This window comes from Bacillus sonorensis NBRC 101234 = KCTC 13918 (genome assembly GCF_001592005.1).
Classification (GTDB): domain Bacteria; phylum Bacillota; class Bacilli; order Bacillales; family Bacillaceae; genus Bacillus; species Bacillus sonorensis.
Genome location: NZ_BCVZ01000026.1, coordinates 1 through 44,001, shown reverse-complemented (window position 1 = coordinate 44,001; position 44,001 = coordinate 1). Strand labels below are relative to the sequence as shown.

Annotated in this window: 46 protein-coding genes and 1 tRNA gene; 29 read left to right on the top strand and 18 right to left on the bottom strand. The window is 45.2% G+C overall.

The features are described from left to right. Window positions 1-204 precede the first annotated feature (204 nt). The 7 genes from gyrA to dnaA all read right to left on the bottom strand — a co-directional run bounded on the left by gyrA (window position 205) and on the right by dnaA (window position 9,285). On the bottom strand, window positions 205-2,679 hold the full coding sequence (gene gyrA, locus BTR1S_RS19690; protein ID WP_006639839.1) for a DNA gyrase subunit A: 2,475 nt from the start codon (window positions 2,677-2,679) through the stop codon (window positions 205-207). A 191-nt stretch (window positions 2,680-2,870) separates the two neighbouring features. Beyond that, window positions 2,871-4,784, bottom strand: coding sequence for a DNA topoisomerase (ATP-hydrolyzing) subunit B (gene gyrB / locus BTR1S_RS19685; RefSeq protein ID WP_006639838.1), 1,914 nt, complete (start codon window positions 4,782-4,784; stop codon window positions 2,871-2,873). A gap of 59 nt (window positions 4,785-4,843) precedes the next feature. Continuing rightward, window positions 4,844-5,086 carry an extracellular matrix regulator RemB gene (gene remB, locus BTR1S_RS19680; protein WP_006639837.1) on the bottom strand — a complete coding sequence of 81 codons (243 nt, stop codon included), beginning with the start codon at window positions 5,084-5,086 and terminating at the stop codon, window positions 4,844-4,846. A gap of 17 nt (window positions 5,087-5,103) precedes the next feature. Beyond that, a complete protein-coding gene (gene recF, locus BTR1S_RS19675; RefSeq protein ID WP_006639836.1) occupies window positions 5,104-6,216 on the bottom strand; it encodes a DNA replication/repair protein RecF in 1,113 nt (370 codons plus the stop codon). A 16-nt stretch (window positions 6,217-6,232) separates the two neighbouring features. Beyond that, window positions 6,233-6,448 (bottom strand): ribosome maturation protein RlbA, encoded by a 216-nt coding sequence (gene rlbA / locus BTR1S_RS19670; protein WP_006639835.1) that lies wholly within the window; start codon window positions 6,446-6,448, stop codon window positions 6,233-6,235. A gap of 169 nt (window positions 6,449-6,617) precedes the next feature. Continuing rightward, complete coding sequence (gene dnaN, locus BTR1S_RS19665) at window positions 6,618-7,754, bottom strand: DNA polymerase III subunit beta (protein WP_006639834.1); 1,137 nt, start codon at window positions 7,752-7,754, stop codon at window positions 6,618-6,620. A gap of 187 nt (window positions 7,755-7,941) precedes the next feature. Further along, complete coding sequence (dnaA, locus tag BTR1S_RS19660) at window positions 7,942-9,285, bottom strand: chromosomal replication initiator protein DnaA (RefSeq protein WP_006639833.1); 1,344 nt, start codon at window positions 9,283-9,285, stop codon at window positions 7,942-7,944. A gap of 220 nt (window positions 9,286-9,505) precedes the next feature. On the opposite strand from dnaA, the gene BTR1S_RS22620 reads away from it, so the two are divergent. The 13 genes from BTR1S_RS22620 to BTR1S_RS19600 all read left to right on the top strand — a co-directional run bounded on the left by BTR1S_RS22620 (window position 9,506) and on the right by BTR1S_RS19600 (window position 20,679). Further along, window positions 9,506-9,781 (top strand): hypothetical protein, encoded by a 276-nt coding sequence (locus BTR1S_RS22620; protein ID WP_061781685.1) that lies wholly within the window; start codon window positions 9,506-9,508, stop codon window positions 9,779-9,781. Between the two features lie 147 nt (window positions 9,782-9,928). Continuing rightward, window positions 9,929-10,063, top strand: a complete 135-nt coding sequence (gene rpmH, locus BTR1S_RS22235; RefSeq protein ID WP_003178075.1) for a 50S ribosomal protein L34 — start codon at window positions 9,929-9,931, stop codon at window positions 10,061-10,063. Window positions 10,064-10,148: 85 nt separating this feature from the next. Next, a complete protein-coding gene (rnpA, locus tag BTR1S_RS19650) occupies window positions 10,149-10,508 on the top strand; it encodes a ribonuclease P protein component (RefSeq protein WP_006639831.1) in 360 nt (119 codons plus the stop codon). Window positions 10,509-10,671: 163 nt separating this feature from the next. Beyond that, window positions 10,672-11,472, top strand: a complete 801-nt coding sequence (gene spoIIIJ, locus BTR1S_RS19645) for a YidC family membrane integrase SpoIIIJ (RefSeq protein WP_081605410.1) — start codon at window positions 10,672-10,674, stop codon at window positions 11,470-11,472. Further along, on the top strand, window positions 11,469-12,122 hold the full coding sequence (jag, locus tag BTR1S_RS19640) for an RNA-binding cell elongation regulator Jag/EloR (RefSeq protein WP_006639829.1): 654 nt from the start codon (window positions 11,469-11,471) through the stop codon (window positions 12,120-12,122). The genes spoIIIJ and jag overlap by 4 nt, the downstream gene beginning before the upstream one ends. Window positions 12,123-12,428: 306 nt before the next feature. After that, window positions 12,429-13,808: a tRNA uridine-5-carboxymethylaminomethyl(34) synthesis GTPase MnmE gene (mnmE, locus tag BTR1S_RS19635; RefSeq protein WP_029419804.1), complete on the top strand. Its 1,380-nt coding sequence runs from the start codon at window positions 12,429-12,431 to the stop codon at window positions 13,806-13,808. Window positions 13,809-13,824: 16 nt separating this feature from the next. Further along, window positions 13,825-15,711 carry a tRNA uridine-5-carboxymethylaminomethyl(34) synthesis enzyme MnmG gene (mnmG, locus tag BTR1S_RS19630; protein WP_029419803.1) on the top strand — a complete coding sequence of 629 codons (1,887 nt, stop codon included), beginning with the start codon at window positions 13,825-13,827 and terminating at the stop codon, window positions 15,709-15,711. Window positions 15,712-15,724: 13 nt separating this feature from the next. Further along, on the top strand, window positions 15,725-16,444 hold the full coding sequence (gene rsmG / locus BTR1S_RS19625; RefSeq protein WP_006639826.1) for a 16S rRNA (guanine(527)-N(7))-methyltransferase RsmG: 720 nt from the start codon (window positions 15,725-15,727) through the stop codon (window positions 16,442-16,444). A gap of 97 nt (window positions 16,445-16,541) precedes the next feature. Next, window positions 16,542-17,393, top strand: a complete 852-nt coding sequence (noc, locus tag BTR1S_RS19620; protein ID WP_006639825.1) for a nucleoid occlusion protein — start codon at window positions 16,542-16,544, stop codon at window positions 17,391-17,393. A gap of 54 nt (window positions 17,394-17,447) precedes the next feature. Continuing rightward, window positions 17,448-18,305 (top strand): RNA polymerase sigma-70 factor, encoded by an 858-nt coding sequence (locus BTR1S_RS19615; RefSeq protein WP_006639824.1) that lies wholly within the window; start codon window positions 17,448-17,450, stop codon window positions 18,303-18,305. Window positions 18,306-18,375: 70 nt separating this feature from the next. Next, window positions 18,376-18,819, top strand: a complete 444-nt coding sequence (locus BTR1S_RS19610) for a carboxymuconolactone decarboxylase family protein (RefSeq protein ID WP_006639823.1) — start codon at window positions 18,376-18,378, stop codon at window positions 18,817-18,819. 257 nt (window positions 18,820-19,076) lie between these two features. Continuing rightward, window positions 19,077-19,838 (top strand): sporulation initiation inhibitor protein Soj, encoded by a 762-nt coding sequence (gene soj, locus BTR1S_RS19605; protein ID WP_006639822.1) that lies wholly within the window; start codon window positions 19,077-19,079, stop codon window positions 19,836-19,838. Next, on the top strand, window positions 19,831-20,679 hold the full coding sequence (locus BTR1S_RS19600) for a ParB/RepB/Spo0J family partition protein (protein WP_006639821.1): 849 nt from the start codon (window positions 19,831-19,833) through the stop codon (window positions 20,677-20,679). Before soj ends, BTR1S_RS19600 begins: the two co-directional genes overlap by 8 nt. A gap of 83 nt (window positions 20,680-20,762) precedes the next feature. On the opposite strand, the gene yyaC is transcribed toward BTR1S_RS19600, so the two are convergent. Next, window positions 20,763-21,380 (bottom strand): spore protease YyaC, encoded by a 618-nt coding sequence (gene yyaC / locus BTR1S_RS19595; protein ID WP_006639820.1) that lies wholly within the window; start codon window positions 21,378-21,380, stop codon window positions 20,763-20,765. Between the two features lie 76 nt (window positions 21,381-21,456). Between yyaC and BTR1S_RS19590 the strand changes: the two genes are divergently transcribed. From BTR1S_RS19590 to rpsR, 6 genes are all read left to right on the top strand, one after another. Then, entirely contained in the window at window positions 21,457-22,473 is a 1,017-nt protein-coding gene (locus BTR1S_RS19590; protein WP_029419802.1) for a YkvI family membrane protein, read from the top strand. Window positions 22,474-22,649: 176 nt separating this feature from the next. After that, complete coding sequence (locus BTR1S_RS19585) at window positions 22,650-22,856, top strand: DUF951 domain-containing protein (RefSeq protein WP_006639818.1); 207 nt, start codon at window positions 22,650-22,652, stop codon at window positions 22,854-22,856. Window positions 22,857-23,046: 190 nt separating this feature from the next. Next, the gene (ychF, locus tag BTR1S_RS19580; RefSeq protein WP_006639817.1) at window positions 23,047-24,147 is read left to right on the top strand and encodes a redox-regulated ATPase YchF; all 1,101 of its coding nucleotides are present in this window, start codon (window positions 23,047-23,049) and stop codon (window positions 24,145-24,147) included. Window positions 24,148-24,259: 112 nt separating this feature from the next. After that, on the top strand, window positions 24,260-24,547 hold the full coding sequence (rpsF, locus tag BTR1S_RS19575) for a 30S ribosomal protein S6 (RefSeq protein WP_006639816.1): 288 nt from the start codon (window positions 24,260-24,262) through the stop codon (window positions 24,545-24,547). Window positions 24,548-24,593: 46 nt separating this feature from the next. Further along, window positions 24,594-25,106: a single-stranded DNA-binding protein SsbA gene (gene ssbA / locus BTR1S_RS19570; protein ID WP_006639815.1), complete on the top strand. Its 513-nt coding sequence runs from the start codon at window positions 24,594-24,596 to the stop codon at window positions 25,104-25,106. 47 nt (window positions 25,107-25,153) lie between these two features. Beyond that, window positions 25,154-25,393, top strand: a complete 240-nt coding sequence (rpsR, locus tag BTR1S_RS19565) for a 30S ribosomal protein S18 (protein WP_003178022.1) — start codon at window positions 25,154-25,156, stop codon at window positions 25,391-25,393. Between the two features lie 292 nt (window positions 25,394-25,685). Here rpsR and BTR1S_RS19555 read toward each other — a convergent pair whose 3' ends face one another. Continuing rightward, entirely contained in the window at window positions 25,686-27,032 is a 1,347-nt protein-coding gene (locus tag BTR1S_RS19555; RefSeq protein WP_173400978.1) for an MFS transporter, read from the bottom strand. A 164-nt stretch (window positions 27,033-27,196) separates the two neighbouring features. On the opposite strand from BTR1S_RS19555, the gene BTR1S_RS19550 reads away from it, so the two are divergent. Continuing rightward, window positions 27,197-28,648 (top strand): SulP family inorganic anion transporter, encoded by a 1,452-nt coding sequence (locus tag BTR1S_RS19550; protein WP_029419800.1) that lies wholly within the window; start codon window positions 27,197-27,199, stop codon window positions 28,646-28,648. Window positions 28,649-28,715: 67 nt separating this feature from the next. Here BTR1S_RS19550 and BTR1S_RS19545 read toward each other — a convergent pair whose 3' ends face one another. Then, on the bottom strand, window positions 28,716-29,195 hold the full coding sequence (locus BTR1S_RS19545) for a spore coat protein (protein ID WP_006639812.1): 480 nt from the start codon (window positions 29,193-29,195) through the stop codon (window positions 28,716-28,718). Window positions 29,196-29,356: 161 nt separating this feature from the next. Here BTR1S_RS19545 and BTR1S_RS22905 point away from each other — a divergent pair, with 161 nt between their 5' ends. The 4 genes from BTR1S_RS22905 (at window position 29,357) to rplI (ending at window position 33,158) form a co-directional block, all read left to right on the top strand. Continuing rightward, the gene (locus tag BTR1S_RS22905) at window positions 29,357-29,497 is read left to right on the top strand and encodes a hypothetical protein (RefSeq protein WP_006639811.1); all 141 of its coding nucleotides are present in this window, start codon (window positions 29,357-29,359) and stop codon (window positions 29,495-29,497) included. A gap of 264 nt (window positions 29,498-29,761) precedes the next feature. Continuing rightward, complete coding sequence (locus BTR1S_RS19540) at window positions 29,762-30,694, top strand: YybS family protein (protein ID WP_006639810.1); 933 nt, start codon at window positions 29,762-29,764, stop codon at window positions 30,692-30,694. A gap of 35 nt (window positions 30,695-30,729) precedes the next feature. After that, the gene (locus BTR1S_RS19535) at window positions 30,730-32,712 is read left to right on the top strand and encodes a DHH family phosphoesterase (protein ID WP_006639808.1); all 1,983 of its coding nucleotides are present in this window, start codon (window positions 30,730-30,732) and stop codon (window positions 32,710-32,712) included. Continuing rightward, window positions 32,709-33,158 carry a 50S ribosomal protein L9 gene (rplI, locus tag BTR1S_RS19530; protein ID WP_006639807.1) on the top strand — a complete coding sequence of 150 codons (450 nt, stop codon included), beginning with the start codon at window positions 32,709-32,711 and terminating at the stop codon, window positions 33,156-33,158. The genes BTR1S_RS19535 and rplI overlap by 4 nt, the downstream gene beginning before the upstream one ends. A 32-nt stretch (window positions 33,159-33,190) precedes the next feature. On the opposite strand, the gene nagE is transcribed toward rplI, so the two are convergent. The 7 genes from nagE to BTR1S_RS22230 form a co-directional block, all read right to left on the bottom strand. Beyond that, on the bottom strand, window positions 33,191-34,561 hold the full coding sequence (gene nagE, locus BTR1S_RS19525; RefSeq protein WP_006639806.1) for an N-acetylglucosamine-specific PTS transporter subunit IIBC: 1,371 nt from the start codon (window positions 34,559-34,561) through the stop codon (window positions 33,191-33,193). Then, window positions 34,561-35,460: an N-acetylmuramic acid 6-phosphate etherase gene (gene murQ / locus BTR1S_RS19520; protein ID WP_006639805.1), complete on the bottom strand. Its 900-nt coding sequence runs from the start codon at window positions 35,458-35,460 to the stop codon at window positions 34,561-34,563. Before murQ ends, nagE begins: the two co-directional genes overlap by 1 nt. Next, complete coding sequence (locus BTR1S_RS19515; RefSeq protein WP_029419798.1) at window positions 35,457-36,188, bottom strand: GntR family transcriptional regulator; 732 nt, start codon at window positions 36,186-36,188, stop codon at window positions 35,457-35,459. The genes murQ and BTR1S_RS19515 overlap by 4 nt, the downstream gene beginning before the upstream one ends. After that, on the bottom strand, window positions 36,185-36,931 hold the full coding sequence (gene nagB, locus BTR1S_RS19510) for a glucosamine-6-phosphate deaminase (RefSeq protein ID WP_006639803.1): 747 nt from the start codon (window positions 36,929-36,931) through the stop codon (window positions 36,185-36,187). The genes BTR1S_RS19515 and nagB overlap by 4 nt, the downstream gene beginning before the upstream one ends. Window positions 36,932-36,933: 2 nt before the next feature. After that, the gene (nagA, locus tag BTR1S_RS19505; RefSeq protein WP_006639802.1) at window positions 36,934-38,130 is read right to left on the bottom strand and encodes an N-acetylglucosamine-6-phosphate deacetylase; all 1,197 of its coding nucleotides are present in this window, start codon (window positions 38,128-38,130) and stop codon (window positions 36,934-36,936) included. A gap of 207 nt (window positions 38,131-38,337) precedes the next feature. Then, window positions 38,338-39,543, bottom strand: a complete 1,206-nt coding sequence (locus BTR1S_RS19500) for a CynX/NimT family MFS transporter (RefSeq protein WP_006639801.1) — start codon at window positions 39,541-39,543, stop codon at window positions 38,338-38,340. Between the two features lie 68 nt (window positions 39,544-39,611). After that, window positions 39,612-39,755: a YycC family protein gene (locus BTR1S_RS22230; protein ID WP_006639800.1), complete on the bottom strand. Its 144-nt coding sequence runs from the start codon at window positions 39,753-39,755 to the stop codon at window positions 39,612-39,614. A gap of 142 nt (window positions 39,756-39,897) precedes the next feature. Between BTR1S_RS22230 and BTR1S_RS19495 the strand changes: the two genes are divergently transcribed. Genes BTR1S_RS19495 through dnaB form a run of 3 tightly spaced genes read left to right on the top strand, consistent with a single transcriptional unit; the run spans window position 39,898 to window position 41,685 of the window. Continuing rightward, complete coding sequence (locus tag BTR1S_RS19495; RefSeq protein ID WP_006639799.1) at window positions 39,898-40,116, top strand: hypothetical protein; 219 nt, start codon at window positions 39,898-39,900, stop codon at window positions 40,114-40,116. After that, complete coding sequence (locus BTR1S_RS22615; RefSeq protein ID WP_155910211.1) at window positions 40,116-40,283, top strand: hypothetical protein; 168 nt, start codon at window positions 40,116-40,118, stop codon at window positions 40,281-40,283. The genes BTR1S_RS19495 and BTR1S_RS22615 overlap by 1 nt, the downstream gene beginning before the upstream one ends. A gap of 37 nt (window positions 40,284-40,320) precedes the next feature. Next, window positions 40,321-41,685, top strand: a complete 1,365-nt coding sequence (dnaB, locus tag BTR1S_RS19490; protein WP_006639797.1) for a replicative DNA helicase — start codon at window positions 40,321-40,323, stop codon at window positions 41,683-41,685. A gap of 18 nt (window positions 41,686-41,703) precedes the next feature. On the opposite strand, the gene BTR1S_RS19485 is transcribed toward dnaB, so the two are convergent. Beyond that, window positions 41,704-41,970, bottom strand: coding sequence for a holin (locus BTR1S_RS19485; protein WP_006639796.1), 267 nt, complete (start codon window positions 41,968-41,970; stop codon window positions 41,704-41,706). 267 nt (window positions 41,971-42,237) lie between these two features. On the opposite strand from BTR1S_RS19485, the gene BTR1S_RS19480 reads away from it, so the two are divergent. Next, window positions 42,238-43,530, top strand: coding sequence for an adenylosuccinate synthase (locus tag BTR1S_RS19480; RefSeq protein ID WP_006639795.1), 1,293 nt, complete (start codon window positions 42,238-42,240; stop codon window positions 43,528-43,530). A gap of 389 nt (window positions 43,531-43,919) precedes the next feature. Beyond that, window positions 43,920-43,995, top strand: a tRNA-Lys gene (locus BTR1S_RS19475). Window positions 43,996-44,001: the final 6 nt, after the last annotated feature.

Below are 44,001 nucleotides of genomic sequence, written 5' to 3'. Positions count from 1 at the left end.
CTTCATTGCCGCTCTCAAAGCGACCACTTAAATATAACATTTTATAGACAAGCGGTCAATACTTTTTTTCAAAAAATTTATTGTTTGCTTTTCATAAGCGGCCAAGAAAGATTATAACACATTATTCAGTGATAGAAAAGGTATTCTTCAAGACATTTCGAGGCAATCTATAAAAAAAGCGCAGCCCTGAGGCTGCACTTTCATTTAAGCTTCATTTTCTTCATGATCATCTGTTTCCGTCTCGTTTTCCTCATCTTTTTCAACCAAAGCGACAGTAGCAACATGCTCCTGGTCTCCTAAGCGAATGAGGCGGACACCCTGCGTAACCCGTCCTGTTACGGAAATATCATTAATGTCCATCCGAATGATGACACCGCTGGCGGTGATAATCATTAAATCTTCCTCTCCTCTTGTCGCTTTAACCGTAACAAGAGGTCCGTTGTTTTCCGTAATTTTGCAGGTTTTCAGCCCTTTTCCTCCACGGCTCTGTGTTCTGTATTCTGAAGCAGGCGTCCGTTTTCCGTATCCTTTTTCGGTTACGATTAAAACATCGGAATCCTCTTCCAAAATCTCCATTCCAACCACGATATCATCATCTGTGAGGGTGATTCCTTTCACACCTGCCGCAGTTCTTCCCATTTGACGAACATCGCTTTCAGGGAAACGGATCAGCAGTCCGTTTCTCGTTCCGATGATAATCTGTTTATTTCCGTCAGTCAGGCGGACAGACATCAATTCATCTTCATCGCGAAGGCTTAAGGCAATTAAACCGTTGTTGCGAATATTGGCGAATTGGGAAAGCGGCGTCCGTTTAGAAATACCGTGTTTTGTCGTAAAGAACAGGTATGATTCATCGTCAAACTCGGTAACCGGAATGATCGCATTGATCCATTCCCCTTTTTCGACTTCCAGAAGGTTGATGATCGGAATTCCCTTCGCTGTACGTCCGAATTCAGGAATTTCATATCCTTTCGCCCTGTAGACCTTCCCTTTGTTTGAGAAAAAGAGAATTGTGTCATGGGTTGATGTGGAGATCAAATGTTCTACAAAATCATCTTCATTTGTTCCCATTCCCTGAATTCCTTTTCCGCCCCGTTTTTGGCTGCGGTAAGTGGAAGAAGGAAGGCGTTTGATATAGCCGTTATGGGTTAAAGTGACAACGATATTTTCTCTCGTAATGAGGTCCTCGTCTTCAATCGTCTCAAGGCCTGATGTGACGATCTCGGTCCGGCGCTCATCATTGAATCGTTCTTTAATCTCTGTCAGTTCTTCTCTGATGATTTCAAGAACTTTTTCTTCGTCTGCTAAAATCGCTTTTAACTCGGCGATCAGCTGGATTAAATTTTGGTATTCTTCTTCAATTTTTTCGCGTTCCAGTCCTGTCAGCCGCTGAAGACGCATGTCCAAAATGGCTTGGGCTTGCTTCTCAGTCAATGAAAACTTCTCGATTAATCCGTTTTTCGCAATTTCAGCTGTTTGCGAGTTTCTGATTAAGGAAATCACTTCATCGAGATGATCAAGAGCCACTCTCAAACCTTCGAGGATGTGAGCTCTCGCTTCTGCTTTTCGAAGCTCAAATGCCGTACGTCTTCTGATCACGACTTTTTGGTGATCAAGATAGTGCTCAAGACACTGCTTCAGGCTTAATACTTTCGGCTGTCCATCAACAAGCGCCAAAAGATTGATCCCAAATGATGTTTGAAGTGCGGTCTGCTTGTACAAATTATTTAACAGAACGTTGGCATTTGCGTCTCTTCTCAGCTCGATGACAATCCGCATTCCGTTTCGGTCTGATTCATCGCGAAGATCTGTAATGCCCTCGATTTTCTTGTCGCGGACAAGATCAGCGATTTTTTCAATCAGTTTTGCTTTATTCACCTGATACGGTATTTCCGTAACAATGATAACCGGTTTGCCGGATGATGTTTCTTCAATTTGCGCTTTGGCTCGAAGCGTAATCGATCCGCGGCCTGTTTCATAAGCTTTGCGGATTCCGCTTCTTCCCAAGATCAAACCTGCCGTCGGGAAATCAGGGCCCGGGATGATTTCCATCAATTCCGCAAGCGAAATATCAGGGTTCTTGCTGACTGCCAAAACCCCGTCAACGACTTCGCCAAGTTGATGCGGCGGGATATTTGTCGCCATTCCGACTGCAATCCCGGCTGCACCGTTAACCAACAGGTTTGGAAATCTGGCAGGCATGACAATCGGTTCTCTTTCAGATCCGTCATAGTTGTCTTGATAGTCAATCGTATCCTTGTTGATGTCGCGCAGGATTTCCATGGATATTTTCGACATTCTCGCTTCTGTATAACGCATCGCAGCTGCTGAATCGCCATCGACAGAACCGAAGTTCCCATGGCCTTGAACAAGCATATAGCGATAGTTGAAATCCTGGGCCATCCTGACCATCGCTTCGTAAACGGCAGAATCACCGTGCGGATGGTACTTACCAATAACTTCGCCGACAATCCGGGCAGATTTTTTGTATGGTTTGTCGCTTGTCATCCCAAGGTCATTCATCGCGTACAAAATTCTTCTATGCACCGGCTTCAGTCCGTCTCTTACATCAGGAAGAGCACGGGAAACAATAACGCTCATCGCATAATCTAAGAACGACGTACGCATCTCCTGGCTAATATTGACTTCCTGGACTTGCGGCTTTTTTTGTTCACTCATTAAAAAACCTCCCTGGAGAATCTACATGAGTTGTGTGGGAGTAGATTTGTATTTATACTCTTCAACGAATAAGGCTATTCTCCATTATATCAATAATCTTGATTTTATACACATGAAATTACTAGAACACCAAAGGCTCTATTCTAGAAAAGACCTTATTTCAATCAAGCGAAAATAAGGTCCTACATGCATTAAATATCCAAGTTCTTTACATAACGTGCGTTTTCTTCAATGAAGTTCCTACGCGGCTCCACCTTGTCCCCCATGAGCATTTCGAAGGTTTCATCGGCATCGATCGCATCCTTGAGCGTCACTTGAAGCAACGTCCGCGTGTCAGGATCCATCGTCGTTTCCCAAAGCTGTGTCGCATTCATCTCGCCCAAACCTTTATAGCGCTGCAGGCCTGGCTTGGGATTTTGCGGAAGCTCTTTTAAAATCTCTTCGAGCTGCTTGTCATTATACGCGTACTCCACCCGTTTGCCCTGCTGAATTTTGTATAACGGCGGCTGAGCGATGTAGACGTATCCTTGTTCAATAATCTGCCGCATGTAACGGTAGAAAAAGGTCAGCAGCAATGTTCTGATGTGTGCGCCGTCAACGTCGGCATCCGTCATAATCACGACTTTATGGTAACGCGCTTTTTCGAGGTTGAAATCTTCGCCGATTCCGGTGCCGAGCGCGGTTATCATCGAGCGGACTTCATTGTTTGACAAAATTTTATCAAGGCGGGCTTTTTCGACGTTCAAAATTTTACCCCGCAAAGGCAAAATCGCCTGGAAATGACGGTCGCGTCCCTGCTTTGCCGAGCCGCCCGCAGAATCACCCTCAACGATATAAAGCTCGGAAATCGTCGGATCTTTCGAAGAGCAGTCTGCCAATTTCCCTGGCAAATTCGATACTTCCAGCGCGCTTTTTCTGCGCGTCAATTCGCGTGCTTTTTTTGCGGCCATTCGCGCTCTTGCTGCCATCACGCCTTTTTCAACAATTTTTTTCGCTGAGTCGGGGTTTTCAAGCAGGAATTTTTCCAATGCTTCTGAAAATAGAGCATCTGTGATCGCGCGGGCTTCTGAGTTGCCGAGCTTTGTTTTCGTCTGCCCTTCAAACTGCGGATCCGGATGCTTGATTGAAATAATCGCTGTCAAACCTTCCCGGACATCTTCCCCGCTTAAATTCGGGTCGTTTTCTTTGAATACGCCGTTCCTTCTCGCGTAATCATTGATGACCCGCGTCAAGCCTGTTTTAAAGCCTGCTTCATGCGTTCCGCCTTCATACGTATGGATGTTGTTGGCGAATGAATAGATGTTGCTCGTGTAGCTGTCATTGTATTGAAGAGCGACCTCGACCGTAATGCCGTCTTTGGACCCTTCAATGTAGACCGGCTCCTCGTGAATGACTTCTCGTGAGCGGTTCAAGTGTTCAACATAGCTTTTAATTCCGCCCTCATAGCAGTACTCATTCTTGCGTTCTTTTCCTTCACGCTTGTCTTCGATCGTGATTTTGACGCCTTTTGTCAAAAAAGCGAGTTCTCGGACACGAGTGGCAAGCGTATCATAGTCGTATTCAGTAGTTTCCGTGAATATTTCCGGATCAGGCTTGAAGTGAGTGGTCGTTCCTGTCACATCCGTATCGCCGATGACTTTCAAATCAGCTTTTGGAACGCCCCGTTCATATTCCTGGTAATGGACTTTTCCGTCTCTGTAAACCGTTACATCAAGCTCTGTTGACAGGGCGTTAACAACAGAAGCACCGACGCCGTGCAAACCACCTGAAACTTTATATCCGCTTCCGTCAAACTTTCCTCCGGCGTGCAGAACGGTCATGATGACTTCCACAGCGGGACGGCCCATTTTCTCCTGAATACCGACCGGAATCCCCCGTCCGTTGTCTCTTACAGTGATGCTGTTGTCTTTTTCAATTTCGACATTGATTTCAGTGCAGTAACCGGCCAATGCTTCATCGATGCTGTTATCAACAATTTCCCATACTAAATGGTGCAGACCTTTGCCGCTTGTCGACCCGATGTACATTCCGGGTCTTTTCCGAACGGCTTCCAATCCCTCTAGAACCTGTATCTGATTTTCATCGTAATTATTTTGCTGTTCCATTGCCACGCACATTCACCTACACTTTTCTTCAAACATAATAAATTTATAGTTAAGATTCTTTATGAATCGATTTCCGGCTTGGATTGCGCCCGTTTTTTCAACGTGCCTGAGGCTAAAGGAGAAAAATAAATCGTTTGAACTGTGACGACAATTGACTTAGGCGTGCTGTTTGAAGAGACAATCCGCTGTTGTTGCTTGTTTAAAAACTCTTCAACAATCGGCGATGTCTTCGCCTTGTAATCAAAAATAGCCACAATTTCTCGTGTTGAGACGACAAAGTCGTCACCTAAATGGATATACAATCCCTCACCCCATTTTTTCAGTCCAATAGCGTGCCATTTGCAACACGAAAGATTTCCGCTTCGTTTAAGGTTTGATGATCAATTCCATCAACGCTCGTCGTCGTTACGAAGGTTTGAACACGGCCTTGAATGGTGTTGAGCAAATGAGACTGCCGATAGTCGTCCAGCTCTGATAAAACATCATCCAAAAGCAGAATCGGGTATTCTCCTATCTCTTCCTGAATCAAATCGATTTCAGCCAATTTAAGCGACAATGCCGTCGTACGCTGCTGGCCCTGTGATCCGTAAGTCTGCACATCGCGGCCATTGACGTAGAAAAGAACATCATCCCTGTGGGGGCCTGAAAGGGATACACCCCGTTCTATTTCTTTATCTCTTAATTTAGAAAACGTTTCTTGATAACTATTGATCATTTTCGACAAATCGGGCGAATCTGATACGTGAAGAGACGTATGATACTTTAACGTCAATTCTTCAAGACCTCTTGAAATTCCGGAATGGATAGGCTGTGCCCATTTTTCAAGCTGATCAACAAATTGAAGACGTTTCATCACAACCTTTGCCGCGAATTCCGTAAGCTGTTCCGTCAGCACATCAAGCATCGTTTGATCGGTCTGTTTTCTTGTTTGAAGCTGCTTCAAGAAATGATTCCGCTGTGAGAGGATTTTTTGGTAAAGAGAAAGGTCATGAAGATAGACGGGTGATACCTGGCCGATTTCCATATCGAGAAACCTTCTTCTGACCTGAGGACTTCCTTTTACAAGATTTAAATCCTCCGGCGCGAACATAATCGTGTTTACAGCCCCGACATACTGGCTCAGTTTCTGTTGTTCAATATGATTGACCTTGCCTTTTTTTCCCTTTTTCGAAATGACAAGCTGGATGGGAACGGGACCGTTTTTTTTAATGACCCTGCCTTCTATTTTAGCATAGTCTTCATCCCATCGTATGAGTTCTTTGTCATTTGACGTTCGATGGGACTTTGCCATCGCAAGTACGTAAATCGCTTCCATCAGATTTGTCTTGCCTTGGGCGTTTTCTCCGATAATCACGTTCACTTTGTTTTCGAATTGGAGATCAAGGCGTTCATAATTACGGTAAGATGATAATGTAAGATTTTGGATGTACAATCAATATCACCTGCTTTTAGCCGCCGACCTGGAATGAACCGAACCCTTCAATCGTCACTATATCCCCGACATATAGTTTCCGGCCGCGGCGGTTATCCGGCTCATTATTTACGAGAACTTCGTGCTCTGCTAAAAACCATTTTGCCATTCCGCCCGACTGAATGACGTCAGCCAATTTTAAAAACTGGCCGAGGGTAATCATGTTTGTATCAATCGTCACCGTCTTTGTCATTTTATCGACCTCTTTCAATATCACTAATATCTAATTGTACTAAAAAACAGGGAAAGAAGGAAAGGGGTAACTTACGTACAAAAAACAGGGCAGCAGGCAGAGAGCCTTTTTCCGCACACCAAAATAAGAAAAGCCGCCAGCCAAGCCGGCAGCTTTCTCCAGTTGCAGATTAATACGTCCGGACAGGAAGAATTAATTGAACGATCGAATCATCATTCGGGGTGCGGATCAGAAAAGGTCTCATAGCGCCGGTAAAGCTGACATGAATGTCCTCTCCTTCAAGTACTTTAAGAGCATCCAACATATATTTCGGACTAAAGGATATCTTTAAGTCTTCCCCTTCTATTTGTTCGGCATTCACCGTTTCAACAACCTTCCCGATTTCAGGAGAATTCGAAGAAATCTCGATCGACTCGCTGGCGGATGCGGACAGTTTTACCACGTTGTTCCGTCCTTCTCTGGCCAGCAATGAAGCCCTGTCGATTGCCTGCAGAAATTCCTTTGTATTGACGATCAGATTTGTTTTGCTTTCCTGAGGAATCAGGCGATTTGTGTCAGGATAATTGCCGTCAAGCAGCCTTGAGAAAAACAGGACATTTTTTGTTTTAAACAATACCTGTGTTTCGGTAATGACGATATCTACGAGCTCCTGATGGTCGTCAAGGATCTTGCTCAGTTCAGTCAAGCTTTTTCCTGGAATGACGACATTATACGAGCTGTCTTCGCTGATATCGAGCTTCGCTTTTCTTAATGCCAGACGGTGGCTATCCGTTGCTGTGCATATTAATTCACCGCCGGAGACGTTCCAGTTTACACCTGTCAAGATTGGGCGTGTTTCTGAGGTGGACACTGCGAAAACAGTTTGGCGGATCAAGTTTTTCAGCAGGTCTGTCGGAATCTGAAACGCATGATGCTCCTCAATTTGCGGTAAAAGCGGATACTCGCTGGCATCCAATCCATTAAGGTTAAATTCGGCTTTTCCCGAGCGAATAATCGTCAAATACTGATTTTGAACTTCGATTTCAACAGTCGACATCGGCAGTTTTTTTACGATTTCACTAAAAAAACGCGCTTGAAGAACGATGCTTCCCGGTCTGTCAATCGTTACAATTTCTAAGTCACCGTCTTCTTTTGGGATAAACGATTCGATTGAGATATCAGAATCGCTTCCGGTAAGGGATACGCCTTCATCAGATGCAACGATTTTAATACCGGTTAAGATCGGAATCGTTGTTCTTGAAGAAACGGCCTTTAACACATCCTGGACACTTTCGACTAAACGGTCTTTTTGAATTGTAAATTTCATAATCATCCTCCTTACGGGAATCTATAATTAATATGTTTTATAAAAATAGCAGAAGTAATAGTAGGGACTGTGGATTTGTGGATAAGTGCTGAAAACGAAAGGAAACACAGCCTATCCACATGTGGACAGACTGTGTAAGACCATGTTTAAGTTATTCACACTTTCCCATTCTTCACCTGAGCCGATCTTATCTCAGCTGTTCTTTTATTTCTTTAATCTGCTGCTGAAGCTGTTCATCATCGCTCAGCAGTTTTGAAATTTTTTCATGGGCATGAATGACCGTCGTATGATCGCGTCCCCCAAATTCTTCGCCGATTTTTGGCAGGGATGAATCTGTCATTTCCCTTGATAGATACATAGCGATCTGCCTCGGAAATGCCACTGATTTCGTCCGTTTTTTCGCTTTGAAATCCTCAAGCTTGATATTGAACTGCTGGCCGACGACCCTTTGAATGTCTTTGATGGTAATAATTTTCGGCTTTGAAGAAGGAATGATATCTTTCAAAGCCTCTGCGGCCAAATCAGCATTGATATCTTTATTGATTAAGGAAGAATAAGCGACGACGCGGATTAAAGCCCCTTCCAGCTCTCTGATGTTGCTGTCGATCTGATTTGCAATATACAGCATGACTTCATTCGGAATATCAAGTCCTTCTGCTTTCGCTTTCTTTCTTAAAATCGCGATCCTTGTTTCCAAATCAGGAGGCGTGATATCTGTGATCAATCCCCACTCAAAGCGGGAGCGCAGACGGTCTTCAAGCGTCGGTATTTCTTTAGGCGGCCGGTCGCTTGAAATGACGATCTGCTTCGTCTCTTCATGCAGCGTATTAAACGTATGGAAAAATTCCTCTTGCGTCTGTTCTTTTCCGGCTAAAAACTGAATATCATCTATCAAAAGAACGTCGACATTTCGATAGCGGTTCCGAAAATCGACAGCTTTATTGTCACGGATCGAGTTGATGAACTCATTTGTGAATTTTTCGGATGATGAATAAACCACTTTTGCAGATGGATTATGTTCGATGACATAATGTCCGATCGCATGCATTAAGTGGGTTTTTCCAAGCCCGACGCCCCCGTAAATAAACAGCGGATTGTATGCTTTCGCAGGCGCTTCCGCCACAGCCAGAGATGCAGCGTGGGCAAATCGGTTTCCGGAGCCTATAACGAAAGTATCGAATGTATATTTGGGATTCAGCATATTTTGCGGAAAATCAGCCTGTTCTTCTTCTTTCGACATTTTTTTGATTGGAGATTTTGGCATGAATTCTTCTTCATTTTGATTCTGAGGAATAACAAATTTAATGCTGAGCTCTTCCCCGGTGAGATCGTAAATTGTATCCGCGATTAAGTGCAGATACCTTGATTCAAGCCAGTCTCTCGCAAACTCGTTCGGAGCGGTGATAATCAGCGTATCACCCTGCAGTGAATGAGCCTTTGTCGACTTCATCCATGTTTCAAAGCTGGGCTTGCTCAATTTTTTTTCGATCTGCCCAAGGGCTTGATTCCAAAGATCCGATATATTTTTCATAATTGCGGTTCGTCCCTCCTTTACAAAGCAATATATGCCTCGCTTACACCTGTTATAGAACACAAAAAAAGAGCAAATGGATGGCTCCATTCGTTAATGAAATGTTGAAAACATATAATATAGTAGAAAAACGTCTTTTCGACATCTTTCACAGGTTGTGGACAAATTTCTGCACACCCTGTGAAAAAACTTTCCACAAGTTATCCACAGTTTGTGGATAATGGGAGAGCAGCCAATTTGTTATCAAGAGTTAAAACACAAATATAATATCAGAATAAGCGAGACGTTGCAATGGTTGACAGGAACTTATCCACACGCTATACAAACTGTTGAAGAATTTTTGTCCACAGCGGTTGATTTTGTGAAGATGTTGTCGATAATGGTTGTGGATAGAAAAAATAAGGCGAAAGATATCCACATTGATTATCTTTCGCCCTGGAAATTAAAATTTCCCGCTGCCAAAAAAATCTTTTTAGCTAAAATTGAGGAAAAATGAAAATAGACTTTCGAAGTCGTTTTATCTGTGTTATCCTATTATGGTGCAAAAAAGAAAATGCATAAGTGAAGTTGACAATGAACAGCTCATCCAAATATAATAAATTAGACTGTCTTTAACAGCTATTCCTCGAGGGAGGTGTCATACATGAAAAGAACATTTCAACCAAATAACCGTAAGCGCAGTAAAGTTCATGGCTTTCGCAGCCGTATGAGTTCTAAAAATGGACGTCTTGTATTAGCACGTCGCCGCCGTAAAGGAAGAAAAGTATTATCAGCTTAGGCCACTGAATAATGTCAGTGGTCTTTTTTACATAGAGGAATGACCAGGCCCTTTTTGCCAGCTTGTTATCGGAGTGAAGGAAGAGATGAAAAAGCGGAATCGATTAAAAAAAAATGAAGATTTTCAAAAGGTATTTAAAAAAGGAAAATCGATGGCAAACCGGCAGTATGTCTTATATGTGCTTCACCAGCCTGAGGCAAAAGAGTTTCGGGTCGGACTGTCGGTCAGCAAGAAAATCGGGAACGCCGTCGTGCGCAACCGGGTAAAACGGTTAATTCGCCAGGTCATCCTAGAAGAGCGTGATTATTTAAAGCAGGAAAATGACTACATTATTATTGCGAGAAAGCCAGCCGCTGATCTGACATATGAAGAAACGAAAAAAAGCTTGCAGCATCTTTTCAGGAAGTCATTTGTTTATCAAAAAAAACCGGATAAGCCATCCTGACTTTGGAAAATGCGGCTTATGGCATACAATTTTAAGCGCTTCCTTTGCGGGTGAAAAGTCTCGCGCCCATTTCGGGGGGAAAGATGATAAAATACGAGAAAGTATGTCTTTTTGAAGATGATGACCGTCTAAAAACGGTTGAAGAATGAAGATTTAGGAGGAAATGTTGTTGAAGAGGCGAATTTTATTATTATTCAGTATGGTCGGCGTTCTCGTACTTTTAGCGGGATGTACGCAGATAAACCAGCCGATCACTGCAGAAAGTGAAGGATTTTGGAACAGTTACATCGTATACCCGTTGTCACAGCTGATTACGTATGTTGCAAATCTGACGAATGATAACTTCGGGCTTGCGATTATTATCGTGACCATCCTGATCAGACTGTTGATTTTACCGCTGATGATTAAGCAGCTGAGAAGTACAAAAGCGATGCAGGCGATTCAGCCTGAAATGCAGAAGCTTCGTGAAAAATACAGTTCAAAGGATCAGAAAACTCAGCAAAAACTTCAGCAGGAAACGATGGCTCTCATGCAAAAGCACGGGGTTAACCCGCTTGCCGGATGTTTCCCGATTATCATTCAAATGCCGATTTTAATCGGATTCTATCATGCCATTATGAGAACGCGTGAGATCGCTGAGCACAGCTTTTTATGGTTTGACCTGGGAGAGCGCGATCCGTACTTTATCCTGCCGATTCTTGCGGGTGTCTTCACGTTCATTCAGCAGAAGCTGATGATGGCCGGAAACGCGCAGCAAAATCCGCAAATGGCCATGATGCTTTGGCTGATGCCGATTATGATCGTCATATTTGCCATTAATTTCCCGGCGGCTCTTTCTCTGTACTGGGTAGTCGGAAACTTGTTTATGATTGCCCAAACATTCTTAATTAAAGGTCCTGACATGAAGTTGCAGAAGCAGGAAGCCGCAGCTGGAGGAAAAAAATCCGGAGGTAAGAAAAAGTGAAGGAACTGACTGCTACTGGACGAACCGTCGATGAAGCAGTGCAATCCGGGCTTGAACAGCTGGAACTTCAAGCAGATGATGTTGAAATCGCCGTATTGGAACAAGGAAAGAAAGGATTTCTTGGGATATTCGGTCATCAGCCTGCAGTTGTCAAAATTCGAGAAAAAATTGACCCTGTCAAAGAAGCGAAGCAGTATTTGGAAAACGTGATTTTGAACATGGGGATCCAAGCAGAAGTGACGGCTGAAGAAGAGCAAAAAAGGGTTATTTTCCAATTGAAGGGCGACAAAACGGCTCTTTTAATCGGAAAAAGGGGACAGACGTTAAATGCTCTGGAAACCTTGACACAGCTCGTCCTCAACCGTCATTCAGACCGCTACATTCAAGCGGTGGTTGATGCCGAAGGCTACCGGGACAAGCGGAAGGAAACCTTGAAGCAGCTGGCTTTAAAGCTGGCTGCTCAGGCAAGCAGACAGAAAAAAGATATTCATCTTGAGCCGATGCCTTCCAGTGAACGAAAAGTGATCCATGACACGCTTTCAGGCTACTCGAATGAAATTGAGACATATTCTACAGGTGAAGACCATAACCGGCATCTTGTCATCTCATATAAACAACAACAGCAGAAAACCGAAGTTCATCAAAAATGAACTTCGGTTTTTTGTGCCTGCAAAAATTTCGGGAATCCAGGCCGGATTCGTTTAAAGACGGCTTCTTTCGGTGTAAGCTGTTGATGAAAAAGAAATTTAATTGTTATTCACATGTGGATAAGTTAAAGTAAATAATGACGGCTTTTACGGTTGTGGATAACGGTTCTATTCACTTTCACTTCAATTGAAACTATGTTATCTTTAAATTTTGATTACAATAAAATTTTTTTCGAATTTATGATGTTTGGAAGATGACCCGGCAAATGGGGATAATAGATAAAGGAATGAAAAAGAGAGGTGAACGTCATGGATACGATCGCTGCCATTTCGACTCCGATGGGAGAAGGAGCGATTGCCATCGTCAGGCTGAGCGGCCCTGAGGCTTTATCGATAGCTGACAAGGTATATAAAGGACCGCGCGGAAAAACGCTGCACTCTGTTGAATCCCATACGATCAACTACGGGCATATCGTTGATCCGGAAACGGACAAGGTCGTTGAAGAAGTCATGGTCTCCGTGTTAAAAGCCCCGAAAACTTTTACGAGGGAAGACATTGTTGAGATCAACTGCCACGGCGGAATCGTCACCGTTAATCAAGTGCTACAGCTCGTATTGAGACAGGGAGCGAGGCTTGCTGAGCCCGGTGAATTTACGAAAAGAGCCTTTTTAAACGGAAGAATTGATCTTTCTCAGGCAGAAGCTGTCATGGATCTTATCAGAGCGAAAACAGACCGCGCCATGAATGTCGCCATGAATCAGATGGAAGGAAGGCTGTCTTCTCTAATCAAGCGATTGAGGGCGGAGCTGCTTGAAACATTGGCGCATATCGAAGTAAATATTGATTATCCTGAATACGATGATGTTGAAGAAATGACGCATAAGCTGCTGATTGAAAAGGCGACAAAGGTAAAAGAAGAAATTGAGGCGCTCCTCACAACGTCAGAACAGGGTAAAATTTTAAGAGAAGGCATCTCAACCGTTATTATCGGAAGGCCAAACGTCGGGAAATCCTCATTGCTGAACAGCCTTGTTCACGAGACGAAGGCCATCGTGACCGATATTCCGGGAACGACGCGGGATGTCATTGAGGAATATGTGAATGTAAGAGGCGTGCCGCTTCGCCTTGTCGATACAGCTGGAATCCGTGAGACGGAGGATATCGTCGAGCGCATCGGAGTCGAGCGGTCAAGACAAGTATTAAAAGAAGCGGATTTGATTCTGCTTGTCCTCAATTACAGCGAGACTCTTTCAGAAGAAGATATCAACCTTTTTGAGGCGACAAAGGGCATGGATCTGATCGTTATCGTCAACAAGACCGATCTTGAGCAAAAGCTTGATCTTAACCGCGTCCAGGAATTGGCGAACGGACGTCCTGTCGTCACGACTTCTCTTTTAAGAGAAGAAGGAATCGATGAGCTTGAGGAAGCCATTCAATCGCTGTTTTTCACGGGAGCGATCGAGAGCGGCGACCTTACGTATGTCAGCAACACAAGGCACATCTCCCTGCTGCATGAGGCCAAGCGCGCCATAACGGACGCGCTTGAGGGAATCGATAATGATGTGCCGATTGATATGGTTCAAATCGATTTAACAAAATGCTGGGAAGTGCTTGGTGAGATCATTGGCGATGCCGTACACGAAAGCTTGATCGATCAGCTCTTTTCACAGTTTTGCTTAGGTAAATAAAGGAGGAACAAAGCATATGGGCTATGAAGCAGGCCAATATGACGTCATTGTCGTCGGCGCCGGCCATGCCGGTGTTGAAGCGGCTTTGGCATCAGCCAGACAAGGAGCGAAAACGCTTGTCTTAACCATCAACCTTGATATGGTTGCTTTTATGCCGTGTAATCCGTCTGTCGGCGGCCCCGCCAAAGGGATCGTCGTCCGCGAAATTGACGCGCTCGGCGGAGAAATGGCTAAAAATATTGATAAAACCCACATCCAAATGAGGCTTTTAAATACAGGAAAAGGTCCTGCAGTGCGGGCGCTCCGTGCGCAGGCCGATAAATTCCAATATCAGCATGAAATGAAAAAAACGCTTGAAAATGAACCGAATTTGACGCTTTTGCAAGGGATGGCTGAACGCCTTTTGATAGAAGACGGGGAATGCCGCGGCGTCACGACCCAAACGGGAGCGATATACCGTTCAAAGACGGTTGTTTTGACAACGGGAACGTTTTTGCGGGGAAAAATTATTCTCGGGGATTTGTCTTATTCAAGCGGACCGAACAACCAGCAGCCTTCCATCAAGCTTTCCGAGCACCTCGAAGAGCTCGGATTTGATCTTGTCCGTTTTAAAACAGGGACGCCACCGCGTGTCAACAGCCATTCAATCGATTACAGCAAAACGGAAATCCAGCCTGGCGATGAAGTGCCGCGGGCCTTTTCGTATGAAACAGTCGAATATATTACAGATCAGCTTCCGTGCTGGCTGACATATACGAGTCCGGAAACGCACGAGATCATTGATAACAATCTGCACCGTTCACCGATGTACTCCGGTATGATCAAAGGAACGGGACCGAGATACTGTCCGTCAATCGAGGATAAGGTCGTCCGCTTTAATGATAAGCCGAGACACCAGATCTTTCTTGAGCCGGAAGGCCGGAATACACAGGAAGTGTATGTACAAGGGCTGTCAACAAGCCTTCCGGAAGATGTTCAAAGAAAAATGCTCTCAACGATTCCAGGCCTTGAGAATGTGGAAATGATGCGTGCGGGATATGCGATTGAATATGATGCGATCGTACCGACGCAGCTTTGGCCGACGCTGGAAACGAAAAAAATACCGGGGCTGTTCACGGCGGGGCAAATCAACGGAACATCCGGCTATGAAGAAGCGGCCGGGCAGGGGATAATGGCCGGGATTAACGCCGGACGAAAGGCACTTGGCAAAGAAGAAGTCATTCTCAGCCGCTCAGACGCCTACATTGGTGTTTTGATTGACGATCTTGTAACAAAAGGAACAAACGAGCCTTACCGTCTGCTGACGTCAAGGGCGGAATACCGTCTGCTCCTCCGCCATGATAACGCCGACTTGCGGCTCACCGAAATCGGTTATAAAGTCGGTCTGATTTCTGAGGAACGCTATCATAAGTTCCAGGAGAAAAAGGCGGCCATTGAGGCAGAGAAAAAACGCCTGCATTCTGTTATTATCAAACCGACTAAGGAAAATCAGGAATATATCCGTTCACTGGGCGGAAGCGAGCTGAAAGACGGCATCAGGGCCACCGATTTAATGAAAAGGCCGGAAATGAACTACGAAACCGTCACAGCGCTTGCTCCCGCTGATCAAGAAATCGCCGCCGACGTTGCCGAACAGGTCGAAATCCAAATCAAATACGAAGGATATATTGAAAAATCCCTGCAGCAAGTTGAAAAACTTAAGAAAATGGAAAATAAAAAGATTCCTGACAGAATTGACTATGATGCGATTAAAGGGATTGCGACTGAAGCACGCCAAAAATTGAAAGAGGTCAGACCGCTGTCTGTCGCACAGGCCTCACGGATTTCCGGGGTGAATCCTGCTGATATTTCCATTCTGCTTGTTTACCTCGAACAGGGCCGGATCGCCAAGGTAGCGGAATAGAAAGGATGACGGCATGAACATTGAGCAGTTTACATCCGGTTTGGAGGAGAAAGGCATCTCCCTTTCTCCGTTCCAGCTGGAGCAATTTGAAACCTATTATGAATGGCTTATAGAATGGAATGATAAAATCAATTTAACCTCAATTACAGAAAAAAAAGAGGTTTATTTAAAACATTTTTACGATTCCATCACCGCTTCTTTTTATATTGATTTTCAAAAGGTGAACAATCTCTGTGATGTTGGGGCGGGCGCCGGTTTTCCAAGCCTTCCGATCAAAATCTGCTTTCCCCACCTTCATGTGACAATCGTCGATTCGTTGAATAAAAGAATTAACTTTTTAAATGAGCTGTCCAATGCTTTAAAATTGGAAAACACGGAGTTCTACCATGACCGCGCCGAGACATTCGGGAGATTAAAAGATAAGCGGGAGAGCTTCGATGTCGTGACAGCTCGTGCGGTTGCCCGCCTTTCCGTACTAAGCGAACTGTGTCTTCCGCTCGTAAAGAAAAACGGTTTATTCGTTGCCTTAAAGGCAGCCTCGGCTGATGAAGAAATCGAAGCGGGCAAAAAAGCCATTAAGACTCTTGGAGGGCAAATTGAAACCGTACATTCTTTTCAGCTGCCGATAGAAGAAAGCGAAAGAAACATCATTGTCATCAAAAAACAATCGCAGACACCGAAGAAATTTCCAAGAAAGCCTGGAACGCCTAATAAATCTCCGATTGAAGGCTGAATGATTCGTTTTCTTCAAAATTCGCGATGTCACAGAAGGAAAATTCATGAGAAAATAGAATTATAAAAATGGCAGTGTTTAAAGGTGGTGTAGGTACATGAAGCATTCATTCTCTCGTCTCTTCGGAATCGGTGAAAAAGAAGAAGAAGCAGAGATTGCTGAACATGATACTAATAAAGAAGAAATTCAAGACATTCCAGTAGGCGATATTATTCCTAACCGTTTTCAGCCGCGCACCATTTTCTCTGAAGAAAAAATTCAAGAATTAGCCGCAACCATTCATACGCACGGCATCATTCAGCCGATTGTCGTCAGAAAAACAGAGCAGGATGGAAAATATGAACTCATTGCAGGGGAGCGGCGCTGGCGGGCAGTTCAAACACTGAATTGGGAAAAGGTCCCCGCCATTATCAAGGATTTTTCAGATACAGAGACAGCTTCTGTTGCTCTGATTGAAAACCTCCAGAGGGAGGAATTATCTTCAATAGAAGAGGCGCATGCATACGCACGGCTTTTAGAGCTGCATGATTTGACTCAGGAAGCCCTCGCACAAAGGCTCGGCAAAGGGCAGTCAACAATCGCCAACAAGCTCAGACTGCTGAAGCTGCCGGAAGAAGTGCAGGAAGCGATATTGAAAAAAGAGATTTCCGAGCGGCATGCAAGAGCGCTCATTCCGTTAAAACAGCCGGAACTTCAGGTCAAGCTGCTGCACGAAGTGATTGAAAAAAGCTTAAATGTCAAACAAACCGAAGACCGCGTTGTCAAAATGCTTGAACAGGATAAGCGTAAGCCTAAACCGAAGAGAAAAGCATACAGCAGGGATGCGAGAATCGCGATGAACACGATCCGCCAGTCCTTGTCAATGGTGGAAGACAGCGGGGTTAAACTGAATACGGAAGAAGAAGAATTTGAAGAATACATTCAGTTTACGATTCGTATACCGAAATAAAAGCTCACAGAGCTTTTATTTTTTTAGGTCAAAATATCTAAAGGCGGGGGCGCTATGGACGTTTATCAAACATATTGGTCTTTGCTGCATTCTGTTGCCTATCGAATGGTAGGATCTCTCCAAGATGCCGAAGATATCGTGCAGGAGCTGTTTGCTGATCTGCAGGAAAGAGACATTAGTCAAATTGAAGAGATTCAGCCTTATCTGCTGAAATCAATCACAAACCGCTGTATTAATTTCCTGAAGTCAGCCAGAAAGAAACGCGAGGTTTACGTTGGAGAATGGCTGCCGGAACCGCAAATCACGCTGGCGGAACAAAATCCGGCTGAAGTAGTGGTGAAAGACGAAATGATCTCATACGCTTTGCTGGTCGTCATGAGCAGGCTGAACCCTGTTGAAAGAGCGGTATTTATGTTTAGGGAAGTGTTTGGATATAACTATAAGGAAATATCATCCATTATCGAAAAATCTGAAGCGAACTGCCGGAAAATCTACAGCCGGATAAAACATAAAGTAAGCGGCGAACTCTCGGCCGTATCAAAACCGAAAGAGGAGCACCAATTGGCAGAGCTGTTTATTGCGTCGACAAAAGCCGGAGACTTTGACGATTTTGCCCGCAGACTGGCTGAAGAAGCGGTGTTATATACAGATGGCGGCGGCAAAGTCCGCAGTGCAATCAGACCGATTTATGGACGAAGCCGAATCTATGCATTCTTTAAAGGAATCGCCTCAAAAGGGCGCCTTGCCGGTCATTTGAGATATGTCTCTATCAATGGTCAAAGGGGTGTTTTAATAGAACGGAACAAACGCCCGATCTATGCTATTTGCTTTGCATGGTCACCTAAGCGGGATAAAATCCAACACGTCTACATCATTTCGAATCCAGACAAACTAAAACATATTCATATGTAATAGCTTCCTTGTCACAAATCGGATGTCTCACTTGTGATATAAGTGAACACATTCATGAGGAGGAATTGACATGGAAACAAGATTGATCATGGAAAAGGTGAATCCCGCGGGATATTCCGGCATGCTGGAGCTTGAAAAAGCGCAAAGCGCTGCTGGAATAGATCCGATTTTAAAGGAGCTCATCAAAATTCGCGCTTCACAATTAAACGGCTGTGCTTTTTGTTTAAATATGCACACAAAGGATGCCAGAAAAAACGGAGAGACCGAACAGCGGATATATGCCCTTAGTGCATGGCGTGAAGCTCCCTTTTTCACGGAGAAGGAACGGGCGGTATTGGCGCTGACCGAAGCGGTTACACTCATCTCTGAAGAAGGGCTGCCAGACGATGTTTATCAAGAAGTGAGAAAGCAGTTTAACGAAATTGAAACAGCTGAGCTCATCATGGCTGTTGTAACCATTAATGGATGGAACCGAATTGCGGTGGCCACCCGGAAAATGCCTCCAATCGACTGACCTTCTCCCATCCCTGGAACATTTGAATGTTCCAGGGATTTTATTATTCTCATATAATGAAAATATTTTTCTCTTTTTCGATCAAATCCTCCTTTTTTCTTCCTTGCACAAAAAAAATCTGCTTCTTTATGTCGAAAATTTAAATGTTTCCATGATGATATGAAAAACAAAAATTCAAAAAAAGCAAACGGCCGATTCTTTTTTTGTTAAAATAGAGAAATGAGAGAAACTTGTTCAATGTGAAAGTAGGTGACATTGTGGGGAAAATTATTGCGATCACAAACCAAAAAGGAGGCGTTGGTAAAACAACAACCTCTGTCAACCTGGGAGCTTGTTTAGCTTACATCGGGAAAAGGGTTTTGCTAGTCGACATAGACCCGCAAGGAAACGCAACAAGCGGAATTGGCATAGAGAAAGCTGATGTTGATCAATGTGTGTACGATATATTAGTGGATGATGCAGACGTCAAAGACGTCATCAAAACAACATCCGTCGAAAATTTGGATGTCATTCCGGCAACGATTCAGCTTGCAGGAGCTGAAATCGAGCTGGTCCCGACCATTTCCCGTGAAGTCAGATTAAAGCGGGCTTTGGAATCTGTCAAACAAAACTATGATTTTATGATCATTGACTGTCCTCCGTCATTAGGGCTGCTCACGATCAACGCGCTGACAGCATCAGATTCCGTTGTGATACCTGTGCAGTGCGAGTACTATGCTTTGGAAGGCCTGAGCCAGCTGCTCAACTCTGTCCGGCTCGTCCAAAAGCATTTAAATACCGACCTGATGATAGACGGCGTATTGCTGACAATGCTTGATGCAAGAACGAATCTGGGCATCCAGGTCATAGAAGAAGTGAAAAAATATTTCCGAGATAAAGTATATAAAACGATCATCCCTCGAAACGTCAGATTAAGTGAAGCGCCAAGTCATGGAAAGCCGATTATTTTATACGATCCGCGTTCCCGGGGAGCGGAAGTATATCTAGATTTAGCAAAGGAAGTGGCTGCGAATGCCTAAAGGTCTCGGAAAAGGGATTAATGCGTTGTTTTCGAATGTCGATTTATCGGAGGAAACGGTTGAAGAAATCAAACTCAAAGATTTGCGTCCCAATCCTTATCAGCCAAGGAAATCGTTTGATGACCAATCGTTAAAAGATTTAAAAGAGTCCATTTTACAGCACGGCGTTCTGCAGCCGATCATCGTCAGAAAGTCTATTAAAGGCTACGATATTGTAGCTGGAGAACGGCGCTTTCGGGCTGCTGAAAAAGCCGGCTTAGAAACCATTCCTGCGATTGTGCGCGAACTGTCAGAATCCCTGATGATGGAGATTGCCCTTTTGGAAAATCTTCAGCGAGAAGACCTGTCTCCGCTTGAGGAAGCTAAAGCCTATGAATCTTTACTAAAACATCTTGATATGACCCAGGAGCAGCTGGCTAAAAGGCTTGGAAAAAGCCGTCCTCACATCGCCAACCATTTAAGGCTGCTGACGCTGCCGGAGAAGGTTCAGGCTTTGATTGACAACGGCACACTGTCGATGGGACACGGACGAACATTGCTGGGGCTGAAAAACAAGAAAAAACTTGAACCATTGGTTCAAAAGATCGTATCCGAACAGCTGAATGTCCGTCAGCTTGAAAAACTGATACAGCAAATGAATGCCAATGTTCCACGTGAAACAAAGAAGCAGAAGCCAACAAAAGATGCGGTCATAAAAGAACGTGAGTCATATTTGCAAAACTATTTTGGAACACCGGTCACCATTAAGAAACAAAAGAAAAAAGGCAGAATCGAAATTGAATTTTACTCAAACGAAGATCTCGATCGAATTCTAGAACTTTTATCTGACGGACAATCATGACAATAGCCGCGCCGTCCAGCATGAAACATATCCGCTAGAACGGGCAGAAACCATCTGACAACCAGATGGTTTTTTTTATGGCGTCAAAGCCTTCCCGTCATTTTTTGAATCGGTGAAAGGTGAGGCCGGCGCCGTCCTGCTGCCTTTTCAAGATAAGACAAGCCTTCTGCAAGAACATTGGACATGCTCATGACGAGATTGAGCCGGGTATTTTGCAGCACAAAATACTCCATAAATCCGCTGACATTGACAATACCGTTAATGTGTACGTCTCCCACCTCAGGCAAGCTTTTTTGCACACCTGCTCCAGGCTTTAGCGGTCCTTTTCCTATTTGAAAAGAGCCTACGCTTTTTGTCCGTCCGAGACAGGCGTCAATCGCGATGATAAAAGGGTTTCGATGGTTGTGATGAATAATGTCGAGCTTTTCATTCAAGTTGACGGCATGAACCGGATCGGCAAGCGTTCCATATACGTGGAATCGCGTCGGCTGTTTTTCCGCAAGCTTCATTCCGACGAGAGGCCCGAGCGAATCGCCTGTAGAGCGGTCCGTTCCAATGCAGACGACCGCAACGGGGCGATCGGCCGCTTCTTTTAAATAGACAGAAAGAATCTTCTCAATCTGTCTTGCTGCCATCGGATCTGAATGGGAAATATATTCATTTGCTGGTTCTTGAGAAAAAAGCCCGCCTTTTCGATTCATAGGTTTCACATCCTTGTCATAGTAGTAACAGTATACGGAAACAAGCCTAAAACTATACCTATGAGGTGATAAAATCGTGTGGAGAGCCGGGATGAAGTGGATGCTTCTCATTTTGGGGAGCTTAATAGGTGCGGGATATGCATCCGGCCAAGAAATATGGCAGTTTTTTGGTGATGAAAGCGGACTGGCTATCCTGTTGTTCACGATCATGTTCAGTCTGTCGACTTATATTGTGATGAAGATCAGTTTTGAAGAAAGGACAGCCCATTTTCTGCCCGTTCTTGAAACATTGCTTGGCCCCATGCTGGCAAAAGTATATGATGGGCTCATCATTTTATATTTATTTACGACGACGATCGTCATGATTGCAGGAGGCGGTGTCACACTGCAAATATTTCGCATTCCGTTTTGGGCAGGCGTGGGATTATTTGCTTTGTGTACGGTTCTTCTTTTTCTATGGGGGCTAAACGGTATTTTATCAGTCAACAGCTATTTAATTCCGATTTTGGTAGCCGGGCTGCTGTACGCGCTTATTTCATTTCAAACGGCGCATCATCAGCCTTGGCTGCTTGATCTGAATCGTCAATATAACTGGCCTGCCGGCATCGCATTTGCTTCGTTGAACATTTTGTCAGTCGTTGCCGTCTTATCCGCCGTCGGAAAGGAGCTTAAAGGTCTAGGTGAAGCAAGGATTGCCAGCATTCTCAGCGGTTTGGTGTTTGGCGTCATATCTTTTATGTACAATGAAACACTTGTCGTGCTTGCAGGTGAATTGTCGCACTATGAAATTCCTTTATTTGCGGTTTTGGAAGGCGCGCCTTTTCCGATATTTATCTTCATGACAGGCGTTCTTTGCGTAGCCATTTATACGACGACCATCTCAAGCATTCTCGCGCTATCAAGCCGTTTTCTGACACTCGTGGAATGGCCGAGATGGATCATTGCGCTCCTGCTCCTTTTATTGATGCTGCCTTTTACATCATTCGGCTTTTCGAATTTAATAGCTTTGTTATACCCGATTTACGGGCTTCTGAATCTTTATTTACTGGTGAACATTTTGCTTTACCCGATCTTAAGTGAATGGAAAAAATAACTATCTTAATATTATATCGATATAATATATGTGTTATATTTGAAATGTCTAGTTGAATGAGGTGAAGGTAGGATTTGAGAATGCCGGAACTGGCGGGGATTTTGAAAAATTGCCCTTTCCTTGACGTTTTTTGTACAATAAGAATCACAACAAAGCAATCAGAGAGGTGAACAGTGTTGGCGGATAAAGAATTTGGCCTGAATGACGTGGTCGAAATGAAAAAGCCGCATCCATGCGGTACGAACCGCTGGAAGGTCATTCGAATGGGGATGGACATCAGAATTAAGTGCGAGGGCTGTTCCCACAGCGTCATGATCCCGCGCAAAGAGTTCCAAAGAAAAATGAAAAAGATTCTGGTTAAGCATGAGGAGTCCGATTCTTAATCCGACGGACCCCATGCTTTTTTTGGGGATTGAATCATTGATTTTGGCAAAAAAAGATTTTCACATCGTTTCAGTTAGTGAAAAGCCGGTTTTGTCAGCTTGTTTTTTACAGTAATCATCCTTATAATTGTTGCAGGTTTGAATTACGCGAAATTGCACATGGATGTTTATTAATAGAGGAGATGAAACAATGGCTTTAACAGCTGGAATTGTTGGTTTGCCGAACGTCGGGAAATCAACCTTATTTAATGCGATTACACAGGCCGGGGCAGAATCGGCCAACTACCCGTTTTGTACGATAGATCCAAACGTCGGAATCGTTGAGGTGCCTGATGAGCGTCTTCAAAAATTGACAGAGCTCGTCAATCCAAAGAAAACGGTTCCTACCGCTTTTGAATTCACCGATATTGCAGGTATTGTAAAAGGTGCGTCAAAAGGCGAAGGGCTTGGAAATAAGTTTTTGTCCCACATTCGCCAGGTGGATGCGATTTGCCACGTTGTCCGCTGTTTTGCGGATGACAATATTACACACGTCTCAGGAAAGGTGGATCCCATCTCTGATATCGAGACGATCAACCTTGAGCTGATATTGGCTGATCTGGAAACCGTTGAGAAGCGGATTGGCCGCGTCGGGAAAATGGCGAAACAAAAAGATAAAGAAGCTGTCTTTGAATTTGAGATTTTGACAAAGTTAAAGGAAGCATTTGAACAGGAAAAACCGGCCCGCTCTGTCGAATTTACGGAAGAGCAGCACAAAGTGCTGAAGCAGCTTCATCTGCTGACGACCAAACCGGTATTATACGTAGCCAATGTCAGCGAGGATGAGGTGGCTGATCCTTCAGGAAATGAATATGTGCAGAAAGTCAGGGAATTCGCCGCCGCTGAAAACGCTGAGGTGATCGTCGTCTGCGCGAAAATCGAGTCTGAAATCGCAGAGCTTGAAGGTGAAGAGAAAGCGATGTTCCTTGAAGAGCTGGGAATTGAAGAATCCGGCCTTGACCAATTAATTAAGGCATCCTACTCTCTGCTCGGGCTTGCTACTTATTTTACAGCGGGCGAACAGGAAGTCAGAGCGTGGACGTTTAAAAAAGGCATGAAGGCTCCGCAATGTGCGGGCATCATCCATACGGACTTCGAACGCGGCTTCATCCGTGCAGAGACGGTGGCATACGACGATCTGCTTGAAGCCGGAAGCATGTCTGCGGCAAAAGAAGCGGGAAAAGTCCGTCTTGAAGGAAAAGACTACATTGTAAAAGACGGCGATGTGATTCATTTCCGTTTCAATGTATAACGCAGTTGAAAAGGGACAAGAGCTTTGGTATAATATAAAATTGTGAGTAATAGGATTATTGCTCCTTGCCCAGGTGATGGGCCGCTTAGTCCAAAAGGAGGTGCAAATACAAATGAGAAAGTACGAAATCATGTACATCATCCGCCCAGACGTTGATGAAGAGTCTAAAAAGGCTGTTGTTGAACGTTTTAACAACATCTTAACGACAAACGGTGCGGAGATCACTGAAACAAAAGATTGGGGAAAACGCCGTCTTGCTTACGAAATCAACGATTTCCGCGACGGATTCTACCAAATCGTAAACGTTCAAGCTGGAGCTGAAGCAGTTCAAGAATTTGACCGTTTGGCTAAAATCAGTGATGACATCATTCGCCACATCGTGGTTAAAGAAGAAGAATAAACAGAATTGAATTATATACTCTAAAGCAAAAGGATGGTCTCTCAATATGCTTAACCGAGTTGTTTTAGTCGGCAGACTGACAAAGGACCCAGAGCTTCGTTATACTCCCAGCGGTGCAGCTGTTGCCACCTTTACGCTCGCTGTGAATCGTACGTTTACGAATCAGCAGGGTGAACGTGAAGCTGATTTCATCAACTGTGTCGTTTGGAGAAGACAAGCTGAAAACGTAGCGAATTTCCTTAAAAAAGGAAGCCTTGCGGGTGTAGATGGACGTTTGCAAACGAGGAACTATGAAAATCAGCAGGGACAGCGTGTTTATGTGACGGAAGTTCAAGCTGAAAGTGTTCAATTTCTGGAGCCTAAAGGCGGCGGTTCTGGTTCCGGCGGTTACAGCGGAGGCCAGGGAGGCCAATACTTTGGCGGCGGACAAAACGATCCGAATCCATTCGGCGGCAGTCAGAACAATCAAAATCGCAATCAAGGCAACAGCTTTAATGATGACCCATTTGCCAATGATGGAAAACCGATTGACATCTCAGATGATGACTTGCCATTTTAATGGATGACGGACGAACATAATACAGAACAGAAAGGAGGGAAATAACAATGGCAGGAGGACGCAGAGGCGGTCGTGCGAAACGCCGTAAAGTGTGTTATTTCACTTCTAACGGCATTACGCACATCGACTACAAAGATGTAGATCTTCTTAGAAAATTCATCTCTGAGCGCGGTAAAATCTTACCACGCCGTGTAACAGGAACAAGTGCGAAATACCAACGCAAATTGACTGTTGCAATCAAACGCGCTCGTCAAATGGCTTTACTTCCATACGTAGCCGGCGAGTAAGCCGAGATGCAAAAAGAACAAGGACCTCAATGGTTCTTGTTCTTTTTTATTTTTGTCCAATATGGGAAGCTTTATAAAACAGTAAATGGATAAATAAATTAAATTATCATTTGTTTTCCAAATATCAATATATTTCTTCAGTGATACTTTTTGGGTGAATATGCCATCTTGCTTTAATACATAGACAGCCAATGTCGCCTCTCATGGGAATTTTCAAAAAAGGCCGCTGCCATATCTTCGAAATTTGACAGCCGCAGAAGAAGAAAAAGCAATGAAAATCGCTTCATTCTGTTTATCGATTCTTCGAAATGTGAATCCGCTCGATATCTCCAAGGACAAGCAAATAAAAAATCAAACCCAGCAGAAGGACAAAGCCGGCGACTAGAAAGCTGAGTGTAAAAGACCCGGTCATATCGAATAAATATCCTGTTAAAGAAACCGCGATAATGCCGCCAAACAGATTATTGGCGAGATTGACCATCGAACTGAGCAGGGAAAGAAATCCCGCTGGTGCAATATCTGCCGAGATGGACCAGCCGATCGGCGCCGTCGCTGAAATACCTGCCAACCCGACGGAAATGCAGATGATCGCAATGATGATATGATGCGTGACGATCGCGCCTAAAAAGGCGAATCCCAGACACATGCCGATCACGATGATCGTTTGATAGACTTTTGTATGTGAATGTCCTTTTTTGATTAAAAAGTCGACAAGCCATCCGCCGACCAGGATTCCGGAGATGGTCGAAATGAGCCAGGGAACGGCCGTGAACAACCCGGAGGACATGATGTCCATTCCGTAGGTTTCTTTAAAGAACGTCGGAAGCCATGTTAACAGCAGGTTGAACGTATAGCCGTAGCCCGTAAATCCGATCATCAGCCCCCACGCTTTTCGATTCGTTAGCATCGTTTTCAGGGCGGTCAATGTGCGCTCTGATATTTCTTCATTTGACACGGCATTATGCTTTTGAATGTAATGGAGCTCTTCCTTTGAAATCCGTTTGTGCCGGTCAGGCTGCTCATAATACCACCAGAAAAAGACGGTGAAACACACATTCATGATTCCGATCGCCAAAAAAGCGGTCCGCCAGTCAAATGTTGTCACCAGAAATGCAACAAGGGGCGCGCCGATCACGTTGGCAAATTTCGCAGCTGAATCAAACAATGAATTGGCAAGGCCGCGTTCATTTGGCGGAAACCATAAAGCGGTCGCCTTTGAAGCAGCCGGAAATGCCGATGCGCTTGTCAGCCCAATCAAAAAACGAACGATATATAGCAGCAATTTTCCTTGCAAAAAAGCCAAAATGACCGTTAAACAGCTCCAAACCGCCATTCCGATCCGGGTGACCCAGGCAACGCCATATCTGTCCAGCAAACTGCCGACGGGAAGCTGCATCAGCGTGTAGGAGTAGGTATAAATCGAAAAGACCACTCCCAATTGTGTCGCCGTCAATTGAAAGGAATCCTGTATCGCAGGTGCCGCGACAGAAATGGCGACCCGGTCAAAATAATTTAAAATGATCATGCTGCTTAACAAGGATGAAATATACCATCTCGTATGCCCCGGCCGTTTTTCCAGCTCTTGCACCATAATGAAACCACCTCTTTTCCTTAGATTGGTCTGTTTTTCAAAATACATTCCCATTTATGTAGCCGTCATTTCCACGGCACGTCTTTTAGTAAACAGAAGGACTGTAAAAATTGATAGACATTTAGATGCTGGTTTGCTACAGTGAAACATGTTGAAAACAGACGGCTTCTATGAGAGTGAGAAGCAAAACAAATAAAAGAGGTGTTGAATCTTTGAATGTCAAACAATTAAATAGCGAATGGTTTTCGAATGTGAAGGGGGATATCCTTTCGGGTATCGTCGTAGCGCTGGCCCTCATTCCTGAAGCCATTGCGTTTTCCATTATTGCGGGCGTAGATCCGATGGTCGGGCTGTACGCGTCGTTTTGTATTGCTGTTGTCATCTCGTTTATGGGAGGACGGCCGGCGATGATTTCAGCGGCGACGGGAGCGCTGGCCCTCTTAATGGGCGCGCTGGTCAGGGATTACGGCATCGAGTATTTATTTGCGGCGACGATTTTAACCGGAATCATCCAATTCATATTTGGGTTACTGAAAATCGCGCGCTTTATGAAATTTATTCCACGGTCGGTTATGGTAGGTTTCGTAAATGCGCTGGCCATTTTGATCTTTATGGCCCAGGTTCCCCATTTTGTTGGAGTTTCCTATATGACGTATGTTGTGGCCGGTATCACATTATTGATCATCTATATTCTCCCCCGTTTTACAAAAGCCGTTCCATCTGCTCTTGTTGCGATTGTCGCCATGACCGTTCTGTCCATATTCGGCCATTTTGACCTGCGGACAGTTGGAGATTTGGGAGAGATCAAACAATCTTTGCCGTCTTTTATGGTCCCGAATATTCCGTTTAACTTTGAAACATTGTCGATTATCTTTCCGACTGCGTTTGCCCTCTCAATTGTCGGTCTTTTAGAGTCTTTATTAACTTCTTCTATCGTAGATGACATGACAGAGACGGAAAGCGATAAAAATAGGGAAAGCCGCGGACAGGGGATCGCCAACATAGTCGCCGGATTTTTCGGAGGCATGGCAGGCTGTGCGATGATCGGCCAATCGGTGATCAATGTCAAATCTGGCGGAAGAGGCCGCTTGTCCACTTTTGTGGCGGGTGTTTTCTTAATGTTTTTAATCATGGTGCTTGGCGATTGGGTCGTCCAAATTCCGATGGCTGCTTTGGCTGGCGTCATGATCATGGTTTCCATTGGAACATTTGACTGGTCTTCGTTTCGGATGCTAAGAAAGGTGCCGCTCACCGATTCCATTGTTATGCTGGTGACGGTCATTACAGTCGTGGCGACACACGATTTGTCCAAAGGCGTGTTCGCAGGTGTCATTTTAAGCGCAATCTTCTTTGTGGCGAAAATTTCGAAAGTAAAAGTTGACATGGCAACGGTCAAAAATGAAAGAAAATACATGATTAAAGGTCAGGTTTTCTTTGCTTCTGTCCAGGACCTTGCCAAGTCCATTGACATCGATGGTCATTACAAAAAAGTTGTTTTCGATTTTTCAGAAGCTCATATATGGGATGATTCCGCTGTTGCGGCAATCGATAAAATCATCCTAAAGTGTAAAGAACAAGGCACAGACGTTGAAGTGACAGGCTTAAATGGGCCAAGTCGTCAACTGGTCAAAAAGCTTGCGACTTACCACTCTGTGTCTTCATAATCGACAGGATGGACATAAGAAGAGAAAACCAGCCAGTAAGGATGCAGATCCTTGCTGGTTGGTTTTTTTATCGCATTGCAATCGCTTTCTGCGCATGCATCGCATCAGCTTTCAAAAGCTCAGCGAGATTGTAGGCAGGGTACAATCCTCTGCTGTACATGTAGTAAAAGACTTGTTCATGAAGCCTGATCGCCGCATTGATCTGTTTCACAAGCACTTTTCTCAACGCGGGTGTGGCGGTTTCAGTTATGGCAATCGCATAATTCCGCACGGATGTTTTCGCTAATACCAACAGGTCGCCCGCATCAAAGTAATGATCCGCTCTTTCTTCTTCACGATGAAATGCCGGGGCTTTAGGCAAAAATGGAAGAAGCTCTCTTAAATTTTGTTCCAATGCCCGCGCTGTCGTGCTGTAGAGTTGTCTAAGCTGGGGATCGCTGATCTTCCTGAGGCTCTTTTTTACCTTTACAAGCCCTACAGATTGGGCTGCGATCAATTCATGCAATTCCATCGTTTCATGCCATGCCAATGTTCTTTGATGAGTCATTGCCATTCTCCTTTGTCACTTTCTCTTAAGTAACATATGCCCAGATTAGCGAAATGGTTAACCGGAAGACATAAGGAAACGTTTCAGAGCGTTTTGGAAAGGGGAATTCATATACTACGGGTTTTTTCAGCAGAGATATACAATGAGAGGTGATAAAGGTGTTGGATGCTGTCAAAGACTTTTTTTTATTTTTGAGCGGAGGTCTTCGAATCACGATATTGCTCGTGATTTTGATCATTTTATTGATGATCAGAAAAGTGAAGAAAAAAAACAGGGATAAAAGCGGATTTTTGGATGATTAAAAGAAACGGCGCCCCAATGGGGGATGTTTCACATGGAACATTCAGGATGGCCGTTGTCATAACGTTCCAAAGGCTTGCTCAGACTCCTGCCGACCTTATTTTACTTGGGATTTGACCTTATGTTAAAATAAAGAAACATTGAGAGAAGGCTATGCACCTGCTCATGTTATCGTCTTATTGAAAACGGAATTGCGACGTTAAAAAAAGAGCAGTCGTCTATGCTGCTCTTTTTGATCATGAAAACAAAACATATGAGGTGAACAAGTGAAACAAACAAGAGCTTTAGTAGAGGGCGCCATTCTGGTCAGTCTTTTTGCTGTTTTAATGATGATAAGCCTCTATATTCCTTTAATCGGAACGTTTCTCTTATTGACATTGCCTTTGCCTGCCATGATACAAACGATCAGGCATGGGGTAAAACCCGGTTTTTTCATGGGTCTGGTGAGTTTGCCCGTTACATTGATTGCAGGTTCTTTAAGCGGCTTGGCCATCGCATTTCCTGTCATCGCCGCGGGAATTCTCATGGGCTTTCACTACAGAAAAAAAGAACCTGCACAGGCGATTGCTTCAGCAGCCATTGCATACATGGTGTCACTGGTTCTGCTGCTTTTCATTAGTATTCAGTTTCTTGGGTTAAACTTAATAGAAGAAGCCAATCAATCATATAATGAATCATTCAAAATGTCTGAAACGCTGATCAAACAGTTTGGAAACAGCAAAGAGACGGCGGAACAGATGGAGCTCATCAAAGAACAATTAAAACAGACGCAGTATCTATATCCGACGGTGATCGTGATCTTTTCAGGCATCGTCGCCTTTTTAAATCATCTCATCGCTAAGCCGATACTGCGGCGTTTTGCTTTGCAGGTCCCGCCTCTAAAACCGTTCAGGGAACTGAAGCTTCCGCAAGGCACGATCTGGCTCTATTTGCTGACGATTCTCCTGTCGCTGGCACCGGCTGAAGAGGGGAGCGCGTTCTACTCGTTCATTTTGAATGCGAGCACGATGATGGGACTCATCATCGCGATACAAGGTTTTTCATTCATTTTTTATTTCTGTTACGCCAAAAAGCTGCCAACGGTCCTGCCTGTTCTTTTTTTGATTTTCGGGCTGCTTACGCCGTTGCTGTATCTCGTTCGCATCTTGGGTATAATTGACATAGGTTTTAATTTAAGAGAGAAAATAAAAAAGTCGTAACCGACGTTCTCTCGGGTGGTGAGGAGTTGATTTGAGTGCCAAGTTTTTATGAAAAACCGTTATTTCGATATCCCATATATTCTTTAATTATCGTCACAATCATTTCTGTCCTCATCAACGTTTATTTTAATTGGGTGGCAGGAGCGGCCGGCATCGTTGTTCTTGGCGTTATTTTATTCTTTTTGAAACGAGCGGACTCTCAAATCAGAAAAGAATTGGATGATTATATTTCGACTTTGTCTTACAGGCTTAAAAAAGTCGGGGAGGAAGCGCTGCTTGAAATGCCGATCGGGATTATGCTGTTCAATGATCAATACTATGTTGAATGGGCAAATCCGTTCATGGCTTCATGCTTTAGTGAAAGTACGCTCGTCGGCAGATCGCTCTATGATATTTGCGAGTCTGTCGTTCCTTTGATTAAGCAGGAAGTCGATACGGAAACGATCACGTTAAACGAGCGGAAATTTAACGTGGTGATCAAAAGAGAAGAAAAGCTTCTATATTTCTTTGATGTCACAGAGCAGACGCAGATTGAGAAGCAGTATGAAAATGAACGGACAGTTCTTGCTTACATATTTTTAGACAATTATGATGATGTGACACAAGGGCTGGACGACCAGACAAGAAGCACGATGAACAGCGAAGTAACCTCCCTTCTGAATCAATGGGCCAAACAATACGGCATATTTCTAAAACGGATTTCCTCTGAGCGGTTTATCGGTGTATTAAATGAGCACATTTTAAGCGAGCTGGAAGCATCGAAGTTTTCGATTCTTGATGAAATCCGGGAGAAAACGTCGGTTCATGCGATTTCACTGACATTAAGCATCGGGATCGGCGCATCTGTCTCCTCGTTGAAGGAGCTCGGCGATCTTGCGCAATCGAGCCTTGATCTGGCGCTTGGGCGCGGAGGCGACCAGGTGGCGATCAAGCAGCCGAACGGAAAAGTGAAATTTTACGGCGGAAAAACGAATCCGATGGAAAAGCGGACACGGGTCAGAGCGCGGGTCATTTCCCATGCTCTAAAGGAAATTGTCTCTGAAAGCAGCAATGTTATTATTATGGGGCATAAGTTCCCCGACATGGATTCGATCGGTTCAGCCATCGGGATCTTAAAGGTGGCGCAGGCCAACGGAAAAGACGGGTTTGTCGTGATTGACTCCAATCAGATCGGCGCCAGCGTCCAGCGGTTAATCGGCGAAATTAAAAAATATGAAGAGCTGTGGTCGCGGTTTATTACGCCGGAAGAGGCGCTTGAAATTGCTAAAGACGATACTCTGCTCGTGATTGTCGATACGCATAGGCCGTCTTTTGTTATTGAAGAAAGACTGGTCAATAAAATTGAAAATGTCGTCGTTATCGATCATCATAGAAGAGGGGAAGAATTTATTAAAGATCCGCTGCTTGTCTATATGGAGCCTTATGCTTCATCCACGGCAGAGCTTGTGACCGAGCTGCTTGAATATCAGCCGAAGCGCTTAAAAATCAATATGATTGAAGCGACCGCACTGCTGGCGGGAATTATTGTTGATACGAAAAGCTTTTCTCTCCGCACGGGCTCCCGTACGTTTGACGCAGCGTCATACCTGAGGGCAAAAGGCGCTGACACCGTACTGGTGCAAAAGTTTTTAAAAGAAACAGCCGATCATTATATTAAAAGGGCAAGGCTTATCCAGCATACATCCTTTTATAGAAGCGGCATCGCCATCGCGTCTCTGCCAAACGGCGAGGCGGACGAATACTTTGACCAAGTCATCATTGCGCAAGCCGCGGATTCTCTCCTTTCCATGAGTGAAGTTGAAGCTTCTTTCGCAGTAGCGAGAAGAGACGACAGCACAGTATGCATCAGTGCGAGATCGCTTGGCGAAGTAAACGTTCAAATCATCATGGAAGCCCTTGAAGGCGGAGGACATTTAACAAACGCCGCTACACAGCTGACGGATGTATCGGTTGGGGAAGCGCTCCGGCGTCTGAAAGAAGCGATTGACGAGTATTTTGAAGGAGGCATTCAAACATGAAGGTAATTTTCTTACAGGATGTGAAAGGCAAAGGGAAAAAAGGCGAGGTTAAAAATGTGGCGGACGGATACGCGCACAACTTTTTAATCAAAAAAGGCCTTGCTGTTGAAGCGACGTCTTCCAATATCAGCGCGCTTGAAGGACAGAAGAAGAAAGAGAAAAAAGAAGCGGCTGAAGAGCTGAAACAGGCGAAAGAAATGAAAAAAACGCTTGAAAATATTACAGTTGAACTGACAGCCAAGTCAGGAGAAGGCGGCCGTCTATTCGGTTCCGTCACAAGCAAGCAGATTGCTGACGCGCTGCAAAAAGCACATCAATTAAAGGTTGATAAGCGAAAAATTGAACTGAATGATGCCATCCGTTCGTTAGGATATACAAATGTACCGGTTAAGCTTCATCCTGAGGTACAGGCGACACTGAAAGTACATGTGAAAGAGCAATCATAAAGAGTAAGCCCCTTCTATGAAGGGGCTCTTTTTTATAAATCTTTTCTCATTTCGTTTGCCAAAAATTCAACATCCGTGCCGACGATGACCTGCAGTTCATGCTGGTTTAATTTCACAATCCCTTTGGCTCCCATAGCTTTCAGCGCTTTTTCATCCAATTTCGACGCATCGTGGATCTTGAGTCTGAGGCGGGTCACACAGTTGTTGAGCGTTTCAATGTTTTCTTTTCCGCCGAGCGCTTCAAGATATTGGACGGCAAGGCTTTCGTATTTGGATGACCCCGTTTCCGTGCCGGCCGGCGGTGTATTTGCTTCTTCGTCGTCTTCCCGTCCAGGCGTTTTCAAATTCAGCTTTGTGATCAAGAAGTAAAAAAGGACGAAATAGATGATGCCGTACACCAGTCCGACTGGCAGCAATATCAGCGGCTTTGTGGCGATGCCAAAATTCAAGAGATAATCAATGATTCCCGCTGAAAACGTAAAGCCATGGTGGATGCCCAGCATATTAGTGATGGCCATCGCGCTCGCTGTTAAAACGGCGTGAATGCCGAAAAGAAGAGGCGACAGGAACATAAATGTAAACTCAATCGGCTCTGTGATGCCTGTTAAAAACGATGTGAACGCCAAGCCGATCAGAAAGCCGGCTGTTGCTTTGCGGCGGTGTTTTTTAGCGGCTGCAATCATAGCCAGACACGCGGCCGGAAGCCCGAACATCATGATCGGGAAAAAGCCCGTCATAAAAGCGCCAGCGCTTGGATCTCCGGCAAAGAACCTGTTCATGTCGCCCGTTTTGCCGGCGAATTCACCAAACACCATCCATACCATGTTGTTCAAGATATGATGAAGCCCCAGAGGAAGGAGCAATCTGTTCAAAAGCCCGAAGATGCCGACTCCCAGTGCCCCGGCATGAATAATCCAGCTGCCGACGGCATCGATCGCTTGCTGCGCGTATATCCAGACAAACCCGAAAATGGCCGCGAGAATAATAGAAGACAGAGCCGTCATAATCGGGACGCAGCGTTTTCCGCCAAAAAATCCGAGCCACTCCGGCAGCTTTGCATCTTTAAAACGGTTATACATTATCGCGGCGACGACCCCTGAAATAATTCCGCCAAGCACTCCCATATTCAGGTCTTGATTAATGGCTGCAAGGCCGCCTGTCAAAACAAAATAGCCGATGGCCCCTGACAGTGCTGCGGCTCCGTGTCCATCCTTCGATAAGCCGATGGCAACTCCGATCGCAAAAATGATCGGCAATTGATCAAGAATCGACTGGCCCGAGGCGGCGATAAACGGAATATTGAACATATCTTCTCTTCCTAAAGCGAGCAAAAGGCCCGCGGCAGGAAGAACGGCGATCGGAAGCATTAAAGCGCGCCCGATATTTTGAAGAAAACCAAGCATCATGAAAACCCCTTTCGATGATATTGAATCGCATGTTTTAAACGGCCATTTTCATGGGATAGACAACGGTCTGCATCCTCAAGCGTCCCGTTTGTCAGCACCATAAAAATCGCTGCTTTTATGTTATAGCGGCTTTCTTTTAAAGCCTGTAACGCTTCATCATGTGATATGCCGGTGGTGTTCATTAACATGTCCACGGCCCGGTTTTTCAGCTTTTGATTCAGCAATTTCATATTGACCATCTCGTTTTGATAGACATGGCCGAGACGCACCATGGCCGCTGTTGACAGCATATTAAGGATCAGTTTTTGTGCTGTTCCCGCTTTTAGGCGGGTTGAGCCGCGAATCACTTCCGGCCCTGTCTGGGCTTCGATGGCAATGTCGCTGAACTTGGCCGCTTCCGTCTCTTTGTTGCAGCTGATTGAAACAGAGACGGCGCCAAGCTTTTTTGCATAGGATAAACCGGACAGGACGTAAGGCGTCAAACCGCTGGCCGAGACGCCGACGAATACATCCGCTTTTGAAAATGAACGTGCTTGCAGCTGGGAGATGATCGTTTCCCGGTCATCTTCATTTTCTTCGAGCGGCTTCCACATAGCTTCATAATCTCCCGCGATAAGGCCGACCCACTGATGTTCATCAAGTGAAAATGTAGGGGGAAGCTCAGCGGCATCAAGAACGGCCAACCTTCCGCTGGTGCCTGCTCCCGCGGCAAACACCCTTCCACCTGTCTGAAGACGGCTGGCAATCATGTCAGCGGCATGGGCAATTCGGGGAAGACACGGTTTGACGGCTTGGGGAACGGTTTGGTCTTCCTCGTTCATCAAGGTGACAATATCCAGCGTAGACATTTCATCAAGTGCTCTGCTTTTTGCGTTTGAACCTTCTGTTGTTTTCATCGTTCTTTCCTCTTCATATCAATTACAAATTTGTATCGGTCTCCTCTGTAAACCGATTTCACCAGCTCAAACGGCCTGTCGTCTGTCAAATAGCTGCACCGCTCGATTAACAGGACGGGCGCTCCTTCCTCAATATCCAGCGGTACGCTTTCAGCCTGCTGCGCGATTGACGGTTCAAGCGTTTGCGTGGCTTGGTCGATAGTGAGAGAAAGCGTGTTTTCTACATAATCATATAGCGATGCATTCATAATATCTTCCGTGAGGCCATTGATCAGATCAACGGGCAAGTATGAAATTTCATAAGCCATCGGAATCTCGTCGGCAAGGCGGATCCGTTTTACTTCATAGACGGAAGACCCTTCAGGTATTTCCAATTTGGAAGCCGTTCTTTGATCACACGGAATGGTTCGGAATCCGAGCATCTTTGTCCCCGGTGTCATGCCTCTCGACTTCATGTCTTCAGAAAAGCTCGTGAGTCCTTGAAGGGTTTGCTCGATCTTTGGTTTGGCAATGAATGTTCCTTTTCCCCGCTGCCGCACGAGAATGCCCTCATTTACAAGATTGTTGACGGCCTGCCGGACTGTCATTCTGCTCACTTCGTATTTTTCCGCAAATTCCCTCTCAGAAGGAATGAGGTCCCCCGGCTTTAAATCGTTCGTCTCTGCGAGTTTCTTAATTTCAGTTTCAATCTGGTAGTATATTGGAATGTGGGAATCTTTTTTGATCAAAAGATCATGCTCCTTTCTTTCACAGCCGATAATGCGTCTCTGTCAGCAATGATCACCACGTTCTCATGCATGTTTAATACGGAAGCGGGAGTCCCCTCGTGCGGTTCTTCACTGAGCAGCCTTGCCAGGATGCCGGCTTTGTTCGCTCCTGAGACGAGCAGCAGAATCTGTTTGCTTTTCATAATCGTTGAAATGCCCATCGTGACAGCTTTGGTCGGTACGGATGAAAGTGAGTCAAAATAACGGGCATTGGCTTTTCGCGTCGATTCAGTAAGCTCGACGACATGCGTTTTCGAAGAAAAAGGCGTCCCCGGTTCATTAAAGCCGATGTGGCCGTTCAAGCCGAGGCCGAGCAACTGAAGATCAACTCCTCCGAGCCGCTCGATCAAAGCTTCATAGCGCTCGCATTCGGCTGTCAGATCTGCGGCCATTCCATTCGGCAGATAAGTGTGGCTCGAAGGAATGCCAATATGATGAAACAGGTGCTTTTTCATGTAAAACGTGTAGCTGTTCTCATCATACGGCGCAAGGCCGACATACTCGTCTAAATTTACGGTATACACATGCTGATAAGCCGTTTTATGGCTCAAATGATCCTCCCGTAAGCATTTGTACGTGCCGAGCGGTGTGCCCCCGGTGGCTAATCCGAGCACGGGCGCTGATAACCCGTTCACTTTTTCAATGATGAATCGGGCGGCTTTTTCGCTCATATCCTGATAATGTTCAGCTTCAATGATTTTCATGGTCAAACCTCCCTTTTGCTGAATGCGATAGCTCCTTTACATAGCGTCAGAACGACTTCGTTGTCTTCGTTTAAAATGATCAGATCGGCATCTTTTCCGTTTCGAATGCTGCCTTTTCGTTCAAAAACGCCAAGCTGTTTAGCCGGATTTACAGCTGTCATATAGACGATGTCCTCAAGCGTACACTCTGAAAACTCCAGCATGTTTTGGGCGGCCTGATTCATCTTCAGTATGCTTCCGGCTAATGTCCCGTCTTTTAATACGGCTTGTTTGCCTTTGACGAAAACTTCCTGTCCTCCCAATGTGTAAGTCCCGTTTTGTAAACATTTGGCGCGCATGGCATCCGTAATCAAAATGATGCCTTCCTTCTGTTTTTGCCTGAAGGCCAATTTGACGACGGCAGGGTGGACATGAATGCCGTCGGCAATCACCTCTGCCGTGAGCTCCGGATATAAAAGGGCGCTTCCCGCCACGCCCGGCTCCCGGTGATGCAGGCCCCGCATGCCGTTAAATAAATGTGTCACATGTGAAACACCGGCTTTGATCCCGGCTTTCATTTCCTCGAGCCCCGCGTCAGAATGGCCGGCCGATGCGATGACGCCGGTCTCCTTCAAATAGGAAATCAGTTCCAAAGCCCCTTCTAGCTCCGGTGCGATTGTGACTAATTTAATGTTATTCCCGGACATTTGCTGCCATTCTTTGAATAGAGAAAGATCCGGCGGAATAATATCGTTCAGCGGCTGGGCCCCGCAGCGTTTTGCTGAAATAAAAGGGCCTTCCAGATGAATCCCCAGTATTTCCGCCGTGCCGGGGCGGTTTTCAGCCGACAGATAGTCTTTCGCGTTTTCGAGTGCATGTTCGATGGTTTCCTTATCCTGTGTCATGGTTGTCGCAAGAAAGCTTGTCGTGCCTTCTTTTGGAAGAGCTTCGGCCATCGTTTTTAAAGCTTCTCTCGTTCCATCCATCACATCGGCTCCATTGGCGCCGTGAATGTGAACATCAATCATGCCCGGCAGCACTTTATAGCTTTCCGGAAGCGGCATCGGCTCCGCTGTTTCAGCCGACTCGGGAATATTCTCCATGGGTCCGCAAGCCTCAATCTTTTCTCCGTTTGTCAGAAGAAAACCGTCTTCTATCATTCCATTTTCGCCGTAAATCGTAAGATGCTTAAAAATATAGCGCTGAGGTTTTGTAGTCATCACAGTCAAAAGTCCTTTCTTGAAAACGTTATCATAAGTATAGAACAGTATAAATCTAGTTGTCTAGACCAATATTGAAAAATAATCGACTTTTACATCCGATCATAAGCCCAAATCCTGCATCAATCCGCATTTTTGTCAGGTGATATGACAGTTTTTTTAAATTTCATCGGATTAAAAAAAGCCGACTGGAATGCCGGCTTTTGATTAAGCTGCTTTCGCATATATATAAAGATTTCTTCCTGCGCCGAGGCCTGTCCCGATCAAGGCGATCAAGGCCGCGATGAAAAGCAGGATCGGCCCGTTCCATGAATGTGTATGATCGTACAGGAAGCCGACAAAGCTTGGACCGATCGCCGCCAGCAAATAACCGGCCGATTGCGACATTCCCGATAGGGCTGCCGCTTGATGCGCATTCTCGCTTCGCAGCCCGATTAATGTCAAAGCAAGGCTGATGCTTGAGCCCTGTCCGACTCCGATCAAAACCACCCATAATGTCAGCAAGGCGGCATTTCCTCCGTACAGAAGGCCTGTCATGCCGGCCAGATAAAGAATGCCGAGCCCGAGGACAATGCTTTTTTGGTCGCGGAAGCGTCCAGCCAGTACCGGTGTTAAAAATGTTGACGGCAGGCTGGCAAATTGCATAAGCGACAGCATCCAGCCGGATAGCGACATGCTCATTCCGTGGGATTTGAGGATTTCAGGAAGCCAGGCGATCGTACAATAAAACAAAAACGACTGAATCCCCATAAAAAACGTGACTTGCCAGGCAATTTTCGACCGCCAGACCGTCTGTCCATCCGTTTTGAGGCTGACCGTGCGGTTTGCGGTATCATGATAGCGGAGCTGGGGAACCCAGATCAAAATCGCCAGGAAGGCCAGTCCCGCCCATACCATGAGCGATGCGCTCCATCCCCACTGCAAGCCGTGTGAGAGCGGAATGCTGATCCCTGACGCCAAAGCGGCAAAAATCGACATTGATGTCGTATAAAAGCTTGTCATGATTCCCGCTTTTTCCGGATATTTATGTTTGATCAGACTTGGCAGCAAGACATTGCAAATCGCGATACCGATTCCGATCAGAGCGGTTCCTGCAAATAATGTGAACGCTTCCCCATAGGAGCGAAGCAAAATTCCGATCAGCAGAACGACCAATCCGATCCAAAGCGTCCTTTCATTTCCGAGCCTTTGCCCGAGCTTAGGGGCCACTGGAGAAAGAAAGGCAAAAGAAAGCAGCGGCAAGGTTGTTAAAAACCCGGCCATCCCGTTTGTCATATCCAGATCGGTGCGGATTGAACTGATCAGCGGTCCGACCGAGGTAATGGAAGGCCTTAAATTAAAAGCGATAAATATAATTCCCGTGATAAGTAAGATGTTGTTGATGCGGTTGCGTCGTGCGTCAATGTGGTGCATGCAGTATTCTCCTTTGCTTTCATGTGAAAAAGTGACATGAAAAAGAAACCCGGAAACACGATCCAGGGTTACTTTTTGTTTTCTTGTTTCTGTATGTCGGCAAGCCGCGCAAGCAGAATATGCTGCGGCATATGCATGATTTGTTCAAGGGGAAGGTTCAAAGATTCAGCAAGCTTTTGAGCCGTTTCGGCAGATATTTGTAAGGGCCTCATATTGTCCTCCATTTTCTATTGTACTAAAGCGGAAAGGGGACGCAACAGTAAATATTGTTCCCGATTTTTATTGTAACATCATATAACAGGTTGTTTGGAAGAAAAAGAAAAAAAGGATATAAAAGAATAGGAGGTGATCATCATGAACGCGCCGTTATCGGTTTTAAAAAAGAAATTGTATGAACAGCAGGTGAGATCACAGGGGATTTACACGTTTGAAGAGTACAAAGATATGCGAAACGTGCTGCAAACGCTGCGCATGAAATTTGCCGCTTATGAGGAATGGGAGCTGTATCAGAAGGCGACCGACGTAATGATCGGTATGCTGCTTAAAGACAATTGGAACGGAAGAATGGAATAATGCCGAATCAGCATCGCCGCGTCATCGCAAGACGCGGACACCCCCTCCTGAATATTCCCCGTATCACCATTTCCGCTGGCGACCACGCCGCATACCGCTATGAAAATATTTCTATAAAAAGCCATTCTCCTAAAGTCTATTTTTTTTCTGTAAAAATGGTAAAATAGACGTTGGGTTATTTTTAATGGGAGGACGGTGCTTAACATGACAGATCTTCTGAATGACAGGCTGCCGCCGCAGAATATTGAAGCTGAACAGGCCGTGTTAGGTGCTGTTTTTTTAGAACCATCCGCACTTACTTTGGCGTCTGAAGTCTTAATTCCAGATGATTTTTACAGAATGTCGCACCAAAAAATATTTAACGCCATGCTTGTTCTCGGAGACCGAGGCGAGCCTGTAGACTTGGTTACAGTCACATCAGAGCTTGCGAATACGGATCTTTTGGAAGAAGTCGGCGGAATTTCTTATTTGACGGATATTGCAAATTCTGTGCCTACAGCGGCTAATATAGAGTATTACGCTAAAATCGTGGAAGAAAAATCGATTCTCCGCCGTTTGATCCGTACAGCAACGTCGATTGCACAGGACGGATACACAAGGGAGGATGAAGTCGAAGATCTCTTAAGCGAAGCAGAAAAAACGATTATGGAAGTCGCCCAGCGCAAAAATACGGGCGCCTTTCAAAATATTAAGGATGTTCTCGTTCAAACGTACGACAATATTGAACAGCTTCACAACCGAAAAGGGGACATTACCGGAATCCCGACCGGTTTTACGGAGCTTGACAGAATGACGGCCGGCTTTCAGAGAAACGATCTGATCATCGTTGCCGCAAGGCCTTCTGTCGGTAAAACCGCTTTTGCTTTAAACATCGCGCAAAACGTAGCGACAAAAACGGATGAAAGCGTCGCGATCTTCAGTCTTGAGATGGGAGCGGAGCAGCTGGTGATGCGGATGCTTTGCGCCGAGGGCAACATTAACGCCCAAAATCTCCGTACCGGAAACTTGACGGAAGAAGACTGGGGCAAGCTGACAATGGCGATGGGGAGCCTGTCAAACAGCGGAATCTTCATCGATGATACACCGGGTATCAGAGTCAGCGAAATCCGTTCAAAATGCCGGCGGTTAAAGCAGGAGAACGGCCTCGGCATGATTTTGATCGACTATTTGCAGCTGATCCAAGGAAGCGGCCGATCAAGTGACAACCGCCAGCAGGAAGTATCGGAAATTTCCCGCGCGCTTAAAGCGCTCGCGAGGGAACTCGAAGTTCCGGTTATCGCGCTTTCTCAGCTGTCCCGCGGCGTTGAACAGCGCCAGGACAAACGGCCGATGATGTCAGACATCAGGGAATCGGGAAGTATTGAGCAGGATGCCGATATCGTCGCTTTCCTATACCGCGATGATTATTATGATAAAGAAACAGAGAATAAAAACATTATCGAGATTATCATCGCGAAACAGCGGAACGGCCCGGTCGGCACCGTTTCACTCGCATTTGTTAAAGAATATAATAAGTTCGTGAATCTGGAACGCCGGTTTGATGACGCGGGTGTTCCGCCTGGTGCATAAATCCCTAAGAGATGCTTCTTAGGGATTTTTTTTATTTCTCGTATCCCGGTTCTTGCCGATTTCAAACAGACCTGTCGCTGTTAAGCCGGCCAAGCCGCCCGCCCATAGGCGCAAAACGAGATCAAGCTCGGTGAATGGGTATGCGGCGGCTCCGATCAGAAAACCAATCAGCAGCGAAACAAGCGGAATCAGGTTTTTAGGCACCCTCACCGTTTTTTTCACAAGCTCAACGAGCGCCAAAATGATGGGCGACAATACGGATGCGAAAATCAATACGGTTTCCATTGGACATTCCCCCCTCCTTACTTTATTAAGTATTGAAGGGAATGCCGTTTTATGTGTATTTGTCCAGGAAAGCGGTTAAGTTGACTAGTTTTTTAGATTTTGCCGAAAAAAGCTCTCTTAAAAAAGAAATATATAAATAATAACGAACGAATATGTTTATGTGTAAAATAAATGTTCGGATTTACGATTGACTTTACAACTCTACACTGATAAACTGGATATGTTTGATATTGATATCGTTTAAAAGGTTAACGGAGGTGCACGGATATGTCTTCAGTAGTTGTTGTCGGTACGCAGTGGGGTGACGAAGGGAAAGGAAAGATCACAGATTTCCTTTCAGAAAACGCAGAGGTTATCGCACGGTACCAAGGCGGAAATAACGCAGGACATACGATTAAATTTAACGGAGTAACGTACAAGCTACACTTGATTCCATCCGGTATTTTTTATAAGGATAAAATATGTGTGATCGGCAACGGAATGGTCGTTGATCCGAAAGCGCTGGTGACGGAGCTTGCGTATCTTCATGAACGCAACGTCAGCACAGATAACCTGAGAATCTCGAACAGAGCCCATGTCATTCTGCCGTATCATTTAAAACTTGACGCGGTGGAAGAAGAACGGAAAGGGGCAAATAAAATCGGCACGACGAAAAAAGGAATCGGCCCGGCTTATATGGATAAAGCGGCCCGCATAGGAATCCGAATCGCCGACCTTTTGGACCGCGACGTTTTCGAAGAAAAGCTTGCCCGCAATCTGGAAGAAAAAAACCGTCTGCTTGAAAAAATGTATGAAGCGGAAGGATTTAAAATAGAAGACATTTTAGATGAATACTATGAATACGGTCAGCAAATCAAACAATATGTTTGCGACACGTCTGTCGTCTTAAACGATGCGCTTGATGACGGGCGCCGCGTCTTATTTGAAGGTGCGCAAGGGGTTATGCTTGATATCGACCAAGGGACCTATCCGTTTGTCACTTCTTCAAACCCTGTCGCCGGCGGCGTAACGATCGGCTCAGGCGTGGGTCCTACAAAAATCCAGCATGTCGTCGGCGTATCGAAAGCGTATACGACGCGTGTGGGAGACGGACCTTTCCCGACTGAGCTTGAAAATGAAATCGGAGACCAGATCCGTGAGGTCGGCCGCGAATACGGCACAACGACAGGACGCCCGCGCCGCGTCGGCTGGTTCGACAGCGTGGTTGTCCGCCATGCCCGCCGCGTCAGCGGAATTACAGATCTTTCTTTAAACTCAATCGATGTATTGACCGGAATTGAAACATTGAAAATCTGTGTCGCATACAAGTATCGCGGGGAAATTCTTGAAGAGTTCCCGGCAAGCTTAAAAGCGCTCGCCGAATGCGAGCCTGTCTATGAAGAAATGCCGGGCTGGACAGAAGATATCACAGGAGCGAAAAGCTTGAGCGATCTGCCTGAAAATGCCCGCCATTACCTTGAGCGAGTATCTCAGCTGACAGGCATTCCGCTTTCTATTTTCTCTGTCGGTCCTGACCGCTCTCAGACAAATGTCATCAGAAGCGTGTACCGGCCGAACTAATCCAAGAGCCTCTGCAATCCGCAGGGGCTTTTTTTCAAGAAAACGGGCAAGTTCTGCCGGTGAAAAATAAGAAAACCATTCGTGGACGCTGCCGGGCGGCAAGGAAGAAACGGGCTTGGGCGTTTAGCTCCTGGGTATTTTGAGATTAAACGAAGCGGGAAAAAAGAGTCCTAAAGCAAAGCTTACAGTCCGTCCGGATGCCACTGCATTGACGGGAACATCATGGAAGCAAAGATTGAGGCGAAACGGCATTCTGTTCTGAATAAAACAGCAAAGAGGAGGAGTATCATCATGAGAGAAAAAATAATTAGAGAAAAAATAAAAAAATATATTGCCACCTCTGTTCGTTCTATGATAATATAAATCTCGTTGTTGCGAAAACAATGCAAGAGCCATTAGCTCAGTTGGTAGAGCATCTGACTTTTAATCAGAGGGTCGAAGGTTCGAGTCCTTCATGGCTCACCATTCTTT

What these genes read in the sequence shown, in the direction of transcription:
- gyrA (WP_006639839.1), bottom strand. Translation starts at nt 2,679, where the DNA reads ATGAGTGAACAAAAAAAGCCGCAAGTCCAGGAAGTCAATATTAGCCAG.
- gyrB (WP_006639838.1), bottom strand. Translation starts at nt 4,784, where the DNA reads ATGGAACAGCAAAATAATTACGATGAAAATCAGATACAGGTTCTAGAG.
- rlbA (WP_006639835.1), bottom strand. Translation starts at nt 6,448, where the DNA reads ATGACAAAGACGGTGACGATTGATACAAACATGATTACCCTCGGCCAG.
- dnaN (WP_006639834.1), bottom strand. Translation starts at nt 7,754, where the DNA reads ATGAAATTTACAATTCAAAAAGACCGTTTAGTCGAAAGTGTCCAGGAT.
- dnaA (WP_006639833.1), bottom strand. Translation starts at nt 9,285, where the DNA reads ATGAAAAATATATCGGATCTTTGGAATCAAGCCCTTGGGCAGATCGAA.
- BTR1S_RS22620 (WP_061781685.1), top strand. Translation starts at nt 9,506, where the DNA reads ATGGGAGAGCAGCCAATTTGTTATCAAGAGTTAAAACACAAATATAAT.
- rpmH (WP_003178075.1), top strand. Translation starts at nt 9,929, where the DNA reads ATGAAAAGAACATTTCAACCAAATAACCGTAAGCGCAGTAAAGTTCAT.
- rnpA (WP_006639831.1), top strand. Translation starts at nt 10,149, where the DNA reads ATGAAAAAGCGGAATCGATTAAAAAAAAATGAAGATTTTCAAAAGGTA.
- spoIIIJ (WP_081605410.1), top strand. Translation starts at nt 10,672, where the DNA reads ATGTTGTTGAAGAGGCGAATTTTATTATTATTCAGTATGGTCGGCGTT.
- mnmE (WP_029419804.1), top strand. Translation starts at nt 12,429, where the DNA reads ATGGATACGATCGCTGCCATTTCGACTCCGATGGGAGAAGGAGCGATT.
- mnmG (WP_029419803.1), top strand. Translation starts at nt 13,825, where the DNA reads ATGGGCTATGAAGCAGGCCAATATGACGTCATTGTCGTCGGCGCCGGC.
- rsmG (WP_006639826.1), top strand. Translation starts at nt 15,725, where the DNA reads ATGAACATTGAGCAGTTTACATCCGGTTTGGAGGAGAAAGGCATCTCC.
- noc (WP_006639825.1), top strand. Translation starts at nt 16,542, where the DNA reads ATGAAGCATTCATTCTCTCGTCTCTTCGGAATCGGTGAAAAAGAAGAA.
- BTR1S_RS19615 (WP_006639824.1), top strand. Translation starts at nt 17,448, where the DNA reads ATGGACGTTTATCAAACATATTGGTCTTTGCTGCATTCTGTTGCCTAT.
- BTR1S_RS19610 (WP_006639823.1), top strand. Translation starts at nt 18,376, where the DNA reads ATGGAAACAAGATTGATCATGGAAAAGGTGAATCCCGCGGGATATTCC.
- BTR1S_RS19600 (WP_006639821.1), top strand. Translation starts at nt 19,831, where the DNA reads ATGCCTAAAGGTCTCGGAAAAGGGATTAATGCGTTGTTTTCGAATGTC.
- yyaC (WP_006639820.1), bottom strand. Translation starts at nt 21,380, where the DNA reads ATGAATCGAAAAGGCGGGCTTTTTTCTCAAGAACCAGCAAATGAATAT.
- ychF (WP_006639817.1), top strand. Translation starts at nt 23,047, where the DNA reads ATGGCTTTAACAGCTGGAATTGTTGGTTTGCCGAACGTCGGGAAATCA.
- rpsF (WP_006639816.1), top strand. Translation starts at nt 24,260, where the DNA reads ATGAGAAAGTACGAAATCATGTACATCATCCGCCCAGACGTTGATGAA.
- ssbA (WP_006639815.1), top strand. Translation starts at nt 24,594, where the DNA reads ATGCTTAACCGAGTTGTTTTAGTCGGCAGACTGACAAAGGACCCAGAG.
- rpsR (WP_003178022.1), top strand. Translation starts at nt 25,154, where the DNA reads ATGGCAGGAGGACGCAGAGGCGGTCGTGCGAAACGCCGTAAAGTGTGT.
- BTR1S_RS19555 (WP_173400978.1), bottom strand. Translation starts at nt 27,032, where the DNA reads ATGTATTTTGAAAAACAGACCAATCTAAGGAAAAGAGGTGGTTTCATT.
- BTR1S_RS19545 (WP_006639812.1), bottom strand. Translation starts at nt 29,195, where the DNA reads ATGACTCATCAAAGAACATTGGCATGGCATGAAACGATGGAATTGCAT.
- rplI (WP_006639807.1), top strand. Translation starts at nt 32,709, where the DNA reads ATGAAGGTAATTTTCTTACAGGATGTGAAAGGCAAAGGGAAAAAAGGC.
- nagE (WP_006639806.1), bottom strand. Translation starts at nt 34,561, where the DNA reads ATGCTTGGTTTTCTTCAAAATATCGGGCGCGCTTTAATGCTTCCGATC.
- murQ (WP_006639805.1), bottom strand. Translation starts at nt 35,460, where the DNA reads ATGAAAACAACAGAAGGTTCAAACGCAAAAAGCAGAGCACTTGATGAA.
- nagB (WP_006639803.1), bottom strand. Translation starts at nt 36,931, where the DNA reads ATGAAAATCATTGAAGCTGAACATTATCAGGATATGAGCGAAAAAGCC.
- nagA (WP_006639802.1), bottom strand. Translation starts at nt 38,130, where the DNA reads ATGACTACAAAACCTCAGCGCTATATTTTTAAGCATCTTACGATTTAC.
- BTR1S_RS19500 (WP_006639801.1), bottom strand. Translation starts at nt 39,543, where the DNA reads ATGCACCACATTGACGCACGACGCAACCGCATCAACAACATCTTACTT.
- BTR1S_RS22230 (WP_006639800.1), bottom strand. Translation starts at nt 39,755, where the DNA reads ATGAGGCCCTTACAAATATCTGCCGAAACGGCTCAAAAGCTTGCTGAA.
- BTR1S_RS19495 (WP_006639799.1), top strand. Translation starts at nt 39,898, where the DNA reads ATGAACGCGCCGTTATCGGTTTTAAAAAAGAAATTGTATGAACAGCAG.
- BTR1S_RS22615 (WP_155910211.1), top strand. Translation starts at nt 40,116, where the DNA reads ATGCCGAATCAGCATCGCCGCGTCATCGCAAGACGCGGACACCCCCTC.
- dnaB (WP_006639797.1), top strand. Translation starts at nt 40,321, where the DNA reads ATGACAGATCTTCTGAATGACAGGCTGCCGCCGCAGAATATTGAAGCT.
- BTR1S_RS19485 (WP_006639796.1), bottom strand. Translation starts at nt 41,970, where the DNA reads ATGGAAACCGTATTGATTTTCGCATCCGTATTGTCGCCCATCATTTTG.
- BTR1S_RS19480 (WP_006639795.1), top strand. Translation starts at nt 42,238, where the DNA reads ATGTCTTCAGTAGTTGTTGTCGGTACGCAGTGGGGTGACGAAGGGAAA.